The organism is Saccharopolyspora aridisoli, assembly GCF_004348445.1.
Classification (GTDB): domain Bacteria; phylum Actinomycetota; class Actinomycetes; order Mycobacteriales; family Pseudonocardiaceae; genus Saccharopolyspora; species Saccharopolyspora aridisoli.
The window spans coordinates 1-56,518 of record NZ_SMKV01000030.1; the positions used below are offsets into that span (position 1 = coordinate 1).

General features: G+C 69.9%; 52 protein-coding genes. 20 read left to right on the plus strand and 32 right to left on the minus strand.

The window, feature by feature from the left end:
- Positions 1-412: 412 nt before the first annotated feature.
- The gene (locus E1161_RS20460) at positions 413-2,362 is read right to left on the minus strand and encodes a heavy metal translocating P-type ATPase (protein ID WP_132625728.1); all 1,950 of its coding nucleotides are present in this window, start codon (positions 2,360-2,362) and stop codon (positions 413-415) included.
- A 25-nt stretch (positions 2,363-2,387) separates the two neighbouring features.
- Here E1161_RS20460 and E1161_RS20465 point away from each other — a divergent pair, with 25 nt between their 5' ends.
- A complete protein-coding gene (locus E1161_RS20465; protein ID WP_132625730.1) occupies positions 2,388-2,741 on the plus strand; it encodes an ArsR/SmtB family transcription factor in 354 nt (117 codons plus the stop codon).
- On the opposite strand, the gene E1161_RS20470 is transcribed toward E1161_RS20465, so the two are convergent.
- The gene (locus E1161_RS20470) at positions 2,734-3,330 is read right to left on the minus strand and encodes a hypothetical protein (RefSeq protein WP_132625732.1); all 597 of its coding nucleotides are present in this window, start codon (positions 3,328-3,330) and stop codon (positions 2,734-2,736) included. The two genes, E1161_RS20465 and E1161_RS20470, sit on opposite strands and share 8 nt — an antisense overlap.
- A gap of 84 nt (positions 3,331-3,414) precedes the next feature.
- Positions 3,415-4,149, minus strand: a complete 735-nt coding sequence (locus tag E1161_RS20475; protein ID WP_235875174.1) for a class I SAM-dependent DNA methyltransferase — start codon at positions 4,147-4,149, stop codon at positions 3,415-3,417.
- A 149-nt stretch (positions 4,150-4,298) separates the two neighbouring features.
- Here E1161_RS20475 and E1161_RS20480 point away from each other — a divergent pair, with 149 nt between their 5' ends.
- The gene (locus E1161_RS20480; protein ID WP_132625736.1) at positions 4,299-7,244 is read left to right on the plus strand and encodes a glycoside hydrolase family 2 TIM barrel-domain containing protein; all 2,946 of its coding nucleotides are present in this window, start codon (positions 4,299-4,301) and stop codon (positions 7,242-7,244) included.
- Here the strand turns inward: E1161_RS20480 and E1161_RS20485 are convergent.
- Positions 7,233-7,589, minus strand: coding sequence for a hypothetical protein (locus E1161_RS20485; protein ID WP_132625738.1), 357 nt, complete (start codon positions 7,587-7,589; stop codon positions 7,233-7,235). The genes E1161_RS20480 and E1161_RS20485 overlap by 12 nt on opposite strands.
- 693 nt (positions 7,590-8,282) lie before the next feature.
- On the opposite strand from E1161_RS20485, the gene E1161_RS20490 reads away from it, so the two are divergent.
- Positions 8,283-8,642 carry a BlaI/MecI/CopY family transcriptional regulator gene (locus tag E1161_RS20490; protein WP_132625740.1) on the plus strand — a complete coding sequence of 120 codons (360 nt, stop codon included), beginning with the start codon at positions 8,283-8,285 and terminating at the stop codon, positions 8,640-8,642.
- Here the strand turns inward: E1161_RS20490 and E1161_RS20495 are convergent, their stop codons facing one another.
- The 6 genes from E1161_RS20495 to E1161_RS20520 form a co-directional block, all read right to left on the minus strand.
- Positions 8,643-9,485, minus strand: a complete 843-nt coding sequence (locus E1161_RS20495) for an SAM-dependent methyltransferase (protein ID WP_132625742.1) — start codon at positions 9,483-9,485, stop codon at positions 8,643-8,645.
- Between the two features lie 168 nt (positions 9,486-9,653).
- Positions 9,654-10,814, minus strand: coding sequence for a lactate 2-monooxygenase (locus E1161_RS20500; protein ID WP_132625744.1), 1,161 nt, complete (start codon positions 10,812-10,814; stop codon positions 9,654-9,656).
- A 35-nt stretch (positions 10,815-10,849) separates the two neighbouring features.
- Entirely contained in the window at positions 10,850-12,004 is a 1,155-nt protein-coding gene (locus E1161_RS20505; protein WP_132625746.1) for a sulfotransferase family protein, read from the minus strand.
- Between the two features lie 220 nt (positions 12,005-12,224).
- A complete protein-coding gene (locus E1161_RS20510) occupies positions 12,225-13,010 on the minus strand; it encodes an SDR family oxidoreductase (RefSeq protein ID WP_132625748.1) in 786 nt (261 codons plus the stop codon).
- 5 nt (positions 13,011-13,015) lie between these two features.
- Positions 13,016-14,179 (minus strand): hypothetical protein, encoded by a 1,164-nt coding sequence (locus E1161_RS20515; RefSeq protein ID WP_132625750.1) that lies wholly within the window; start codon positions 14,177-14,179, stop codon positions 13,016-13,018.
- A 72-nt stretch (positions 14,180-14,251) separates the two neighbouring features.
- Positions 14,252-14,719, minus strand: coding sequence for a nuclear transport factor 2 family protein (locus E1161_RS20520; RefSeq protein WP_132625752.1), 468 nt, complete (start codon positions 14,717-14,719; stop codon positions 14,252-14,254).
- Positions 14,720-14,859: 140 nt separating this feature from the next.
- Between E1161_RS20520 and cysD the strand changes: the two genes are divergently transcribed.
- Together cysD and cysC are read left to right on the plus strand one after the other, a co-directional pair.
- Positions 14,860-15,765 carry a sulfate adenylyltransferase subunit CysD gene (cysD, locus tag E1161_RS20525; RefSeq protein ID WP_132625754.1) on the plus strand — a complete coding sequence of 302 codons (906 nt, stop codon included), beginning with the start codon at positions 14,860-14,862 and terminating at the stop codon, positions 15,763-15,765.
- Positions 15,766-15,890: 125 nt separating this feature from the next.
- Positions 15,891-17,702, plus strand: coding sequence for an adenylyl-sulfate kinase (gene cysC / locus E1161_RS20530; protein ID WP_132625756.1), 1,812 nt, complete (start codon positions 15,891-15,893; stop codon positions 17,700-17,702).
- Positions 17,703-17,739: 37 nt separating this feature from the next.
- On the opposite strand, the gene E1161_RS20535 is transcribed toward cysC, so the two are convergent.
- Together E1161_RS20535 and E1161_RS28550 are read right to left on the minus strand one after the other, a co-directional pair.
- Positions 17,740-18,600: a helix-turn-helix domain-containing protein gene (locus E1161_RS20535; RefSeq protein WP_132625758.1), complete on the minus strand. Its 861-nt coding sequence runs from the start codon at positions 18,598-18,600 to the stop codon at positions 17,740-17,742.
- A gap of 167 nt (positions 18,601-18,767) precedes the next feature.
- The gene (locus E1161_RS28550; RefSeq protein ID WP_328591293.1) at positions 18,768-19,328 is read right to left on the minus strand and encodes a DUF397 domain-containing protein; all 561 of its coding nucleotides are present in this window, start codon (positions 19,326-19,328) and stop codon (positions 18,768-18,770) included.
- A 110-nt stretch (positions 19,329-19,438) separates the two neighbouring features.
- Between E1161_RS28550 and E1161_RS20545 the strand changes: the two genes are divergently transcribed.
- A complete protein-coding gene (locus E1161_RS20545) occupies positions 19,439-19,660 on the plus strand; it encodes a zinc finger protein (protein WP_132625762.1) in 222 nt (73 codons plus the stop codon).
- A 99-nt stretch (positions 19,661-19,759) separates the two neighbouring features.
- Here E1161_RS20545 and E1161_RS20550 read toward each other — a convergent pair whose 3' ends face one another.
- On the minus strand, positions 19,760-20,443 hold the full coding sequence (locus tag E1161_RS20550) for a GGDEF domain-containing protein (RefSeq protein ID WP_165939889.1): 684 nt from the start codon (positions 20,441-20,443) through the stop codon (positions 19,760-19,762).
- Between the two features lie 255 nt (positions 20,444-20,698).
- On the opposite strand from E1161_RS20550, the gene E1161_RS20555 reads away from it, so the two are divergent.
- Genes E1161_RS20555 through E1161_RS20565 form a run of 3 tightly spaced genes read left to right on the plus strand, consistent with a single transcriptional unit; the run spans position 20,699 to position 22,759 of the window.
- Positions 20,699-20,950 (plus strand): DUF397 domain-containing protein, encoded by a 252-nt coding sequence (locus E1161_RS20555; RefSeq protein ID WP_132625766.1) that lies wholly within the window; start codon positions 20,699-20,701, stop codon positions 20,948-20,950.
- 54 nt (positions 20,951-21,004) lie between these two features.
- Positions 21,005-21,898, plus strand: a complete 894-nt coding sequence (locus E1161_RS20560; protein ID WP_132625768.1) for a helix-turn-helix domain-containing protein — start codon at positions 21,005-21,007, stop codon at positions 21,896-21,898.
- Positions 21,899-21,916: 18 nt separating this feature from the next.
- Complete coding sequence (locus E1161_RS20565; RefSeq protein WP_132625770.1) at positions 21,917-22,759, plus strand: SAM-dependent methyltransferase; 843 nt, start codon at positions 21,917-21,919, stop codon at positions 22,757-22,759.
- Here the strand turns inward: E1161_RS20565 and E1161_RS20570 are convergent.
- From E1161_RS20570 to hisD, 6 genes are all read right to left on the minus strand, one after another.
- Positions 22,756-23,382 (minus strand): hypothetical protein, encoded by a 627-nt coding sequence (locus E1161_RS20570; protein ID WP_132625772.1) that lies wholly within the window; start codon positions 23,380-23,382, stop codon positions 22,756-22,758. The genes E1161_RS20565 and E1161_RS20570 overlap by 4 nt on opposite strands.
- 496 nt (positions 23,383-23,878) lie before the next feature.
- Positions 23,879-24,430, minus strand: coding sequence for a sigma-70 family RNA polymerase sigma factor (locus E1161_RS20575; protein ID WP_132625774.1), 552 nt, complete (start codon positions 24,428-24,430; stop codon positions 23,879-23,881).
- A 121-nt stretch (positions 24,431-24,551) separates the two neighbouring features.
- Positions 24,552-25,934, minus strand: coding sequence for a glutamate decarboxylase (locus E1161_RS20580; protein WP_132625776.1), 1,383 nt, complete (start codon positions 25,932-25,934; stop codon positions 24,552-24,554).
- A gap of 51 nt (positions 25,935-25,985) precedes the next feature.
- Positions 25,986-26,384, minus strand: coding sequence for a hypothetical protein (locus tag E1161_RS20585; RefSeq protein ID WP_132625778.1), 399 nt, complete (start codon positions 26,382-26,384; stop codon positions 25,986-25,988).
- Positions 26,385-26,549: 165 nt separating this feature from the next.
- Positions 26,550-27,710, minus strand: coding sequence for an ester cyclase (locus tag E1161_RS20590; RefSeq protein WP_132625780.1), 1,161 nt, complete (start codon positions 27,708-27,710; stop codon positions 26,550-26,552).
- Positions 27,707-29,038, minus strand: a complete 1,332-nt coding sequence (hisD, locus tag E1161_RS20595; RefSeq protein ID WP_132625782.1) for a histidinol dehydrogenase — start codon at positions 29,036-29,038, stop codon at positions 27,707-27,709. The genes E1161_RS20590 and hisD overlap by 4 nt, the downstream gene beginning before the upstream one ends.
- A 324-nt stretch (positions 29,039-29,362) precedes the next feature.
- On the opposite strand from hisD, the gene E1161_RS20600 reads away from it, so the two are divergent.
- Positions 29,363-30,640: an MFS transporter gene (locus tag E1161_RS20600; RefSeq protein ID WP_132625784.1), complete on the plus strand. Its 1,278-nt coding sequence runs from the start codon at positions 29,363-29,365 to the stop codon at positions 30,638-30,640.
- 113 nt (positions 30,641-30,753) lie between these two features.
- On the opposite strand, the gene E1161_RS20605 is transcribed toward E1161_RS20600, so the two are convergent.
- Entirely contained in the window at positions 30,754-31,668 is a 915-nt protein-coding gene (locus E1161_RS20605) for a LysR family transcriptional regulator (protein WP_132625786.1), read from the minus strand.
- A gap of 101 nt (positions 31,669-31,769) precedes the next feature.
- Here E1161_RS20605 and E1161_RS20610 point away from each other — a divergent pair, with 101 nt between their 5' ends.
- Genes E1161_RS20610 through E1161_RS20625 form a run of 4 tightly spaced genes read left to right on the plus strand, consistent with a single transcriptional unit; the run spans position 31,770 to position 35,048 of the window.
- Positions 31,770-32,906 carry a cupin domain-containing protein gene (locus E1161_RS20610; RefSeq protein ID WP_132625788.1) on the plus strand — a complete coding sequence of 379 codons (1,137 nt, stop codon included), beginning with the start codon at positions 31,770-31,772 and terminating at the stop codon, positions 32,904-32,906.
- On the plus strand, positions 32,903-33,571 hold the full coding sequence (locus tag E1161_RS20615) for an alpha/beta fold hydrolase (protein ID WP_235875176.1): 669 nt from the start codon (positions 32,903-32,905) through the stop codon (positions 33,569-33,571). Before E1161_RS20610 ends, E1161_RS20615 begins: the two co-directional genes overlap by 4 nt.
- Positions 33,568-34,326 carry an SDR family NAD(P)-dependent oxidoreductase gene (locus tag E1161_RS20620; RefSeq protein WP_132625790.1) on the plus strand — a complete coding sequence of 253 codons (759 nt, stop codon included), beginning with the start codon at positions 33,568-33,570 and terminating at the stop codon, positions 34,324-34,326. The genes E1161_RS20615 and E1161_RS20620 overlap by 4 nt, the downstream gene beginning before the upstream one ends.
- Positions 34,323-35,048 carry an HpcH/HpaI aldolase family protein gene (locus E1161_RS20625; protein ID WP_132625792.1) on the plus strand — a complete coding sequence of 242 codons (726 nt, stop codon included), beginning with the start codon at positions 34,323-34,325 and terminating at the stop codon, positions 35,046-35,048. The genes E1161_RS20620 and E1161_RS20625 overlap by 4 nt, the downstream gene beginning before the upstream one ends.
- A gap of 393 nt (positions 35,049-35,441) precedes the next feature.
- Here the strand turns inward: E1161_RS20625 and E1161_RS20630 are convergent, their stop codons facing one another.
- The gene (locus tag E1161_RS20630; RefSeq protein WP_132625794.1) at positions 35,442-36,434 is read right to left on the minus strand and encodes a LacI family DNA-binding transcriptional regulator; all 993 of its coding nucleotides are present in this window, start codon (positions 36,432-36,434) and stop codon (positions 35,442-35,444) included.
- A 296-nt stretch (positions 36,435-36,730) separates the two neighbouring features.
- Here E1161_RS20630 and E1161_RS20635 point away from each other — a divergent pair, with 296 nt between their 5' ends.
- Positions 36,731-37,663 (plus strand): excalibur calcium-binding domain-containing protein, encoded by a 933-nt coding sequence (locus tag E1161_RS20635; protein WP_132625796.1) that lies wholly within the window; start codon positions 36,731-36,733, stop codon positions 37,661-37,663.
- Here E1161_RS20635 and E1161_RS20640 read toward each other — a convergent pair.
- The 9 genes from E1161_RS20640 to E1161_RS20680 form a co-directional block, all read right to left on the minus strand.
- Positions 37,615-39,108, minus strand: coding sequence for a flavin-containing monooxygenase (locus E1161_RS20640; protein ID WP_132625798.1), 1,494 nt, complete (start codon positions 39,106-39,108; stop codon positions 37,615-37,617). The two genes, E1161_RS20635 and E1161_RS20640, sit on opposite strands and share 49 nt — an antisense overlap.
- Before the next feature lie 177 nt (positions 39,109-39,285).
- Positions 39,286-40,104, minus strand: coding sequence for an SDR family oxidoreductase (locus E1161_RS20645; RefSeq protein ID WP_132625799.1), 819 nt, complete (start codon positions 40,102-40,104; stop codon positions 39,286-39,288).
- 267 nt (positions 40,105-40,371) lie between these two features.
- Positions 40,372-41,250 carry a TIM barrel protein gene (locus tag E1161_RS20650; protein WP_132625801.1) on the minus strand — a complete coding sequence of 293 codons (879 nt, stop codon included), beginning with the start codon at positions 41,248-41,250 and terminating at the stop codon, positions 40,372-40,374.
- Positions 41,247-42,230, minus strand: a complete 984-nt coding sequence (locus tag E1161_RS20655) for a Gfo/Idh/MocA family protein (protein WP_132625803.1) — start codon at positions 42,228-42,230, stop codon at positions 41,247-41,249. Before E1161_RS20655 ends, E1161_RS20650 begins: the two co-directional genes overlap by 4 nt.
- 216 nt (positions 42,231-42,446) lie before the next feature.
- Positions 42,447-43,289 (minus strand): sugar phosphate isomerase/epimerase family protein, encoded by an 843-nt coding sequence (locus tag E1161_RS20660; protein ID WP_132625805.1) that lies wholly within the window; start codon positions 43,287-43,289, stop codon positions 42,447-42,449.
- Entirely contained in the window at positions 43,286-44,440 is a 1,155-nt protein-coding gene (locus tag E1161_RS20665) for a dihydrodipicolinate synthase family protein (protein WP_132625807.1), read from the minus strand. The genes E1161_RS20660 and E1161_RS20665 overlap by 4 nt, the downstream gene beginning before the upstream one ends.
- Positions 44,437-45,585, minus strand: coding sequence for a Gfo/Idh/MocA family protein (locus tag E1161_RS20670; protein WP_132625809.1), 1,149 nt, complete (start codon positions 45,583-45,585; stop codon positions 44,437-44,439). The genes E1161_RS20665 and E1161_RS20670 overlap by 4 nt, the downstream gene beginning before the upstream one ends.
- Before the next feature lie 72 nt (positions 45,586-45,657).
- Positions 45,658-46,665 (minus strand): LacI family DNA-binding transcriptional regulator, encoded by a 1,008-nt coding sequence (locus tag E1161_RS20675; RefSeq protein WP_132625811.1) that lies wholly within the window; start codon positions 46,663-46,665, stop codon positions 45,658-45,660.
- A 50-nt stretch (positions 46,666-46,715) separates the two neighbouring features.
- Positions 46,716-48,083: an MFS transporter gene (locus E1161_RS20680; RefSeq protein WP_207920320.1), complete on the minus strand. Its 1,368-nt coding sequence runs from the start codon at positions 48,081-48,083 to the stop codon at positions 46,716-46,718.
- 167 nt (positions 48,084-48,250) lie between these two features.
- Here E1161_RS20680 and E1161_RS20685 point away from each other — a divergent pair, with 167 nt between their 5' ends.
- Complete coding sequence (locus E1161_RS20685; protein WP_132625815.1) at positions 48,251-49,342, plus strand: Gfo/Idh/MocA family protein; 1,092 nt, start codon at positions 48,251-48,253, stop codon at positions 49,340-49,342.
- Positions 49,330-50,127, plus strand: a complete 798-nt coding sequence (locus tag E1161_RS20690; protein ID WP_132625817.1) for a DUF6807 domain-containing protein — start codon at positions 49,330-49,332, stop codon at positions 50,125-50,127. Before E1161_RS20685 ends, E1161_RS20690 begins: the two co-directional genes overlap by 13 nt.
- 7 nt (positions 50,128-50,134) lie before the next feature.
- On the opposite strand, the gene E1161_RS20695 is transcribed toward E1161_RS20690, so the two are convergent.
- Positions 50,135-50,842 carry a GntR family transcriptional regulator gene (locus tag E1161_RS20695; protein WP_132625819.1) on the minus strand — a complete coding sequence of 236 codons (708 nt, stop codon included), beginning with the start codon at positions 50,840-50,842 and terminating at the stop codon, positions 50,135-50,137.
- A 97-nt stretch (positions 50,843-50,939) separates the two neighbouring features.
- Here E1161_RS20695 and E1161_RS20700 point away from each other — a divergent pair, with 97 nt between their 5' ends.
- Positions 50,940-52,271: an MFS transporter gene (locus tag E1161_RS20700; protein WP_132625821.1), complete on the plus strand. Its 1,332-nt coding sequence runs from the start codon at positions 50,940-50,942 to the stop codon at positions 52,269-52,271.
- A complete protein-coding gene (locus E1161_RS20705) occupies positions 52,268-53,284 on the plus strand; it encodes an L-idonate 5-dehydrogenase (protein WP_132625823.1) in 1,017 nt (338 codons plus the stop codon). Before E1161_RS20700 ends, E1161_RS20705 begins: the two co-directional genes overlap by 4 nt.
- 320 nt (positions 53,285-53,604) lie before the next feature.
- On the opposite strand, the gene E1161_RS20710 is transcribed toward E1161_RS20705, so the two are convergent.
- Complete coding sequence (locus tag E1161_RS20710) at positions 53,605-54,516, minus strand: LysR family transcriptional regulator (RefSeq protein ID WP_132625825.1); 912 nt, start codon at positions 54,514-54,516, stop codon at positions 53,605-53,607.
- Positions 54,517-54,931: 415 nt separating this feature from the next.
- Between E1161_RS20710 and E1161_RS20715 the strand changes: the two genes are divergently transcribed.
- Positions 54,932-56,386 carry a DNA-binding protein gene (locus E1161_RS20715; RefSeq protein ID WP_235875178.1) on the plus strand — a complete coding sequence of 485 codons (1,455 nt, stop codon included), beginning with the start codon at positions 54,932-54,934 and terminating at the stop codon, positions 56,384-56,386.
- Positions 56,387-56,518 lie beyond the last annotated feature (132 nt).

Below are 56,518 nucleotides of genomic sequence, written 5' to 3' on the forward strand. Positions count from 1 at the left end.
TCCCAGCACCCCACCCACATCACCCCTTGCGTCTCCAGAGCCCGGACGACCCTCACCCTCGACCTGTAGCCCGAACTGCCCGGGCACGCCCCGGCGAAGGCATCCCTCCGCCGTCCTGACCCCGACCGGCAACCTTCGCCGGTCCCGTCACCAAACCCGATCACCGCCGCGCTCCGGGTCCCCGATCACGGCGGCAATCCGGACGCTGATCGCAGAGGTGGTCGGGGTTGTTGGGACCGTCCTGACGCGTGGTGGTCATCCTGCTTCCCCGATCTCAGCGGAAATCCGGGTTCCGACCTCCACTGAGGTCCGGCGAAGGACTTCCACTGAGATCGGGGGCCAGCTGCGGACGGGACGGTGGGTCTGTCGGTCGATCGGTGTGAGTGGTTCGGCGCGCGGGATGCCGGTGGCGTTACCTGGTCTTCCAGGCGCCTCGGCGGAGGAGGCGCAGGCCGTTGAGGGCGACGAGGACCGTGGAGCCTTCGTGGCCGGCTACGCCGAGGGGGAGGGGGAGGTGGCCGACGAGGTCCCAGGTGGCGAGGACGGCGATGAACGTGCCCGCGATGACCAGGTTGGCCGTGACGACGCGACGGGCTCGCCGGGAGAGGTCGATGACCGCCGGGATCGCGTGGAGGTCGTCGCGGACCATGATCGTGTCGGCGGTCTGCAGGGTGAGGTCGGAGGCCGCGCCGCCCATGGCGATCCCGGCGTGGGCGGTGGCCATGGCCGGGGCGTCGTTGATGCCGTCGCCGACGAACGCCACCCGGTGTCCCGCCGACTGCATCTCGTCGACCACGTTGAGCTTCTGCTCCGGGAGCAGCCCGGCCCGCACATCGGTGATGCCGACGTGCGCGGCGAGCTCACACGCTCCGGCCGCCGTGTCGCCGGTGAGCAGAACCGGCTCGCTGGTCAGGCCGCGAGTCACCGCCACGGCTACAGGGGCTTCCGGACGCGGCTGGTCGGTGATCGCCAGCAGCCCGATCGGCTCACCGGTACACCGCACGAGCACCGGCGTGTGACCCGGCTGCACCTCGAACTCCGCAGGGGCGGCACTAATCTCGACGTGGTGCCCCTCGACCCGGGCGGTGACTCCGCGACCGGGCAGCGCGGCGAAGTCGTCGGCCGGGGGCAGCGACAGCTCTGCCCGTTCGGCGGCGCGCACCACGGCTGCGGCCAGCGGGTGCTCGCTGGGGCGTTCGGCCGCAGCGGCCACGCGCAGCAGCTCGTCGCGGCTCCACGCGTCGTCGAGCACTCGGACCTCGGCGACCTCCGGAGTTCCCCGGGTGAGCGTGCCGGTCTTGTCGAAGGCGACCTTCGTGGTCGTGCCCAGCCGCTCCATCACCACCGCGGACTTGACGAGAACGCCGTGGCGTCCGGCGTTGGCGATCGCGGCCAGCAGCGGGGGCATCGTCGCCAGCACCACCGCGCACGGCGAGGCGACGATCATGAACGTCATCGCCCGCAGCAGCGATTCCCGCAGGTCGGAGCCGAACAGCAGCGGGATCGCGAACAGCGCCACGGTCGCGGCGACCATGCCGATCGAGTACCGCTGCTCGACCTTCTCGATGAACAGCTGGGATCGCGCCTTCGTCTGCCCGGCCTCCTCGACCAGCGCCGCGATGCGCGCGACCACCGAGTCCTCCGCGCGGCGGCTCACCCACACGCGAAGCGAGCCGGTGCCGTTGAGGGTGCCCGCGAACACCTCGCAACCAGCCGAGACGTCGACCGGCAGCGGCTCACCTGTAATGGTCGCCTGGTCGACGCCGCTGGAGCCGGACAGCACCGCGCCGTCGGCCGGAACGCGCTCCCCTGGCCGGATCAGCACCTCGTCGCCGACCTCCAGCTCGGCGGCCGGGCGCACCTGCTCGACCCCGTCGGAGGTGACGACCGTGGCGGTGTCGGGGGCGAGGTTCAGCAGCCCGCGCACGGAGTCCTCGGTGCGCGCGGTGGCCAGCGCCTCCAGCGCACCCGAGGTGGCGAAGATGACGATGAGCAGCGCGCCGTCGGTGATCTCGCCGATGGAGGCCGCTCCGATCGCGGCCAGCACCATCAGCAGGTCGACGTCGAGGGTCTTCTCCCGCAGCGCCTGCAGCCCCGCGAGCCCCGGTTCCCACCCGCCGGTGACGTAGCAGGCCAGGTACAGCGCCCACCAGGACCACGCCGGGGCGCCCGCCAGCTGCAGGCCGAGCCCGATCAGGAACAGGCCGAGCGCGACGGCTGCCCAGCGCACCTCGGGCAGCGCGAACAGCCGCGTCCGCGCTGGTGGCGCGAGGCGTGGGGGAGCAGTGGTGGACGTGGCCACGGTGAACCTCCGCAGAGCTGGGCTGGACCCGCACAGCAGAACACATGAACATGCGTTCATGCAAATGCGGGTCTAGACTGCTCGCATGGGACACGGAGTGGATCGGGAGGCGACCAGACTCGACGCGGAGTCGGCCGCGCACGTGGCGAACACGCTGCAGGCGCTGGCCACGCCGAGCCGGCTGCTGATCCTCACCGAACTGCGGCAGGGGCCGCGCCCGGTCACCGAGCTCGCCGAAGCCGTCGGCATGGAGCAGTCCGCGGTGTCCCACCAGCTGCGGCTGCTGCGCAACCTCGGCCTGGTCGTCGGCGCCCGCTCGGGTCGCAGCATCGTCTACAGCCTCTACGACAACCACGTCGCCCAGCTGCTCGACGAGGCGGTCTACCACAGCGAACACCTGCGGCTCGGGCTCGTCGACCGCTCCGGCGCGGTCAGCTGACGCGCAAACCCAGCGACGCCAGCCGCTCCCGGGCCAGTTGCGCGATGACCTCGGCGTCGCCCGCGCGCCACGCCGCCGCGGGTTCGGTACCGAACCTCTTGAGCCTGCGGTGCGGCAGCTCGGTCAGCGCGCGCAGCGCCAGCAGGTCGGCTCCCCGGGCGCGCATCGCCACGGCCTGCCCGGCTGCGCGGGCGTAGCGGACCCGGCGCGGAAACCACGCCGCCAGCACCGGGAGCAGCGAGAACGCCACGATCACCACCGCGGCGCCGGTGGCCGCCAGCTCGACCGCTTCCAGCAGTCGCACGCCCGCGTCGACGAGCACGCCCCCGGCCGAGCCGCCGCGTCCCAGCGCGCCGGCCAGGTCGTCGCCGACCAACGGAACTCCCGAGGCGGTGCCGGCCGCATCGGCGAAGGTGCTCCGGAGTTCGCCGCCCGCCTCGATCATGCGATGTCCGGGTGCCTGCAACTCCAGCACCGCGGACTCAGCGAGCCCGGCGAGCCAGCACGACCCCGTGACCCAGGCGATCGCGAGGGCGTCGCACAACACCTGTGCTGCCAAGCGGATCGGGCGTTCAGCGTAGAAGCGCATGCGCGCTTCCTACCAGAGCCGCTGCGAGCCGTCGATCATCCACTGTAGACCATTGATGGCGGATCGCGGCAATCCAGGTGATCCTCACCCCGCCTCCTTGTGCCACACCGAGACGTGCTTGCCGCTGGTCCTGGTGAACGGGCTGCGGTCCCAGTCCGCCCAGCGCTCCACCAGGCGCATCCCCGCCAGCCGGGCCATCAGATCGAGCTCGGCGGGCCAGACGTAGCGCATCGGCAACGAATCGAGGTCCCACCGGCCGTCGCGCCTCCAGAAGTGGTGCGAGATCAAGCCCCGGTCCACCACGTCGTACTCGTCGATGCCGACGTGGCCGGCGCCGAAGTCGAAGGGTGCGTGGGTCTCGCCGAACGGCAGCTTCTGCAGGGCTGGCACGCCGACCTCGATCACGAAGCGCCCGCCCGGTGGCAGGTGCCGCGCAGCGTTCCGGAAGCAGTCGACCTGCTCGTCCTGCGTGGTGAGGTTGTTGATCGTGTTGAACACCAGGAACACCAGGCCGAACTCGCCGGGAGCCCGGGTGCGTGCGAAATCGCCTGTCGTGACGTCGATCCGCTCGCTGCCCGGTTTCGCGCGCAGGCGCGCCAGCATCGCCTCGGACAGGTCGATGCCGTGCACCGGGACACCGCGAGCGCTCAGCGGCAGGGCCACCCGTCCGGTGCCGATGCCGAGCTCCAGCGCGGCATCGGCACCGGCGAGCTCGGTGAGGAGCTCCACCGCGGGCCCGAGTGCCGCGGGGGAGAACATGTCCGCCTCGTCGGAGTCGTACTCCGCTGCGACGTCCTCGCCGAAATGGTCCACAACCACCCGAGAACCATGGCACCGGAGTCCGCGAGGCCGCCCTGGATTTTCGGCCGCGAGCACCCGATCGGCCGCGTTGACATCGATCCTCCGAGGGCGAAACATCCCGTTCGGTCTTGTTGAATCAGCGGTGAACTCAACACGAGGGGCGTTCGATGGCGTTTGATTTCGTGCTCACCCGACGGCAGGTGATCGCGCTGGCGGCAGCCGCCACCACCGCGCCCGTGGTGCTCGGCGGCGCCCCGCGCGCGGTCGCGGCACCTGGCTCGCGGCGCAGCGTCGACTTCGGCGGCGACTGGCGGTTCTCGTTGCTCAACACCACGGGGGAGGACGCGCAGCCGCCCGCGCCGGAGGACCCGTCCTGGCGTGCGGTCGACCTGCCGCACGACTGGAGCATCGAGCTCGACCCGGTCGACGACGAGTTCACCACCGGCGGCACGGGATTCCTGCCCGGCGGGCTCGGCTGGTACCGCAAGACCTTCACGCTGCCGCCGGAGACCGCCGGCAAGAGGATCTCCGTCGAGTTCGACGGCGTGTACATGGACTCCGAGATCTTCTTCAACGGCGCACGGGTCGGTGCCCATCCCTACGGGTACACGGGTTTCGCGATCGAACTCACCGAGCTGGCCCGAACCGACGGGAGTGAGAACGAGCTGCTGGTCAAGGCGCGCAACCAGGTGCCCAGCAGCCGCTGGTACTCCGGCAGCGGCATCTACCGCGACGTGCACCTGGTCGTCACCGATCCGGTGCACGTCCTGCGGCACGGCATCACCGTCACCACACCGGGTCTCGCCGAGTCGCTGCCCGGCCACGCCACCGTGCACGTCGACACCACCGCCGTCGCCGAAAGCGGTGCGAAACGAGTGGAACTGACCGTGGTCCTGCGCGACCCCGGAGGCGCCGAGGTCGCCCGTGCCACCACACCGGCCGACCTCGCGCCCCAACCGCGCACCTTCGGCCTCGACCTCCGGCTCGATGCTCCGCAGCTGTGGTCGGTGGCGTCCCCGGCGCTGCACACGGCCGAGGTCTCGCTGTCCCTGGGCGGAACCGTGCTGGACAGCACCGACATCCCGTTCGGCGTCCGCTGGTTCGCCTTCGACACCGAGCGAGGGTTCTCGCTCAACGGCGAGCCGATGAAGCTGCAGGGCGTCAACCTGCACCACGACTTGGGCGCTCTCGGCGCCGCCACCAGCTACGACGCGATCGTCCGGCAACTCAGGACCATGCGGAGCATGGGAATCAACGCGGTCCGCACCTCGCACAACCCGCCGTCGCCGCAGCTGCTGCGCGCCGCCGAGCGCGAGGGGGTGCTGCTGCAGGTCGAGGCGTTCGACTGCTGGCGCACCGGCAAGACCGACCACGACTACCACCGCTTCTTCGACGAGCACAGCGACGCCGACCTGACCGAGATGGTCGAAGCGGCGAAGAACTGCCCGGCCGTGATCATGTGGTCGATCGGCAACGAGATCCCCGATTTCACCTCGCCGGCCGGGGTTCCCATCGCCCGGCGCCTGGTCGACCGGGTGCGCGCGCTGGACCCGACGCGGCCGGTGGTCATCGGCTCGGACAAGCACCGCAGCGTTCCGGCCGACGGCTCGCCCCAGGACGAGATCCTGCGGATGCTCGACGGCGTGGGGCTCAACTACAACAACGCCTCCTCGGTCGACGAGCTGCACGCGAAGTACCCGCAGGTGTTCCTCTTCGAGTCCGAATCGTCCTCGGAGACCTCCACGCGCGGTGTCTACGACAGCCCGCACCAGCTCAACACCGGCGAGAACCACACGCCCGGCAAGCGCGGGACGTCCTCCTACGACAACAACCTGTCCCCGTGGACCTACAGCGGTGAGTACGGGCTGAAGAAGGATCGGGACCGGGCGTTCTTCGCAGGCCAGTTCCTGTGGTCGGGCATCGACTACATCGGCGAACCCACGCCATACTCGGACGTCTTCCCGGTCAAGGCGTCGTTCTTCGGCGCGGTCGACACCGCCGGGTTCGCCAAGGACCAGTACCACCTGTTCCGCAGCCAGTGGACCCGCGAGCCGATGGTGCACCTGGTGCCGATGAACTGGACGGATCACCGACCGGGCGAGCCGGTGACGGTGTGGGCCCACAGCAACGTGCCGACCGTGGAGCTGCTGCTCAACGGTCGGTCGCTGGGGGAGAGGAGCTTCGACCGCAAGACCACCACCGATGGCCGGGAGTACCTGGAGACCACCGAACCGACTGGTGACGACAAGACGGTCACCGACGGCCCGTTCCCGGGCAGTTACACGAGTCCCAACGGCAGTGCGGGCAAGCTGCACCTGACCTGGGAGGTCCCGTTCGAGCCGGGCGAGCTGGTGGCGGTGGCCAAGCGGGACGGCGCGGAGGTCGCGCGCGACGTGGTGCGCACCGCCGGACCCGCGGCGGAGGTCCGGTTGAGCCGGGAGGACGTCGGTGCGCTGTCGTTCGTGACCGCCGAGGTCGTCGACGTCGACGGCGTCCTGGTGCCTTCGGCGGAGCACGAGCTGACCTTCACCGCCACCGGCGGGGAGGTGCTCGGAACCGACAACGGCAAGCAGGACAGCGCGGAGAACTACCGCTCGGCGACGCGGAAGGCGTTCGGAGGCAAGGCCTTGGCGATCGTCCCCGCCGGTGCGGACGTGCGGGTGACGATGGCGGGTTCCGCGCGCCCGGCCGAGACCACCGCGGACGCGAGCTACTCCGGTTCGGCCGACACCGTCCCCGCCGCCATGATCGACGGGGACCTGGCGACCGGTTGGTCGAACCACTACGTGAAGGAGGCCACGGGCCTGCTGCCCGCCATCAGCGCAGCGCACGCACGGGATTGGGTGTCGATCGCCTGGCCGGAACCTCGCAGGGTCGGCGCGGTCGAGCTGACCTTCACCGTCGACACCGCGCACGCGGTGCCCGCGTCGATCGAGGTGCGCTACTGGGACGGCTCCCGCTTCGTCCCGGTGCGAGGGCAGAGCGGTGAGCCGGCCGCCACCACCCGCATCACCTTCGAGCCCGTGACCACCGACCGGGTTCGGATCGAGCTGACCAGTGCGAACCCCGGTGCCGAGGACGGATTCCTCGGCATCGGCGAGCTACTCGTGTAGCTGCGGCGGCTGGTCGGTGTGCCGGAGCGAGAGCCCGGTTCCCCAGCAGTTGGGGCACAGCCGCTGCGAGGTGACGACCTCGGGAGGGGCTGCGTCCTCGCTGCGCCGGACGTGCACCGCCGAAACTTCGCGCTTGCCGTCGCAGTTCTGGCACCGCTCGCGCGGCAGCTCGTCGACCGGCACGTCCTGGACCTGCCGCACCACCTGGTCGCGCAGTTCGCGCAGCTGAGGAGGTTCTTCGTCGGGATCGGCGTGCCTGCCGACCAGGTCGGTCTCGGCCAGGGCCGCCTCGAAGGCGCGCAGCAGCTGCTCCACCTCGCCGCCGAGGTTCTCCTGGGCGGTCATCGCGGGTCCCGCAGGTGCGGCGCGCCGGTGAGCCGGGAGTGCTGTGTGGGTGTCATGAAGCCATCCGAATTCCTCTGCGGTGCCCTGGATCGGCCGTCGTCCGGGGCGGCGGGCAAGCATCGCAGAGCGGACCGGCGCGGAATAGGAGGGAATTCACATCGGGGAAAACAATCCGAATACGCGCGAATCACGTCGCGGCAACCTTGTGCCGCCCACCAATGGGGAGTTGCGCTTGCGGAACGCGGGTGTTGCAGCTCATCGATCTATCCGCATCCAATTCGCCTTTTCTGAAATGGTGTCGTCCGGATTCCGGTTGCGAAAAACCTGGTAAGCAGGCGCGGAGCGACCGCGGGGCGCATTCGAACGGGCGCAAGCGGATCAGCGAAATCCGCTTGGTGCGGTTTTCTCCGCTGGGGCTGGGCGGGATCCCAGGGGGGGTGGGACCCGCCCAGCATTCGGCGAGGGCCGGTGAGGGGGAGTACCGGTTGCCTCGCGAGGTAGCGGCGTCGGGGTTTGGGGGCTGCACCGCTACTAAGGATCATAGTAGTTGTGAATCCTATTGTGGGTCAACGGCCTTGCGGGCGGACGCCGGTCCAAAGTGGATCGCGTTCTGCCAATAAAGTTGAACGCCATTCACATAGCGTGCGCGACGTGCTCATCCGAGAAGTACGATGTGCCCGGGGAGGATGGCCGATGCGTTGTCTGGGTGAGCTCGAATCCGCGGTGATGCGAGTGCTGTGGGAATCGGTGGAGCCGATCAAGGTGCGCGAGGTGCTGTCGCGGCTCGACACCGGCCGGTCGCTGGCTTACACGACCGTGCTGACGGTGCTCGACAACCTGCATCGGAAGGGCTGGGTGCAGCGTGACATGGACGGCAGGGCGTACCTGTACCGGCCGACGCGCACCCGCGAGGAAGCCGCGGCACGCTCGTTGCACCAGGTTCTCGTCGCCTCGGGCGCCCCGGACGTCGTCCTGGCGCACTTCGTCGCCTCGATCAGCGACGAGCAGGCGGAAGCGCTGCGCGCGGCTCTGCGCGAGCGCGAACAGGGCTGATCAAGGCTTGTAGGCGAGGCCGCCGAGGATCAGGCGCTCGACCAGTGAGGTCTCGCGCATGCGGGGTCCCTCCGGCCACCAGTCGTTGAGCTCGACGAGTCCCGGCTCGACGAGTTCCAGTCCCGCGAAGAGCGCGGCGATCTCCGCGCGCGTGCGGTAGCGGCCGGTGCCCATCGACGACTCGCGCCAGCGCTGCTCGAGCTCCCTGGCCATCAGGTGTCCTTCGGGCAGCTCGTCGCCCGGGTCCCACCAGTGCGAGATCGCCAGGTACGAGCCCGACGGCAGAGCGTCGACGTAGTGCTCCATGAACCCGACCGGATCGGCCTCGTCGTCGATGTGGTGCAGCGTCGCGCACTGGATCAGCGCGATCGGCCGGTCGAAGTCCAGCCTGGCGACCTGCGGCGTCGCCATCAGCGCCGCAGGGTCGCGCAGGTCCGAGGTGGCGAAGTGGGTGTGGTCGTTCTCCTCCAGCAGCGCTCGCCCGTAGGCGGCCACGGTCGCGTCGTTGTCGACGTAGACCACGGTGGCCTCGGCGTGGTTGCGCTGGGCGACCTCGTGGGTGTTGTCCACGGTCGGCAGGCCGGAGCCGATGTCGAGGAACTGGTCGATACCGACCTCGAACCCGGCCAGGTGCCGCACGACGCGGGTCAGCCAGCGGCGGATCGACTTGGCCACCTCGTCACCTTGGGGTGCGACAGCCTGGATCGTCTCGTAGACCTCGCGGTCGGCCGCGAAGTTGTCCTTGCCGCCCAGGAACATGTCGTAGACGCGCGCGATGCTCGCCTTGCCGGTGTCAATGCCGGCCGTCGCCCCGACGCCGGCGGCGTCGCCTTCGTTTCCCATCGGCCCCGAACTCCAGTGGACTGAATCATGTTCCGCCGGAGTGTAGCGGCGTTCGCCACCGCGCGGGACCCGGTCGCCGCTTTCGTCCGGACATTCCCGCGCGGTGGCCTCGACCTCCACCCTCGTGGTGAACGAGATAGGTTGCCCGGCAACGGGAATCGATGCGGTTCAGGTCAGGCGTCGGAGGGCTTCCCGGGTCAGGTCGGCAAGCGCGGGGTAGCCATCCACGGCCATGATGAGGTCCGCTTCGGCGAGGAGGCTCCGGAGCACGTGGACGACGCCCGGGGTACCGCCGAGCGCGAGGCCGTAGGCATAGGGACGGCCGATGCCCACGGCCGTGGCGCCCAGGGACAGGGCCTTGACGATGTCGGCGCCGCTGCGGATGCCGGAGTCGAACAGCACCGGCATCCCGTCGGCCGCGTCGACGACCTCGGGCAGCACTTCCAGGGCGGGAAGACCACCGTCGGCCTGCCTCCCGCCGTGCGTGGAGCAGTAGATGCCGTCCACACCGCCGTCCTTGGCGCGGCGCACGTCATCGGGGTGGCAGATGCCCTTGACGATCAGCGGCAGGTCGGTCAACGAGCGCAACCACGGCAGATCGTTCCAGGTCAGCGGATTTCCGAAGGTGGAGACCCAGCGCAGCACCGCGGCACCCGGGTCCTCTTCCGGCGTCTTGTCCAGTCCCGCGCGGAAGACCGGATCGCTGTAGTAGTTGCTCAGGCAGTGCCCGCGCAGCTGCGGGAAGTTCGAAGTGGCCAAGTCGCGCGGCCGCCACCCGGGGATCCAGGTGTCGAGGGTGACGACGATGCCCTTGTAGCCCGCGTTCTCGGCCCGACGAACCAGGCTTTCGGCCAGATCCCGGTCCTTCGGCGTGTAGAGCTGGAAGAACCCCGGTGCATCACCGAATTCGCCCGCCACGTCCTCCAGCGGATCGGAGGACAGCGTGGAGGCCACCATCGGCACACCGCTCTGCGCCGCCGCGCGGGCGGTGGCCAGGTCGCCGTGCCCGTCCTGGGCGCAGATCCCGAGCACGCCGATCGGTGCCATGAACACCGGCGACGGCAGCTTCAAGCCGAACAGGTCCACTTCGAGGTCGCGCTCGGTGGCCCCGACGAACATGCGCGGCACGAGCCCCCAGCGGTCGAAGGCGGTGACGTTCGCGCGTTGCGTGCGTTCCGATCCGGCCCCGCCGTGGACGTAGGACCAGACCGTCGGTGACATGGCCGCTTTCGCGCGTTCCTCCAGCTCCTCGAACTCCATGGGGAGATCGGGCAGCACCCCGCTCAAGCCGTTGAGGTAGATCTCCAACTGGTAGTCGCCGTACGCCATGCCCGCCCCTCCGGTCGTCGAATTCGATGCGGAATCTAACCGACGGGGGTCCACCCTGCGAAGCGCTCGTCGACCTCTTCCGGCCGCAATCCGAAGTCGGCCAGCGAATACCGGTGCGCGGGCTTGGCGTGCCCTGCGGTGCTCTCGGAATGCAGGCTCCGCATCGATGTTGCCGCGTTCTCGCTCAGCGGCAGCCCGAAGTGCCCGTAGATCCGCTCCACCACGCCGATCGGGTCGGCGATGAAGTCCTCGTAGCGCACGTCGAAGAACTGGTCCGGGTCGTGCCGCGCCCGTGCGGCGTTGAACTCCACCAGCCCGCGCGACCACAGGTCGAGCTGGTCGCGGCCGATCGTGTCGCCGTGGAAGGTCTCCGACCACCCGTGGGTGGCGTGCGCGGCCAGGCTGCACACCGACGCGATCGCGGTGCGCGGCTCCCGGTGGGTCTGGACCACCAGCGCGTCCGGGTAGACCTCGAACAGCGCGTCCAGCGCGAACAGGTGGCTCGGGTTCTTCAGCACCCAGCGCCGGTTGTCCTCGGGCGACCCGATCAGCTGCAGGTTGCGCTTGTGCCGGGCGTAGGCCGAGGTCCAGTCCTGTCCCTCCAACCAGCGCGAATAGGTCGGCAGGTGCGCCAGGCACTCGTAGGAGGTGGAGCGCATCGACTGCCGGAGCAGCTGCCAGCACTCCTCGACCTGTTCGGCCGACATGTAGTGAACGCCCATGAACTCCGGGTGCTGCACGTGGTGCCGGGTGTAGCCCTGCTGAACCTCCCGGAAGACGGGGTCGTCCTCCCATGTGGAGCGGGGAGGCCGGGGCTGCGGCACCTCGGTCAGCCACAGCTCCAGCCCCTGGTTGCCGGTGTCGGCGGTCAGCAGCCGGTGCAGCGCCGTGGTGCCGGTGCGGGGCAGTCCGGTGACGAAGATGGGGCGCTCGACGGCGACCTCGGCGTGCTGCGGGTGCTGCTTCCACGCCGCTTCGCTGAACAGCCGCGCGGTCAACGCTCCCCGCAGGAAAGACCGCTTGACCTTGTTGCCCAACGGAGTCAGGTCCGCATCCCGCGCGTAGGACTCCAGCAGCACGCCAAGACCGTCGGTGTAGTCATCCACCCCGAAGTCGTCCAACCCAACGCGACGACTGGCCGAGGCGTGCAAATCCTCAACACTGCCAACACCTTCACGCTCGAAACCCATGGAAAGCTCCTCCAGTCCGCGTTCGGGAACGGTGCGCACGCGGCGGAGCCGCGAGGCGTGCGAACCAACCTCGCAACCCGTACCGCCGCGGGTTCTGGCACGCTTCTGGCGAGTACGCCGCGACGCCGTGCATTGGCACACATCAGGAGTGGCGCACGGAGTCCAGAAGGTGGTCCCGCCACCCGCGCCGCTGAGCAGAACGACCACCTGCAGAAGGAACTCAGTGGTGGAATTCTCCTGCGTTCGCGTCTAGGCATTGCCCTGTGACGATTCGCGCAAGATCGGAGATCAGGAACAGCGCGGCGTCGGCGATCTCCTCCGGTTCGGGCAGTTTGCGCAGGTCGGTGGTGGCGGCGGTTTCTTCGTAGACCTCATCGCGGGTCACGCCGCGCTGCTCGGCGAGGTGGCCGAGGTACCACTTCAGCGAGTCCGCCCAGATGTAGCCGGGCGCGATCGAGTTGACCCGCACGCCCTTCGGCCCGAGCTCCGTGGCCAGGCTCTGCGCCAGCGACAGCAGGCTGGACTTGGCCATCTTGTAGGCGCCGTAGTTGCGGCGGGAGTGCCGCAGCACCGCCGAGTTCACCATCAGCACCGCGCCCCGGGTTTCGGCCAGCGCGGGGGTGAACAGCCGGGTCAGCCGCAGTGCGGCGAGCACGTTGGTCTCGAACCCCTGCCGGATCGCGTCCAGGTCGGTGTCGGCGAGGTCGGCCAGCGGCGGGATCGCGAAGGCGTTGTTGATCAGCGCGTCGACCCGACCGAACTCCTCCACCGACCGCGTCACCAGCGCGGCGGCCGCGCCCTCGTCGGTGATGTCGGTGGGCACCACCAGCGCTCGCCTGCCGAGGTCGGTGACCTCTTCGGCGGCGGACTTGAGGCGGGATTCGGTCCGCGACGCCAGCACCACGTCCGCACCGGCCATCGCGCACCGCTGGGCCAGTGCCCGGCCCAGTCCCGGTCCCACTCCGGAGATCACGACGACTTCGTCGCGCAGGAGTCCGTCCAGCATCGGCCTCACCCCAGCATCCGTTCGTGCACGGCCGCCTGCCGCGCGGCGATTCGCTCCCGCCACTCCTGCGGTGTCACTCGGGAGTGCTCGTGGTGCGGGAGCCGTTGCGGCAGTTCGTCGAAGCCGACTACCTCCACGTCCGGACCGTCCTCGGGGCCCAGATCGCGGGAGAGCCGTTGCCAGCGGACCTGGAGGTAGCCGCGGGTGTGCCCGGTCAGCTCCAGCCAGTTCGCCAGCCCCGGATCGCGCTCGGTGATGACGAACCGGATCTTGCCGTCGGGATCGGTGCGCGCCTGCTCCGCGGTGAGGCTCGTCTGGTGGTTGATGTAGTCGGTGGAGACGTACCAGGGGCTGCCCAGCTGAAAGCCCTGGTAAGGGGCCTCGGACTTGGCAACGGTGACGATCATCGCCTGGTCCTCGGACAGCTCGAAGTGCCCGGCCGAGGAGAACTGGGTGGCCAGGCCGCCCGGTGTGGAGCGCGGATCGTTCATCGTGTTCACCGGCTGGTTCAGGTAGAACCACTCCGGGAACGCCAGGAACGTCCGCAACCGGCTCAGCAGGATCTTGCCGGCGACGCCGTAGCGCTTGCTCAGCGCATCCATCGTGCGCGGCGGGGGAGCGGTGCCCGTGGTGTCCTCCCGCCGGATCCGGATGAGGCCGCGCCGTTCCGAGTCCCAGTCGCTGTAGACCTCGCGCACCACCAGCATCGCCGAACCCGGTGCGAGCGTGAAGTAGTTCGGACCGGCGGGGCCGGGGCCGAAGCGCACTTCGAAGTCACCGTTGTCGTCGATGTCGATCCGCCGGTCGTCGAAGGCGGCGAGGCTGTCGGGCACGTCCACCGGCGAGTAGTCGCCGTTGAGCACTTGGAAGCTCAGATCCGCGGTGCTGCCGCGTTCTCCGGTCACCACGTACTCGGCGTCGTCGCGGATGTAGGAGTGGAAGTACAGCGCGTCCGGGTTGTCCAGGCCCATCTTGGTGTAGGGGCCGGTGGACTGGACGAAGTGCGGGAAGTCCCGCTCGTAGGCCCAGGCCAGCATGAGGGATGCCTGGATGCTGCCCGCGAGGTAGTCGTAACCCTCGATCAGGTCCTGCTCGTCGCGGATGTGCTTGGCGTGCCGGATGACCTCTTCGGCCTCGGAGACGGCATCGGCGAAGGGCTGAGTGAGCATAAGCTCCTCTTGAGAACTCGTTCTAGTGCTCTGCGGTCGTCTGACTCTCGAGGGCGAAAGCCCCCGGGCTCCTCAGCTCCACCGGTTCGCGGTGAGCTCGAAGTTCGGGAGGTCGTCGAAGGTGTGCATCAGCTCGTAGGTGCGGGTGTAGCCGGTCTTGCTGATGCGCCACTGGCCGTCGGGCTCGCGGCGGTAGTCGTCCTCGTAGAAGGCCGCGCCCTTGATGAATGTCTTGAACTCGGTGGCGATGACCGTGTCCTCGAAGCTCCAGATGCCGGTCGCGGTGTCGCCGTCGATGTCGATCTCTGGCTGGCCGGCGGAGTGCGTGGTGATGATGCTCGGACCGAGGTTGTCCCGCATGAACTTCAGGATCTCCTCCCGGCTGGTGAGCTCGAGCTTGGATCCCGTGGCCTCGGTGCCGTACTCGGCCACGGCGTCCTCGGTGAGCGCCTCGGCGAGCACGTGCCAGAGCTTGAGGTCGACCGCGCGCAGGTAGCGGTACTTCAGTCGTTTGATCTCCTCCAGCGCGACGAGGTCCATGACGCCTCCTTGTGACTTGCGGGGGGTTGGTCTCGGGGTTGCCCCAGCTTTCCGCGCAGCTTGACCGAGCGCAAGAACTTGTTCTACTTTTCTGTGGAACTCGTTCTAGGTTCGGTTCCGATGGAAAGGGCGGGTCCAGGGTGACCACGACCTACGAGCTGACCCACCTGCGAGGCCTGGAAGCCGAGGCGGTGCACGTGTTCCGCGAGGTCGCCGCGTCCTTCGAACGTCCCGCGCTGCTGTTCTCCGGTGGCAAGGACTCGGCGGTGATGCTGCACATCGCCACCAAGGCGTTCTGGCCCGCACCGCTGCCGTTCCCGGTCCTGCACATCGACACCGGCCACAACTTCGACGAGGTCATCGACTTCCGCGACCGCACCGTGCGACGGCTCGGCCTGCGATTGCTGGTCGGCAGCGTGCAGGACGACGTCGACGCGGGCCGCTGCGTCGAGCAGCCCGGAGGCGGCCGCAACCGCCTGCAGACACAGACCCTGCTGCGCAGCATCGGTGAGCACCGCTTCGACGCCGTCTTCGGCGGCGCCCGCCGCGACGAGGAGAAGGCCCGGGCCAAGGAACGCGTGTTCAGCTTCCGCGACGAGTTCGGCCAGTGGGACCCGCGCAACCAGCGGCCCGAGCTGTGGCACCTCTACAACGGCAGGCACCGCCAGGGCGAGCACATCCGGGTCTTCCCGCTGTCGGACTGGACCGAGCTCGACATCTGGCAGTACGTGCTCGACGAGGGCATCGACCTCCCGCCGATCTACTACGCCCACCGCCGCACCGTCTTCGAGCGCGACGGCATGCTGCTGGCCACCAACCCCCACCTGGCACCGGGTGAGGACGAGCAGCCCTACGAGGCCACCGTCCGCTTCCGCACCGTGGGCGACACGACCTGCACCGGCTGCGTGCCCTCCACGGCGAGCACCGTCCGCGAGGTCGTCGCCGAGGTCGCCGCAGCCCGCGTCACCGAACGCGGAGCCACCCGCGCCGACGACCGCATCTCAGAAGCAGGGATGGAAGACCGGAAGCGCGAAGGCTACTTCTAGGAGGTCGGTTCATGGGGCGGTTGGCCCATGCCTCAGGTGTGGGACGCAGCTCGCACCGCCTCAGGTTCCGCTACCGGCACCGCTGAGCGAAGTGATTGAGACGAACCATGGATCGAGGAGCTCCGATGACGCAGCTGCTCCGGTTGGCCACTGCTGGGAGCGTCGACGATGGCAAGTCGACGCTGATCGGGCGCCTGCTCTACGACTCCAAGACGATCCTCAGCGACCAGCTGGAGGCCGTGGAGCGCGCCAGCCGCGGGAGCGACGGTCCCGATCTCGCGCTGCTCACCGACGGGTTGCGGGCCGAGCGCGAGCAGGGCATCACCATCGACGTCGCGCACCGCTACTTCGCCACGCCGCGGCGCAAGTTCATCATCGCCGACACACCCGGGCACATCCAGTACACGCGCAACATGGTCACCGGCGCATCGGCCGCCGATCTCGCGCTGGTGCTCGTCGACGCGCGCAAGGGCGTGCTCGAGCAGTCCCGCAGGCACGCGTTCCTCGCCAGCCTGCTCGGGATCCCGCACCTGGTGGTGTGCGTGAACAAGATGGACCTCGTGGACCACTCGCAGCAGCGGTTCGACGAGATCCGCGCCGAGTTCGCCTCCTTCGCGATGAAGCTCGACGCCCCGGACCTGACGTTCGTCCCGGTCTCGGCGCTGCGCGGTGACAACATCGTGCACCGCAGCGGGAACATGCCCTGGTACGGGGGAACTTCGCTGCTGCACCACCTCGAGGAGGTCCACGTCGCCTCCGACCGCAACCTCATCGACGCACGGCTGCCGGTGCAGTACGTCATCCGCGACGGCGACTTCCGGGGGTACGCGGGAACCGTCGCGGGCGGAGTGCTCAAGCCCGGCGACGACGTGGTGGTGCTGCCCTCCGGCTTCGCCACCGGCATCGAGGAGATCTGGGGGCCGGGCGGGGAAGTCGTCGAGGAGGCGTTCACCCCGCAGGCCGTCACCGTGCGGCTCACCGACGACCTCGACGTCTCGCGCGGCGACATGATCTGCCGCCCGCAGAACCGGCCGCACGCGGGTCAGGACGTCGACGCCTTGGTCTGCTGGCTCACCGAGCGGAGCGCGCTGGAACCCGGCGGACGCTACGCGCTCCAGCACACCACGCGCGGCACGCGCGCCCAGGTGCGGCAGCTGGACTACCGGCTCGACATCAACACCCTGCACCGCGACACGAGCGCGACGTCCTTGTCGCTCAACGAGATCGGCCGGGTCCGCTTGCGCGCGCAGCAGCCGCTGCTGTTCGACGCCTACCGCCGCAACCGCACCACCGGCAGCTTCATCCTCGTCGACGAGGCCACCAACAACACCGTGGCCGCGGGCATGATCACCGGCCCGGACACCGCCGGGTCCCACGTCAGCTGGGTCTCCACCGCCGTGCGCAGGGAACAGCGCCGCACCCGAGGAGCGACGGTGTGGCTCACCGGCCTGTCAGGGGCGGGCAAGTCCAGCGTGGCCGTCGAACTGGAACGCCGGCTGGTCGCGGCGGGCAGGCCGGCCTACCTGCTCGACGGCGACAACCTGCGCCACGGGCTCAACTCCGATCTGGGCTTCAGCGCGGAGGACCGAGCCGAGAACGTGCGCCGCGTCGGCGAGGTGGCGCGGCTGTTCGCCGATTCCGGCGTGGTGTCGATCGTGTCGCTGATCAGTCCCTACCGCGCCGACCGCGACCGGGCGCGGCGAGTGCACCGGGACGCGGAGCTGACGTTCGTGGAGGTCTTCGTCGACACCCCGATCGAGATGTGCGAGGCGCGCGACCCCAAGGGGTTCTACGCCCGGGCGCGGGCGGGGGAGATCACCGGCTTCACCGGCGTCGACGACGTCTACGAGCGCCCGCGGAACCCCGACCTGGTGCTGCGGCCCGACACCGGCGATCCCGGCGTCATGGCGTCGATGATCGCGGACCTGCTGGACTGACCCGGTCGCGCAGCGGACGAGAATCTTTCACGATTAATCAGAAGTCGATCTGGCTCCGGTACTCCTTCGCCAGCTCCTGCAGGCGGGCCACGGTGTCGTGGCGCTCCAGCGCGGCACCGCGCAGCCGGTCCCACGCGTCGTTGAACAGGTTGAAGTCGTCCTCGTCGTCCAGGTACAGCCCGCCTGCGACGTGCTCGACGAAGACGAAGTCCTTGGTGCCGTCGGAGAACCGCATGATCGTGAAGTCGTTGGGCACGTACGGCAGCCGCACGTCGAACGGCAGGATGTGCACGTAGGCCTTCGGATACCGGGTCTGCAGGTCCAGCAGGTGCTCCACCTGGTCCAGCGCGACCGACGGGTTCGGGCCGCCCGGCATCCGGTGGAAGGCGGCTTCGCTGAGCACGAAGCGGTAGTAGGGCGGGCGCGGCAGGTCGAAGATCCGCCTGCGGTCCAGCCGGTTGCGCACCAGCGCGGTGACGTCGGTGGCGCGGTCCTCGGAGAACTGGGTGAGCATGTAGTGCTCTGACTGCAACGGGCCCGGGATGCGCTCGCCGTGCCAGCTGAGGATCTCAGTGGCGGCCGGTTCGAGGTCGGTGAACGTGCGGAACCACTGCGGCACCGCCGAGCGGTAGCCGGACCACTGGCCGCGTTGCCCGGAGCTGGATCGCGCGAGCTCCAGCATCAGATCGGCTTCGGCCCTGCCGGTGTGGAACGCCTCCAGCATCTTCTGCAGCTCGGCCTTCTTGACCGCGACCGTGCCCGTCTCGAGCTTGTTGATCTTGCCTTGGCTGCATCCGAGCAGCTCGGCGACGTCCTGCTGGGTCATGCCCGCGGCCTGCCGCGCGCGGCGAATCTCGTTCCCGAGCTGCCTGCGTCGCGAAGTTACCGTGCTCGGCACCAGACCTCCGCTCGTGTGCTCTTGCCGTCACCACGTCTGACAAGCGCAAACGCGTTTGTCAAGAACAACACTGTAATGCACACGGAAGTGGGTGCGCGGCAAGCAGGTCACGCCGGTGATCCGCGCTGGCGGTGATTAATCAAGGAACGGCTGTGAGCTGCGAAGATCTAGTCGATGTCGAAGGTCCCCGCCCTCATGTCGGTGAGGAATCGATTCCAACTGGTCGTGTCGAAGTTGAGCAGGACGTCACCGGTGAAGCGTTTGCTGTCGCGGACCCCGACACGTCCTGGGCTCGTCAAGTTCACCTCGACGCAGTTCCCCCCGTTCGGTCCGCAGGTGGACGCCGAAGTCCAGCCCGTGGCGCTGAAGGCGGGGCTCGCGGTCGGTTCCGGGTGAAGCATCGCGGTACATCCCTTCCGAATCTCTCGACTCCGTGGCGCAGATGTGCTTACGATTAATCGTAAACGATCCGAGGAGGGATCATGCCACTCGAGTTGACCGGGGCGCCCTGGGGGCGCCGACGGGCAGCCCGGCATGGATTGCGCATGGGTCTTGCATACCGCTGCACGAGTGAGAGTGCGGCAGGCGCATGCGATTTCGTGGCAGGACCGGCAGGTCGGTGTCGCGCGTGCGATGTGCGTGCTCCCCTTCGGGCATGACAGAATCGGGAATATTCCTTCATATGGAGCCCTACCGTGCGGCCGATGCTTGGCGGTGATCGCAGGCATCGTCGTTCGGGATTTCACCTGAACAGCGCAAAACCCGAATCGTGGGCGACTAGCGAATCGGGCAAGACGACACGACGCGGCGGGACACGGCAGCGAAGGGGAGTGTGCGGATGCATCCGTTCCATTGGGTTCCGGCGCGCGGGGAGCGTCACGCGAGCACCGACTACCGGCCGTCCGGGGGGTACCCGGCGGGGAGCACCATCACCACGCTCTGCGACCGCGAGATGCGTGCCGAGGTGGGCGAGGTGGCGTGGCTGTGGAACACGTGCCCTGCGTGCAACGCCGAAGCGCACCGCATGGTCGGCGGAGCCCGGCAAACCGCGACCGTCTAGGGGTCGTCGGAGGAAGGGGTTGGGCGGTGCGAGTTGAGTCCCGCCCCCGGAGCAGCGGCCAACGCCGCGTTCTCGAAGAGCCCCAGGGCTTGGGGAGGATCAGGCCTGGGCCTCTTTCGAGGCGCCACCTTCCAAGGCCACCAGTGCCGTCCGGTTTCGCGGGATCCGGTCGGCGACATCGGCGAGGGGCTGATACCTGGAGGTTCCCGCGCGCGTGGACTTGGCCCGGTACATGGCCTGGTCCGCGGCGGTGACGAGCTGGTGCATCCGGTGCGCCGGCAGCACCGCGACCCCCGCGCTGGCCGTGCAGCGGATCGGCATCTCCGACATGACCTCCGCCGAGGCGATGGCGGCGCAGAGCTCGGTGGCCAGCGCATCCGCGTCATGAGGTGCCTCGCCGCTGAGCAGCACCACGAACTCGTCCCCACCGAGCCGGGCTGCGCATGCCGCGTGCCCGGCTTTCTCGTTGATCCGGTGGGCCACCGCGACCAGAACGCTGTCGCCGAAGTCGTGGCCGTAGAGGTCGTTGGTCTCCTTCAGCCCGTCCAGGTCCAGCAGGATCATGGCGATGTGATCGCTCGGGCGGGTGGTGGCCCGCTGGTGGTCCAGCGCGCGCTGGAGGCCCGCGCGATTGGCCAAGCCGGTGAGCGGATCGGTGTGCGCGGCGCGATCGGCCACCACGAGCCGTTGTTCGAGCTCGCGACGTTTGCGGCGGGAGTCGAACAGCGCTGCCGAGAGGATCGCGCAGAGGGCTAACGCGCAGACCGCGACGAGCACGCTCATCGGGCCGCCCGGTCCTGGGGCCAAGCCGGGCGAATCTGATGCACGCGGCGAACCGTCCGCCGCGACAACCGGATCATCCCTCGGCCTCCTCCCGCGCGCCGGGGCCGATTGCCGGGCACCGGATCCCGCTGACGGATCAAGATCGACGATCGTCCTGCTGCTGCTACTGTCCCGGACTGACATTGCAGATGCAAGAACGTTTGCAAGAACACCTGCAAGCACGGACGCGATTTCGCCCGAAAGTTGGAGGCATCCATGCCGGAGTCCGCAGTGCCGGAGACTCCGCGGTGGGCAGACCTGAGCTGGCGGTCTGACCTGCGCTGGCGCAAGAGCGCGCACAGCAATCCGAGCGGGAACTGCGTCGAGGTGGCCGAGCTGGAGCGCGGGCGGATCGCCGTGCGCAACTCCCGCTTCGAACAGGGGCCAGTGCTGGTCTACACGCGAGAAGAAATCGCCGCTTTTCTCGAAGGGGTTAAAGAAGGCGACTTCGATGATCTAATCTGCTGACTGGCTTTGGCGGCGATCGGACGCCGCATTGCTCCCGATGGGGGTATCGACACGATGAGCATCGAGCCGGAGAGACAGGGCAGGCAGCAAGGTGGGTCCACCGCTGGGCCCACCGTGCTGCGCATCGCGCTGGGCGGTCAGCTTCGGCGCCTGCGTGAACAGCGCGGGATCAGCCGCGAGGCCGCCGGTGATGCCATCCGCGGGTCGCACGCGAAGATCAGCCGTCTCGAACTGGGGCGGGTCAGCTTCCGGGAACGCGATCTCAACGACTTGCTCACCCTCTACGGCGTCCAGGACTCCGACGAGCGCGCGGCGTTCCTGTCGCTGGCTCGGCAGGCCAACGAGCCCGGCTGGTGGCACCAGTACGGTGACCTGCTGCCGTCGTGGTTCGAGACCTACCTCGGCCTGGAGCAGGCCGCCGAGATCATCCGCACCTACGAGGCGCAGTTCGTGCCTGGCCTGCTGCAGACCCCCGACTACGCGCGCGCGGTGATCCTGCTGGGGCACGGGCAGGAACCGTCGGCCGAGGTCGACCGACGGGTCGCGCTGCGGATGCGTCGCCAGGACATCCTCACCCGACCGGAACCGCCGACGCTGTGGGCGGTCATCGACGAGGCCGCGCTGCGCCGCCCGATCGGCGGTGAGCGGATCATGCGCGGGCAGATCGAGCACTTGGTCCGCATCTCCGAACTCCCCAACGTGACCGTGCAGCTGCTGCCCTACAGCGTCGGCGGGCACGCCGCGGCGGGCGGCCCGTTCACCATCGTGCGGTTCCCCGAGTCGGACCTGCCCGACGTGGTCTACCTGGAACAGCTGACCAGCGCGCTGTACCTGGACAAGCGCAACGACCTGGACCAGTACCAGGCGGTGATGAACCTGCTCAGCGTGCAGGCGGCGACACCTCAGGACACCACGCAGCTGCTGCGCGAGTTGATGCACGAGTACTGAGCGATGCGAGGGATGCCGATGAACGAGCAGGGTGGCCGGCTGCCGGTCGAGATCGACAGCACCGTCGCGCACGAGGCGCGGGTCTACGACTACTGGTTGGGCGGCAAGGACAACTTCGCGGCCGACCGCGCGCTGGGCGATGCGATCGCCGAGCACATCCCGACCATCAAGACCATGGCGCGGGCGAACCGGGCGTTCGTCGGGCGCGCCGTGCGATACCTGGTGCAGGAGTGCGGCATCCGGCAGTTCCTCGACATCGGTACTGGAATTCCCACCAGCGGCAACGTGCACGAGGTCGCGCAGAGCGCTGAACCGAGCAGCCGCGTGGTCTACGTCGACAACGACCCGATCGTCCTCGCGCACGCACGCGCGCTGATGACCAGCACCGACGAGGGCGCGACCCGGTTCATCTTCGCCGACCTGCACGACCCGGACTCGATCCTGTCCGACCCGGCGCTGGCCGAAACGCTCGACCTGACGCAGCCGACCGCCGTGATGCTGGTGGCGGTGCTGATGTACTTCCGGGAGAACTCGGAGGTCGAGCAGGTGCTCGGCAAGCTGGTGGACGCGGTTTCCTCGGGCAGCTACCTGACGATCACCCACCCCACCGCCGACTTCGACCCGGAAGCGATGGCAGGCGTGGTGGCCTCCGCCCAGCAGTCCGGAATCCCGTTCCAGCCGCGCGGACAGGACGAGGTCGCGGCCCTCTTCGAGGGCATGGACCTGGTAGAGCCCGGAGTGGCGCCGGTGCTGGCGTGGCGGCCCGACCCGGAGCCGTCCGGGATCACCAAGCTCCACCCGGAGCACGAGGTCGACCCGCGCAGCGCTTACTACTGGGCCGCCATGGCCCGCAAGCGCTAACCGGCCCGGCGGTGGGCGGTCGGGCCGAGCTCGCGCGGTGGTGCCGGTTCGTCGGGATCGTCCGTCGTGGCGGTGTCCTCACCCGGGCGGACGCCGTGGCCGGGGCCGGTTCCGCCGTCGCGGTGGTCGTGGCGGATGACCAGCAGCAGCACCAGCGCCGCCACCAGCGGCAGGTGCGAGACGAGTCGACCGGCGGTGACGACGCCGGCCACCAGGTCTTGGACGCTGACGAAGGTGAGCACGGCGAGGAACGCGCCGAGCACCGGCACCATCCCGGCACACGCGCGGACCCGCCAGGCCGCCCAGCCGAACCCGGCGCCGAGCGCGAGGTTCCAGGCGGTGCTCTCGTGGAACACGTGCCCGGCCATCGCCTCGTGGCCACCGGCTCCCAGCAGCTGCGCGACGCCCAACGCGATCTGCACCGCGGCGACGACGCCGAGCAGCACGCGGGGCCAGCGCCGGACCGCGGGAGCCGGGAACGCCCGCATCACCGACGCGGCCAGGTCTGGGGTGCTCGGCACGGCCCGCACCCGCAACACCCTGCTCAACGCGACGGCGCGGGTTTCCCAGTCCTGGCACTCGCCGCAGTCGACGAGATGCCGCTCCACCTCGGCCCAGGCCACCGGAGGTTCCTCACCGTCCGATCGCGCCGACAGCGCCTCACGGCACACGCAACAGTCCACACCGCTACTGTCGCTCCCCGCGGCCCAGGAGTTCCCACCGGGTCACCCGGAGTCCGAGGTGCTGTGAGCGGGGGGTCGGGAGCGGGCATATCGTGATCAATGTCTTGTGGCGCTCGGACAGAACAGGTCAGACCGCCCCAGCCACGCCAACTCCCACCTGAAGTGCGCAGCCGGTTCCTGCTCGGGCCTTCCTGGTCCGGTCAGGTGGCGTCCCAGGCGTAGCGGACGCGAGGGCCGAGTCGTCGAACCAGGGTGACGCCGTGATCGATGTCCTGCGTGGTGCTCCGGTTCACGAGGACGATCGGCGAATCGCGTCCATACCGGTCGAGCACAGCTGGGCCGACGTCCGGGATCTGGAATAACGGGCTCGCGCCTGGCTTCGCGCTGCTGCGGCGCAACGTGCTCGTGCGGCGAAGACCGCGCTCGTGCGATCAGTTCAGCCGGTTTCCTCGTCTTGGTGGGTTCGGGTGGACAGGAGTTGGTCGCGGGCTCTGGCGACTCGGGAGCGGATGGTGCCGACCGGGCAACCGGTGATGTGGGCGGCTTCGGCGTAGGGGAGGCCCAGGACCTGGGTGAGGACCAGGGCTTCGCGGCGTTCCGGGTCGAGGTCGCTCAGCAGCAGGTTGAGCTCGACGATGTTCTCGAAACCCGTGTCCGGCGAGGTCGGCTCGGTGGCCGGAGTGGTGTGGGTGGTGCGCGGGCGGGAGCGCTCGTAGCGGATCTGGTCTACGACCACGCGGCGGGCGATCGTGAGCAACCAGGTGCGGGCCGAGGAGCGGGCGTTGAACCGGCGGACGCTGCGGAACGCGCGCAGGAACGTCTCCTGAGCGAGGTCGTCGGCGAGGTGCGGTCCGGTCAGGTGCGCGACGAAGCGCCAGACGTCGTGCTGGCTCTCCCGGATGAAGGACTCCATGGCGTGCGGGTCACCGCGACGCGCCTGCAGCGCGAGCTCGGTCAGCCGCGCGTTCGCGTCCTCGGAACGACTCATAACCGGGCAGGCTAGTCGGCTCCGAACGGCTTGCGATCAGCTGATCGACTGAGCGTGATCACCCCCACCGGCTCCGGGCCCGGTTTTTCCCGGGTGTGGGGGAAGTTCCCACCGCTCGCCGTCAGTCGCGGGAACGGGCTCCGTGGGCGAAGCCGGCGGAGTCGTGCCCCCGGACGGGCGCGGGCTGCGCTTCCAGCCTCGGCAGCGCGCGGCGCAGGTCGTCGAGCAGCAGATCGGCCATGTCGTGGCTGAACCCGTTGCGCACCACGATTCGCAGCACCGCAAGGTCAGTTCGGTCCTCGGGGAACGCATAGGCCGGAACGAGCCAACCGCTGGTGCGCAGAGCTGCCGAAACGTCGAAAACGGAATAGTTCCGAACGTCGCGCAGCTTGAACGCGAAGGCCGGGATGTGGCTGCCGTCGGTGAGCAGCTCGAACGGCCCGAGCGCGGCGATCTCGCGGGCCAGCCGCGTCGCCACGTCGCGGCACTCCTGCTGCACCCGCCGGAATCCGTCGAACCCCAGCCGCAGGAAGCTGAAGTACTGCGCGGCCACCTGGGCTCCCGGCCGGGAGAAGTTCAACGCGAAGGTCGGCATCTCGCCGCCGAGGTAGTTCACCCGGAACACCAGCTCGTCGGGCAACGCGTCGGGCGTGCGCCACACGACCCAGCCGACACCCGGGTAGACCAGCCCGTACTTGTGCCCGGAGGTGTTGATCGATGCCACCCGCGGCAGCCGGAAGTCCCACACCAGGTCCGGATCCAGGAACGGCGCGATCATCGCCCCGGAGGCCCCGTCGACGTGCACCGGCACGTCCGGGCCGCCGCGCGCGGCCAGCTCGTCGAGCGCGTGGCAGACCTCGGCGACGGGTTCGTAGGAGCCGTCGAAGGTCGAGCCCATGATGGTCACGACGCCGATGGTGTTCTCGTCGACCCGCCGCAGCGCCTCCTCGGCGGAGAGCGTGAAGCGGTCGCCCTCCATCGGCACGTACCGCGGTTCGACCTCGAAGAAGTTGGCGAACTTCTCCCAGCAGACCTGCACGTTGGCGCCGAGCACGATGTTCGGCGTGCCGGTTCCCCGCCAGCGGCGCTTGAGCGCGAGGCCGGCGAGCATGCACGCCTCGGACGATCCGGTGGTGGAGCAGCCGACGACGTGGTGCGGGTCGGGCGCGTGCCACAACCCGGCGAGCATCCGCACGCAGCGGTCCTCCAGAGCCGCGATGCGCGGGTACTCGTCCTTGTCGATCATGTTCTTGTCGAAGCACTCCGACATCAGCCGGACGGCCTGCGGTTCCATCCAGGTGGACACGAAGGTCGCCAGGTTCAGCCGCGCGTTGCCGTCGAGCATCAGCTCGTCGTGCACTATCTGGTAAGCGACTTCCGGGTCGGTTCCCCGGCTGGGGAGGTCGTAGGTGGGCACGTGCACGGGTTCGCGCGCGAAGATCGGGTTCACCGCGAGTTCGCTGCGGTGCGGGCGAGGCGTGTTGTCCGGATGCGTCAGCGGCACCAGCTCAGGTTGCCCGTGGAAAGGTGCCGCGGCAGCGCCGATCTCACCCGATCAGGTGGCGGCGTGGGTGCGGCGCGGATTGGGCCGGATGGTCGTCCTGCGGCGCAGGTGGGCGGGGACCCCGCAGTCTGGCGGCGGGGTCAGCATCGCCAGCGGTGCGTCGCGGGTGCCGGGGCGGGGGAGCGAGAGCACGGCGCGGATCGTCCACTCGGCGGGGGCGTGGTAGTGCCAGGACACGGTCGCGGGCGCGAAGAGATCGGCGTTCGGGCACAGCGGCATCCGGTAGGCGGTGGCCTCGTCCTCGGCGTGCAGCACCAGGACGTCGGCGCAGGTCTCCCAGCGGTAAGCCATGCCGACTGCGCTCGGGTCGTCGCGCGGCCCGAACACGTAGGACTCCCAACCTTGCTGCCGCAGCTCGTCGAGCAGGGCGTCGACTTCGGAACCGCTCACGTCCACTGCCTCCTCGCGGCCGCGCGTGCGAACGTCGAATGTGCCATTACCTGTTGGTAATGTCCAGCGCCTCGAGTCTGCCACCGGCCCGCTCGCACAGGAACGCGGGCCCCGTTCATCCACCCGGGTGGCCACGAATCGCGGACACCCGGGTGGAGCGGGGGATCAGAGGAGTTCCGGTCCGCCGTCCTCGCTGACGAGCTGGGCGATGACGTCGAACTCGTTGAACAGCGACCACTCCTCGACGATGCGGCCGTTCATCACGTAGAGCTGCGAGATGCCCCAGAGGTGAGCCCGCTTGCCGGTGGGCTTGCCGTAGAGGCCGAAGCCCCGGTGGGTACCGATGCCCGACCAGCGCGCCGAGATGCTGTAGCCGTCGGTGTCGTTGCCCATCCAGTAGACCTCGTCAACCTGCACGCCCAGGTCGGGGAACGTCGCGAGCAGCCCGCGGGCCATCGCGCGCACGTCCGAACGTCCGTAGCCGGCGCGGTTGGTGGTGCCGTGCCAGCGGACGTTGTCGGCGTAGACCCGGTCGATCGTGCTCAGGTCACGCCGGTTGTAGGTGTTGTGGAACAGCGCCCGGACCGTGCCCTCGACGTCGAAACCCGCGCGGTTGTCCGGTTCCGGGATCGGCATCGGCTTCCGGCCGCCGTCGAGGCGGTGAGCCTCGGAGAACTGCCGCTCGGTCAGCGGGGTCACGCCGCCCTCGCGGGCGTAGGTGCGGGCGGCCTCGACCACCGGGATGCCGAGCTTCTGCAGCTTGGCGGCGGTGTTGTAGAGGACCCACTCCTCGAAGATCTCGTTCTGCCACACCACGCAGTTGGCCATCACCCAGGTCTCCAGCCTGCGGCCGGTCGGCGGTCCCCACCGCCACGGCCCGGTGTGGTGGCCGATGTTGATCGCCCGGTGCGAGGTCACGAAGCCCTCGGTGTCGCTGCCCGCCCAGATCACGTCGTCGGCGTAGTGGCGGCAGTCGGGGAAGGCGTTGATGCTCTGCATCGTGCCGTTGACCAGGCTCTCCACGCCGTAGCGGAAACCGCTGTCATCGTAGAGCCGGCAGCCGGGGCTGTAGGTGTCGTAGATGTAGCCGACGTCCTGGTCCTCCCAGATGCGGTGGGTGATCCGGACGATGTAGTCGACGATGTCGGTGTAGGTGTCCTCGAACCCCTCCATCGACTGGCGGCGCTCACCGCCGTAGTTCACTCCACCCAACGTCGCGCCGGAACCCGGGCGCACGGCGATGCTGAAATCGCTCGGCATGGTGCGCTTCCCGGGCTCCATGGTGCCGCCGGGGGAGCCTGCGATCTGCTCGGAAACCTCGGTCATCGGTCGTCGTCCTCCCGGAGGCGCTCCAGCCGCAGCGTCGCGGTGGCCTGGTGCGCCGCCATGCCCTCGTAGTCGGAAATGGTCTCCACGGCCTCGGCCAGCAGCGGCGTCGCCTCTCGCGAAACGCGCTGGTAGGTCAGCGGTTTCAGGAACCGGGACACCGAGAGGCCCGCGCTGTGCCGGGCGCCGCCCGCGGTGGGCAGCACGTGGTTGGTGCCCGCCATGCCCTTGTCCGAGTAGGCGACCGTGCTCCACGTGCCCAGGAAGATCGAGCCGTAGTTGCGCAGCGAGTCGTGGTAGAAGCCGTCGTCGGCGGTCTGGATCTCCAGGTGTTCGGGAGCCAGGTCGTCCATCAGCGCCACGGCGGTCTCGCGGTCCCGAGCCCAGGTCACCGAGCCGAAGTCCCGCCAGGCCGGACCGGCGATCTCCTCGGTGGCCAGTGAGGAGAGCTGCTTGTCGGCCTCCTCGATGACCGCTCCGCCCAGCTCGCGGGAAGTGGTGACCAGCGCGGCGGGGGAGTTGACGCCGTGCTCGGCCTGGCCGAGCAGGTCAGCGGCGACCAGTTCCGGATCGGCGGTCTCGTCGGCGATCACCGCGACCTCCGACGGTCCGGCCAGCAGGTCGATGGCCACGCGGCCGAACAGCTGCCGCTTGGCCTCTGCGACGAAGGCGTTGCCCGCGCCGACGATCATGTCCACCGGCGCCTCGCCGAGCAGCCCGAACGACATCGCCGCGAGCGCCTGCACGCCACCCAGCACGAACACCCGGTCCACGCCCGACAGGTGCGCGGAGTACACCACCGCCGGGTCCGCCTCGCCGTTCTTGCCGGGAGGCAGGCACGCCACCACGGTCGGGACCCCGGCGGCCTTGGCGACGCCGACGGTCATGAACGCGCCCGCGGTCAGCGGGAACCGGCCCGCGGGCAGGTACGCGCCGACGCTCTGCACCGGCACGTAGCGGTATCCGGTGGTCAGGCCGGGGGCGAGCTCGACCTCGGCGTCGGACAGGCCCGCGCGTTGCAGTTCGGCGAACCGCCGGGTGCGCTCGGCGCCGAGCTCCAGCGCCGCGCGGTGCTCGGGCCTGAGCGCGTCACCGGACGCCCTGATGGCCTCCTGGGTGAGCTCGACGTCCGGATCGACCCAGCCGTCCAGGTCGCGCGCGTAGCGCAGCACCGCGTCGAAGCCGTCCCGTTCGATCTCGCCGAGCATCTCCGAGACGCGCTGCGCCACGCGGGGATCCTGCTGCGCCGCGGGTGCGTCCGAGGCGGGCGCTTTGAGGTGTTCGAACCGCCCGGCCAGATCGCCGAGCAGCCGTGAGCTGAATCGCATGAGGCGAACGCTAAGCGGGGCTGGATCACAGGACAAGAGTGGAGTTCCTTGTGGGAGGCATAGGACAACCCTGTGCGATCACGATCTGCTAATCCGTATGCACAATCGGTGTCGAGCGGGCTCGATCCTCCCGCATCGAGAATTCATCCGTATGCATGTGGGGCTTGACACACGATTCGGGCACTGCGACTCTCTTGCGAATTCGCCGACTCGTCCCATCGAGCAACAGGCATGCGCGGGCGACGATGCCCGCCCCGGATCTCGGAGCTACGTTTGTCGACTTCAACTCCCGTGCCCGAAAAGCAGGCACAGTCCCAGGCACCGATGCGCAGAGCCGTCACGGCCGGCGTGATCGGCAACTTCGTCGAGCAGTTCGATTTCGGCATCTACGGCTATCTCGCACCGGTCATGGCGCCGGTGTTCTTCCCCTCCCAGGATCCCGTCGTCGGTGTGCTGAGCACGTACGCGATCCTGGCCATCGGCACGATCATCCGACCCCTCGGCGGCATGATCCTCGGGCGCTGGGGTGACCGCTTCGGTCGCCGGAGCGTTCTGCTGTGGACGATCGCGCTGATGGGTCTGTGCACCGCGCTGATCGGTGTGCTGCCCAGCTACGCGCAGGTCGGCATGCTCGCACCGCTGCTGCTGCTGGCGATGAGGATGGTGCAGGCCCTGATCTCCGGCGGCGAGTACGTGGGCGCCATCGCGTTCGTCGTGGAATGGGCCGAACCGAAACGACGCGCCTACTACACCTCGTTCGTCTCCATCAGCGTGTTCGTCGGAATCCTCGGCGGCGCGGGTGTTTCCGCGCTCACCGCCGCCGTCTTCGACGAGGCCGCGCTGCAGAGCTACGGCTGGCGGATCCCGTTCCTGCTCGCGCTGCCGCTGAGCCTCGTCGGGCTCTGGGTGCGCAAGCGCGTCGGCGAGACGCCGGAGTTCGTCAAGGCCACCGCCGACGGTGCGGATGTCGTCAAGGCGCCGCTCACCGAGGCGTTCAAGTCCCAGTGGCGCGAGATGCTGGTGTTCTGCGGCTCGTCGATCACCCTGGCGATCGTGTCCTACACCTGGGTCACGTACCTGCCGGAGTTCCTGTCGTCCAACGTCGGCCTGTCGCGGGCGGAGGCCCTGGGCTCCAACGCCATCTCGGTCGCGGCGATCATCCCGCTGCTGCCGCTGGCGGGTGCGCTCTCGGACCGGATCGGTCGACGTCCGATGCTCATCACCGGGTACCTCTCGGCGCTCGTGCTGATCCCGGTGGCCTTCGCGGTCGCTCAGGTGGGCACGTTCACCGCGGCGGTGATCGCGCAGCTGATCTACGTGATCCCGGAGTTCTTCCTGACCGGCATCGTGACGGTCTGCGTGGCCGAGCTGTTCGCGACCAAGACCCGGTTCAGCGCCGGAGGCGTCGCCTACAACTGCTCGTTCGCCCTGTTCTCCGGCATCACGCCGTTCGTCTCGGCACTGCTGGTGAGCACCTTCGGCACGATCTACGCCGTCTGGGGCTACCTCGCGGTCGCCGCGGTGATCTCCCTCGTCGTGGTCATCAAGTGGATGGAGGAGAGCTACCGCCTCGACCTCACCACCGGGAAACCGATGGAGTAGTCGGGTTCCACGCTCGTCCTGCTCAGCGGTGCGGGTAGCGGCGGCGCCAGTCGCGGGGGTGGTCTTCACCTCTCGCGGCTGCGCCGCCGGCGCGCAGGTTCTGGAAACGAGGATCACGCGTCCGCCCAGGAGGCTCCTCCTTCGAGGAGGGTCTCCTGGGCGAGGCGGGCGAGTTCGCCGGTGGCCGGGGAGAGCGTGCGGTTGCGGCGGTGGATCAGGGCGATCGTGTCGTAGAGAGGTTCGGCGAACGGGGCGGTGTGCAGCTCGGCCGGGAAGCGACGGCTGTTGACCACCGCGCGGGAGGCGATCGTGTCGCCGAATCCCTGGGCCGCCAGCCGCAACGCGGACTCCACGTGCTCGACCTCGATCCCGGCGTCCAGCGCGACCCCGACGAGCTGGGCGCGTTCGGCCAGCTGGCGGCGGGTCGGATCAGCCCAGCCGTAGCGGGCGTCGTAGAGGATCAGCGGTGCGGTCGTGAGGTCCTCGACCGCGACCGGCCGCCGGGTGCGCTCGGGGTCGGGGCTGACGTAGAGGACCTCGTCGCGCGCCAACGGGGTGACCGACAGGGCCTCGTCGTCGATGGGAAGCACGACCAGACCGGCTTCCAGGTCGCCGTCGCGGACCGCTGCCGCGGTCTCGGCCGAGTTCTGCCCCACCAGGCGGACCTTGACGTCGGGGTAGCGGTCGAGGAACTGCCGGACCAGGTCCGACAGCAGGTAGTAGTCGGCGTTGCGCAGCAGCCCGAACGTGGCGGTGCCCCCGGTGAGCGTGTTCAGCGCGCGCACGGCCGCGCCGCCGTGGTCCACCGCCGCCAGGGCCTGCTCGGCGTGGGGCAGCAGCTCGCGCCCGGCTTCTGAGAGCGTCAGCTTGCGGCTGCCGCGGGCGAACAGCGCGGTGCCCAGCTCCTCTTCGAGCCGCCGGACGAGTTCGGACACCGACGGCTGGGCCATGTCGAGCTCGCCCGCCACCGCCGTGAACGTGCCGAGTCGGTGGGCCAGCAGGAACGCGCGCAGCTGGTTGAGGGTCACGGCCGAACCCTACGGCATGCGTAGACGGTTTCCCGAGTCCTATTGACATGGCCCTCCACAACGGTTCTTATCCATACATACGTATTCACACGGAGGTGCTGATGTCTCAGGTCGAGGTGACCCGGCAGGAACTGGAGCGGCGGACGATCCGGCGATCGGACTTCGTCTCGTGCAACCAGGCGTTCATCGACTGCCGCACACCGGGCTCCGACCGCAAGGAGAACTACTCGATGATCGGGCCGGGGGTGACCCAGAGCCCGAACCAGGTGGTCAACCTGCGCGAGGCGCACGGCTACAACATCGGCGCGGCCGCGATGCCCCACGGCGTCGTCAACAACCTGCACCTGCACTTCACCGCCGAGGTGTTCATCTGCTTCCGGGGGGAGTTCCTGCTGCGCTGGGGCGCCGACGGGCAGGAGGGCGAGCTGGTGCTGCGGGAGGGCGACATCGCCTCCGTCCCCACCTGGATCTTCCGGGGCTTCACCAACATCGGGCCCGACGACGGCTGGCTGTTCACCGCCCTCGGCCACGACGACACCGGCGGCATCATCTGGGGCCCGAGCGTGCTGCGCGAGGCCGAGGGGCACGGTCTGTTCCTGACCGAGGACAACCGGCTCGTCGACACCCTCGCCGGCGATGAGAAGCCCGAGGACGGCGAGCTCAAGCGCCCGATGAGCCCGGAGGACATCGCCGGGTTGAGCTCCTTCCCGGTGGAGAAGATGCGCGAGCGCGTCGCCACCGCCGACGACCTGGAGTGGTCGGCCCGGGCGCTGCTCGGTTCGGCGCTGCCGGGCGGGGCTGCCGAGCTGGCGCAGGTCATCGGTTTCGGCATGACCGAGGACCGGCTGCAGGAACCGCGCATCTACAACCCGCACGGCCACAACATCTCCTGGCTGCGCGCGGCCCCTGGTGGGGGCATGCTCACCCACCGGCACGCGGCAACGCAGGTCCTACTGGTCAAGGACGGCGAGTGGGAGGTGACGGTCAACCGCGAGGAGGGGGTCTCGGTGCGGCTCGGTCCGTGGGACATGCTCTCGGTGCCGGCCGGTGCGTGGCGGCGCATCCGCAACGTCTCCGACGAGACCGCCAGCATCCTGGTCATCAACAGCGGTGACGGCAGGGTCCGGCTGGAGTGGGACGACGAGGTCGTCAAGGCCGCAGCGGACGCCGGTGTCGGCGTCGACCACAACGGTTACCTGGCCCCGTTCCACCTCATCCCGCGACCGGTGGGCAAGTGAGCCCGGTCGTCATGGTGCCCGGCATGCTCTGCGACGCCGACCTGTGGTCGGATCTGCCGGAGCTGCCGGGCGAGGTGGTGCACGCGGAGATCACCGAAACCACCATCGGTGGCATGGCCGACCAGGTCCTGTCCGCAGTGGACGGTGAGTTCGCGTTGGTGGGACTGAGCCTCGGCGCGATCGTCGGGTTCGAGGTGCTGCGGCGAGCGCCGGAGCGGGTGAGCGCGTTCGGTGCCCTGTCGACCAACGCCGGAGCGCCCCGGCCGGACCAGCGCCGGGCGTGGGAGCGGCAGGCCGCGGCCGACTTCGACGAGGTCGTCGAGGAGGTCCTGCCCGCGATGTTCGCCGAATCCCGAAGTCCTCTGCGGGACCGGTTCCTGGGCATGGCCGAGCGGATCGGGCCCGAGACCTTCCGCGCCCAGCTCGCCGCCCAGGCCACCCGCACCGAGGCGTTCGACGCCATCGCCGGTTACGACGGCCCGGTGCGCGTGCTGTGCGGAGATCAGGACGCCCTGTGCCCGAACGGGTTCCACGAGGAGATCGTCAGGCACGCGTCACGCGGACGGCTGCACGTGCTCTCCGGAGCCGGGCACCTGCTCCCGCTGGAACGACCCGCCGTGGTGGGTGCGCTCATCCGGCGACTACTGGAACGAGGAGAACGATGACCACATCGCTCACCGGGCGAACGGCGCTGGTCACCGGCGGCGGCAACGGCTTGGGGCGTGCGATGTCCCGGGCGCTGTCGGCCGCTGGAGCCCGGGTCGTCGCCGTGGGCCGCAAGCGCGACACCCTGGAGGAGACCCTCGGCGGTCGCGACGGACGCGTCGCTACCTGCGACGTCTCCGATCCCGACTCGGTGACGGCGCTCGCAGGGGAACTGGCGGGGGAGGAGATCTCGGTCCTGGTCAACAACGCCGGGATCGCCGGCCCCGTCAAACCGCTGCTGGACATCGAACCCGGCGAGTGGGACGAGGTCTTCGACATCAACGTGCGCGGCGTCTACCTGATGTGCCGCGCGTTCCTGCCGCAGATGCTCGACCGGGGCAGCGGCGACGTCGTCAACGTCGCCTCGGTGTCCGGAAAGCGGCCGCTGCTGCGCAGAACCCCGTACTGCGCCTCGAAAGCCGCCGTGATCGGGCTGACCACGACGCTGGCGGGAGAGGTCGGACCGCACGGGGTGGCGGTGAACTCGCTGTCGCCGGGGCCGGTCGAAGGGCCGCGCATGACCCGCAACTTCCGGCTCGAAGCCGAACGCACCGGGATCACCGAGGCCGCTGCCGAGCAGGAGTTCGTCTCCCGCGCGCTGCTGCGGCGGATGGTGACCGAGGAGGAAGTCGGCCAGGCGCTGGTGGCGATGCTGCAGATGCGCGGGATGTGCGGAGCCGACATCGACCTCTCGGCGGGGATGGTGGCGCGGTGAAGACCCTGAAGCAACGAGTGCTGGCGGGCGAACGGCTGCACGGCGGCCTGCTCCGGCTGCCCTCGGAGAACCTGCTGGAGATGGCCGCCGTGGCGGGGCTCGACTACGCGGTCATCGACTGCGAGCACGGCCCCGCCGACCTGCTGAGCCTGCAGCAGCACCTGCAGATCGCCGACGCCCACGGGCTCCCGGTCCTGGTCAGGGTGGGCGAACGCGAACCGGCGCTGGTGCTGCGCGTGCTCGACCTCGGCGCGCAGGGGGTGATCGTCCCGCACGTCGACATGCCCGGGCAGGCGAGGGAGGTGGTGGTGGCAGCGCACTACCCGCCACTGGGGGAGCGCGGCTTCGCCACCTACAGCCGCGCCGGTCGCTTCGGCACCAACAGCATCGCCGAGCACCTCGCGCAAGCCCAGCGCAGCACGATGGTCGTCCCCATGCTGGAAACGCCGCAGGCGTGCGACAACGCGAGCGAGATCCTCGCGGTCGAGGGCGTCGACACGGTCCTGGTGGGGCCCGCGGACCTCTCGGTGGCCATGGGGCGCAGCGGGCCGTTGGACCAGGAGGTGGTCGCCCGCCTCGCCCAGGTCGTCGAGGCCGCGGGTGGCGAGCCGCTGATGACCATCGTCGGCTCCACCGAGCAGGGCGCCCAGGCTCCGCCGGGGATGGTGCTCTACAACCTCACCCACATCCTCATGCAACTGCTGCGAAGCCTGACCGACTGAGGATCCGTTCCTGCCCGTCCTTCCCGTCTTCGTCTGGTCGGAATTCGTCCTCCCAGGTGGAGCTCCGGGAAGGACGAGGTGTGGGGCGCACCTTCACCGCGCAAGCCAGGCGGAGTCAGATCGCGATCGAGACGATCACCGACATCGGTTGCGCGGAGGCCAGCTCCGCCCGGATCGCCGAGCGGGCCGCGCCTGAAGCCCTCCCACTTCGCGGACGAGAACGACTTGCTGCGCCAAGGGGTGCTGGAGGTCGTCGGGATGGCTGCGAGCGCATGACGCCCGTCATCGACGTCGAGACCGGGCCGCGCGTCCCTTCGCCAACGATGGGCGGTCAGCGGGCTGACGCTGTTCACGCTCGGTGCCGCGGGGCACGACGATCACGCCGTGCGCTGATCAGCGGGAGGCGTGGGTGGCGCGCAGGACGAGCTCCGGTGTGAACAGCGTGCGCCGGGGCTCGGGGTCGTCGTCGGACTCGATGCGCCGGACCAGCAGGCGGGCCGCTTCCTCGGCGAGTTCTCCCAAGTCGTAGTGCACGGTGCTGAGTCCGAACACCTCCCACGCCGCCATCGGGATGTCGTCGAAGCCGATGAGCGCGAGATCTTCGGGGATGCGCACGCCGTGGGCGCGGGCGGCGTTGAACGCGCCGATCGCGATCACGTCGTTGCCGCAGAACACGGCCGTGGGGCGGGTCGGTCCGGCCAGGATTTCGGTGAGTCCCCGGTATCCCGTGTCGAAGTCGAAGGGGCCGCGCCGCACGGACTCCTCGGGCAGGCCGATGCCGGCCTCGGAAAGCCCCAGGCGGAAGCCCATCTCGCGCTCGCGGCCGGTGGTGGTCTCCGCCGGGCCGCCGATGTGGGCGATGTCGCGGTGGCCGAGCCCGGCGAGTTCGCGGGCGACCAGCCGGCCACCGAGTTCGTTGTCCACCACCGCAGCGTCGGCCGGGCGGCCTCCCGCTTCGCGGTTGAGGAAGACGAACGGGAGCTCGCGCCGTTGCAGGTCGTCGGGCAGCCGGGACCCGATGGTCGCGGTCGCCAGCACGACGCCGTCGATGGAGCGGTCCAGCAGGCGCTGGCTGGCCACGGCGGTCTCGGACCGCTCGGTGAACAGCATCATGCGGTAGCCGTGCTGCTCCAGCTCGTCGTGCAGCGGGCCGATCAGGTGCGGGTAGAACGGGTTGGTGAGGTCGGTGACCACGACCCCGATGCGCTTGGTCACCCGCGTCGACAGGCTGCGGCCGGTCTCGCTCGGCACGTAGTTGAGCGCATCGGCCGCGCGCTGGACGCGTTCCCGGGTAGCCTCCGAAACGCGCTGATCGCCGCGGAGGGCCCGGGACACCGTCGGCTGCGAAACACCCGCCAGGCGGGCCACATCGCGGCTGGTGATCAAGGACTTGGCTCCCCTCGGAGTAGCTGCATACGAATACTACTCCTGCCCGATGCGCGCCCCGTTGAGCCGCCGAAGAGCCCGAACGTGAACTGAATACGTATAGCGTAACGGAATCCTTTCTTCCGAATCCAGTCGGACCGCATCGCGTGCCTGCGGGACGACGTTCCCTCCCGGCTCTTCGGTGGTGGAGGTGCGAACGGGTTGCTCCGGTGGGGTGGAGTTCCGAGGGATCTGACGGCGACCGCCTGAACGGGTGAGGGATCATCGTTGCGAACGCGAGCGCAGTGAGGGGTCCGATGGTCTTCGGGATCGTCCACCTGGTCGGCATGGTGGCGACAGTGGTCATGAGCGTGCTGCTCTGGCGGCAGCGGGCCAGGCAGGGGCGCGCGTGGCCGTGGCTGATGGCCGGGCTGGTCGCGAGCGCCCTCTGGCCGGTGACGCTCTGGCCCGCGGTCGCGGCCTACTGGCACCGGAAGGGCGAGTCGGCGAAGGCTCCGCTGATCGCCGGGGCGTGCGCGCTCGGTGCGGTGATCGCGCTGCTGGTGGTCGGCGGGCTGTCCGGGCCGGAGCAGCGGGCCCAGCCAGCGGGTCCGCAGGTGCTGCGGGAGCCGAGCTCTCCGCCGCCGTCGGTGATCGCGCCCGAGCCGGTCCTCGCACCCCCGCCGCAGCGGGACCGGGCGCTGGTGCGCGACGTCCTCGACGATGACCGGGTGCTCATCCAGGTTCCCGGCCAGGAGCCGCAGGTGGTGCGCATCGCGGGAGTGCAGGCTCCGGCGGCGGGGGAGTGCTGGAGCTTCGAGGCGCGAGCGTTCGCCGAAGGCGCGCTGCGCGACGCGACGGTGCAGGTCACCTTCGGCGTCGGCTGGAGCAGCGGTCGCAGTCCCGAACCCGAGGTCTCGCTGGTCCTCCCCGGCGGTGCCGAATACTCGTCGCTGGCCCTGCAGCAGGGCGCGGCCCGGCTCCACCCGCAGGCCTTCCTGGCCGAGGGCCTCACCTCGGAGCTCACCCAGGCCCAGGCCACGGCCAAGACCGCGGGCCGCGGACTGTGGGGTCAGCAGTGCAGCGCCGCTCAGGCCGCGCCCGTGCCGCCGCAGAACGAGGAGGCCCTGCCCGCCTACTACGCCAACTGCGAGCAGGCCAGGGCCGCCGGAGCCGCACCCCTGCGGCGCGGCGACACCGGCTATTCGTCCACCCTGGACAGCGACGGTGACGGCATCGCGTGCGGCTGATTCCGGCTGAACCGGAGGTTGTGATCGCTGACCGGCACGTGCCGCAGCACCAGCAAGTCGTGGAAGTAGTCCATCTTGACCCGCCACGGAGCCCTGACGTCCGAGCGCGGGAAGGCGTCGATGCCGCGCTGGACGTAGTTGGAGCTGAAGTTCTCGATCATCGGCTCCGCGCCCCGGCTCGCCTTCACCGGAACGCACTGGTCGTGGCCGTTGCGGCCCATCTGGCGCAGCAGCCTGACGACGAACTCGCCCACCAGATCGGCCTTGAGCGTCCAGCTGTGGTTGGTGTAGCCGAAGGTGAAGGCCAGGTTGGGGATGCCGGACAGCATCGCTCCCTTGTAGACGGTCGTCTCGCTCGGGGCGACCTCGCGGCCGTCGACGGTGAAGGTGATGCCGCCGAACGCGCGCAGCCGCAGCCCGGTGGCCGTGATGACGATGTCCGCGTCGAGCTCGGCGCCGGAGCGGAGGCGGAGCCCGGTCCGGGTGAACTCCTCGACGTGGTCGGTCACCACCGAGGCCCTGCCGCCGCTCAGCGCGTCGAAGAGGTCGCCGTCGGGTGCGAGGCACATCCGCTGGTCCCACGGGTCGTAGCGGGGGTTGAAGTGCGTGTCGACGTCGTAGCCCGCCGGGAGGCGCTCGGCGGCGGCCTTGCGGATCGCCTTGCTCATCCACCTCGGGAACGCCCTGCTCAACCGGTACGAGCCCGCGCTGTGGAGGATGTTCTTCCAGCGCACGAGGGCGTAGGTCGCGCGTTCGCCGAGCCTGCTGCCGCGCAGGAGCAGCAGCAGCGGGTCCTGACCGGGCACCGACACCACGTAGCTGGGTGAGCGCTGCAGCATGGTGACGTGCCCGGAGTTCTCGGCCATCGCCGGTACCAGGGTGATCGCGGTGGCGCCGCTGCCGATCACCACGACCTGCTTGCCCGCGTGGTCGAGGTCCGGCGGCCAGTGCTGCGGGTGCACCACGGTTCCGGTGAAGCGCTCGATGCCGGGGAACTCGGGCGCGTGCGGCTGCTCGTAGTGGTAGTAACCGGCGCAGAGGTGGAGGAACCTCGCGGTCAGCCGCACCTGTTCGCCGTCGTGCTCGGCCAGCACCGTCCAGCGCGCGTCGTCGCTGGACCATGAGGCGCTGAGCACCCGGTGCCGGTAGCGGATCCGCCGGTCGATGCCGGCGTCTTCGGCGGTCGCGCGGACGTAGTCGCGGATCGCAGGGCCTCCCGCGAAGGACTGCGCGCCGGGCCACGGCCGGAACCGGTAGGCCATGGTGAACATGTCCGAGTCGGAGCGGACGCCGGGGTAGCGGAACAGGTCCCAGGTCCCGCCGAGCGCATCGCGGGATTCGAGGATCGCGTAGTCCAGGCCGGGGAAGGCGGATTGGAGCTGGTGCGCGGCGCCGATCCCGGCCAATCCGGCTCCCACGATCAGCACGTCCAGGTCATCACGCACGGCGGCTCCTCCCGCAGCGGCGGCGCGAGACCGCGCGAGCACGGCGGCTCCCGTCCCTGCACCCGCCTCGAAATTACCGGCGGGTGCTCACCGGCGAATACCGCATGCCGGGTGGCGTCCGCGGACGCGGCGAGGGGAGGTTCTGCACCGTCGATGGCCGGAGTTGGTCATGCCCGGTCAGCTCTGACCAGAACCGACTTCGGCCTCGACGTCCGGGATGGGCAGCGGCATGTTCGGCGCGACGAGTCCGCCGTCCACCGCCAGGACCTGGCCGGTGACGTAGGAGGAGGCGGGGGCGGAGAGGTAGAGGATCGCCGCGGCGATGTCCTCGGGAGCGCCGATCCGGCGCAGCGGGGTGTGGTTCTCCAACGTCGCTTTCATCTCCGGGTCGGCGGCCACGACCTCCAGCGCCTCGGTGAGGATCGCGCCAGGGGCGACGGCGTTGACGCGGATGCGCGGGTTGAGGTCCGCGGCCATCATCCGCACCGCGTGGTCGAGCGACGCCTTGGCCGCGCCATAGGCGAGGTAGCCGCGCCCGACGAGGTGCCCGGTGCTGCTGGAGACCATCACCACGCTCGCCGCGTCCGACTTCGCCAGGTGCGGCACGGTTTCGCGCACCAGGCGCACCCCGTGCACGACGTTGTTCTCGAAGGACTTCCGCAGCGCCTCGTCGTGGGTGTTGGTGAACGGCCGGGGCATCGACCCGCCCGTCACGCTCACCACGACGTCGATGCGGCCCAGCTCTTCGGCGACCCGGGCCACCGCCCCCGCCACGGCTTCGGCGTCTGCGGCGTCGGTGGGGATCGCCACCGCGCGTCGCCCCAGCTCGCGGACCTGCTGGGCCACCGCCTCGATCTGGTCGGGCGTTCGCGACAGCACCGCCACGTCCGCGCCGGCCTCCGCCAGCGCCAACGCCGTGGCGGCCCCGATCCCGCGCCCTGCCCCGGACACCAACGCGACCCGGCCATCGAGCCGGAACAGCGGCAACGTCGCCAACTTCGCCTCCTCACCTCGTCCACCACGGGTTCCAGCGGGAACCCGCCCCTCAGTAGGAACCCGCCACCTGACTCCAGTGGAAATCGGATGCCTGGTTCCAGTGGAAATCGGGGGGCTGATCGCATTGGAATCAAGGGCGAGCAAGTGCTTGGTAGGCTATCGGGTCGGGGTGGGGTTGGCCAGGGTCAGTCGGATTCGAGTTCGCGGCTGAGGGTTTCGAGCTCCGCGCTGCCTGCCATCAGGTCGTCGCAGGTCTGCGGTGTGAGGTCATCGGCCTTCCTGGATCCGCGAGAACACCGCGTCCAGGTGGACCAGGCTGCGCGCGGTGTTGCGCCGGGGGCCGCAGTCGTCGTCATCCGGCCCCAGCGCGGTGTCCTGCTCGAGCACGTACCAGCCGTGGTAACCGGCCGCGTGCACCGAGCGGACCATGGCTTCGGTGTCCACGTCGCCGTCACCGAGCGGCACGAAAAGACCGCGCGCGACGGCGTCGGTGAAACTCATGCGCCCGGCGCGGACCTCGACGGCCAGATCGGCTCGGACGTCCTTGAGGTGGATGTGCCCGATGCGCGCGGGATGCCGCTCGGCAAGCGCGACCGGGTCCGTCCCACCGACCAGCAGGTGCCCGGTGTCCAGGCACAGCGGCATCGGGGAGTCGGCGAGGAAGCGCTCGACCTCTGCTTCGGTCTCCACGTGCGTGCCGACGTGCGGGTGGAACGCGACGCGCAGCCCCTCGGCGGTCACGACTCCTGAGACGCGGCGGCAGGTGTCGATGAGCGTCGCCCACTGCGCGTCGTCGAGCTGCGGCCGTTCGTCATAACCGTCGAGCCCCGTCGCCGCCGCGAGCACCACGATCTCGCCCCCACCGGCGGCGATCTTCTTCGCCGCCGCGGACGCCTTCCCGACGCTGCCGTCCGCTGCTGAAGCGTCGTGCATCGGGACGGCGAGGAAGCCGCCGACCAGCTCCAGCCCGTTCCTGCCGATGATGGTCGGCGGATCCGGCAGGTAACCTGGCGGTCCGAGCTCGGTGGCGCGCACGCCCAGCCCGGCCATCTCGGAGAGGACCCGCTCGGGTTCGAGGATCCGGCCCCAACCGGGAACTTCGCTCACGCCCCAGGAGATCGGCGCGGCCGCGACCTTGAACGTCATGCGCCCACCTCCACCGGCTTGCCGACGCGCAGCGACTCCTCGCACGCCTCGGCGAGGCGCAGGCTTACCAGCGCCTCCCTCGGCGGCGAGGGGTTCACGGCCCGGCCGGCGATGACGTCGAGGAACACGCGGGTCTCCCGCAGGTAGGCGTCGTGGTAGCGCTCGGTGAAGGACGTCCACGGACGCTGCGGACCGGTGCCCGACACGGTGTTGAGCGGGGTGCGCTCGTCGAGTCCGACGCTGAGCGTGTCGCGCGAGGCGAAGACCTCCAGGCGGCAGTCGTATCCCACCGGGTCGTGCCGTGCGGCCGAGAGCAGCGCGTGCGCGCCACCGGTGAAGCGCAGCGACACCACCGCGTTGTCCACGTCGCCCACCTCCCGGAACGCCTCGTCGACTAGCACCGATGCGGAGGCGTAGACCTCGGTGACCGGTTCGCCGAGCAGCCACGGCACCGCGTCGAGATCGTGGATCAGGCAGTCCCGGAACAACCCGCCCGACGTGGCCACGAACTCCCTCGGCGGTGGCAGGTGGTCGTTGCACACCGCACGCACGAGGTACACCGACCCGGCCGATCCGTCGCGCAGCCGCCGGTGCACCTCAGCGGTGTCGGGGTCGAAGCGGCGCTGGAACCCGACCAGCACCGGGACGCCGGAGCTCTCGATCTCGTCGACCAGGGCCGACATCGTGGGAAGGTCCGGTGCCAGGGGTTTCTCGCACAGGACGGCTGTTCCGGCAGCGAGGGCTGTGCGCACCAGGTCGGGGTGCGTTCCGGTCGGGGTGGCGATCACCACCCCGTCGGCCGGGAGGAGATCGTCCACAGTGGTCACCGCTGCGGCGGGCGGGCCGAGGTCGGTGGCGGCGGCCTCGGCCCTGCCCGGTGCCGGGTCGAAGAGCAGCAGTTCGTCGATCTCGTCGAGTGCGGCGAGATTCGTGGCGTGCATGGAGCCGATTCGACCGACCCCGGCTACTCCGATCTTCATCTCGGCGAGGGCCTCGATTCGTCTAGGGAGACGCGTTGGCGCTGATCAATGCTGTGCGCTGCATCACAACGATGTCAAGAGCCGTTCGTGCGAAGCGGTTCCGCGACGAACATCCACTGTGGACGAGAGTTGAGCGGATCGTGCCGGGTTGACCTGGATCGACAGGTGCGAATGTCCGGACAAGTGGTTGACGTGGGTGTTCGGATGCAGTAGGCGTTAGGTCAGATGCGGGAGGACGAGATCGCCGTAGCGGGTGATCATGGCGGAAAGGACCTGGTCGCCGGGCGAGTCCCAGATCTCGGCGTTGAAGATCTCCACCTCGACGTCACCGGTGTACCCGGCGGCGTCGATCATGCTGGTGATCGAGGCGAAGTCGACGACTCCATCCCCCATCATGCCCCGGGAGAGCAGGGCGTCCCGGGCGATCGGGAGGTTGAAGTCGCAGACCTGGTAGGAGGCGATGCGGTTCTCCCGGCCAGCGCGGGCGATGCCCTCGGCCAGCGCAGGGTCCCAGTGGACGTGGAAGGTGTCCACGACAACCGCCACCTGCTCCGCCGGGTGCGGGGCGGCGAGGTCCAGGGCCTGGGCCAAGGTGGAGATGACCGCGCGGTCGGCGCAGTACATCGGGTGCAGCGGCTCCAGGACGAGCCGGACGCCGTGCTCGCGGGCGAACGGGACCAGGTCCGCGATCCGCTCGGCCACCCGCGCGCGGGCACCGGCCAGGTCGCGATCGCCCTCGGGAAGTCCGCCCACGACCAGGATCAACGCGTCCGTGCCGAGCGCGGCGGCCTCCACGATCGCCGCCCGGTTGTCGGCCAGAGCCGCCTGAGCGCCGGCCTCGTCGGCGGCGGTGAGGAAACCGCCCCGGCACAGGCTCGACACGCGCAGCCCCGCATCGCGCACGAGCCTGGCCGACTCGGTCAACCCCTCCTCGGCGACCCTGTCGCGCCACAGGCCCACCGACGGGATGCCCGCGCGGACGGCACCGTCGACCGCCTCCCGCAGCGTCCACCGCTTCGTCGTCGCGGTGTTCAACGACAACCTCGTCAGATCGCTCATCGCTGCACTCCGCTCACCGCGAGGAACCCGCGCATCCGCTCTTCGGCCGCTTGCGGATCGACCAGCAGACCCGCCCGGTCGGCGAGCCGGAACACCTCGGCCAGGTGCGGCACCGATCGGCCCGCGTGCAGGCCGCCCGCCATCGTGAACCCCGGCTGGTGGCCGTTGAGCCAGGAGAGGAACGCGATCCCGGTCTTGTAGTGGGAGGTCGGCGCCTCGAAGATGTGCCTTCCCAGCTCTCTCGTGCTGTCCAAGATGGACTGAGCGGTCGCCGGATCGTCGCGGTCGAGCGCCTGGATCGCCGCGGAGGCGGCCGGGTGAACGGCGGCGAAGATGCCCAGCAGCGCGTCGGAGAACTCGCCGCGCGAGCCGACGATGAGATCCGGGTAGTTGAAGTCGTCCCCGGTGTAGAGCCGCACGCCCTCGGGCAGTTCCCGCCGCAGCGCGATCTCGTGATCGGCGTCCAGCAGCGAGACCTTCACCCCGTCGACCTTCTCCGGCCGGGCGCGGATGATCTCCAGGACCGTCTTCGTCGCCGCCGGCACGTCGTCGGTGCCCCAGTAGCCGCGCAACGCCGGGTCGAACATCGGCCCCAGCCAGTGCAATATCACCGGATCGTCGGCCTCGTCCAGCAGTGACCCGTAGACCCGCGCGTAGTCCTCGGGCGAGCGGGCCACCGCCGCCAGCGCGCGCGAGGCCATCAGGATCACCCGCGCGCCCGCGCCCGCCACGACCTCCGCCTGCTCGCGGTAGGCGGCGAGCACCTCGGGCAGCGTCGGGGTCCCGGTGAGGTGGTCGGTGCCCGCGCCTGCCGCGATCACCCCGCCGACCGAACGGGCCTCGGCCGCGGAACGGCGCACCAGCTCGGCGGCTTCCCGCCAGCCGACTCCCATGCCGCGCTGCGCGGTGTCCATCGCCTCGGCGACGCCGAGCCCGTAGGACCAGATCCGGTGCCGGTAGGACAGCGTCGCGTCCCAGTCGATGTCGGCGGGCGCGCCCGGCACGTTCTCGCCGAGGACCCTCGGAACCACGTGCGCCGCCGCGAACGCCGAACGCGAGCGCAGCGGGCCCGCGGGCTTCGGCCACTCGCGCGGGGAGCCCGTGGTGTGCGCGACCAACCGGCCGTCGGGGCGGGGGAGGAACAGGCTCACGGTGCCACCTCGCCCAGCTCGACGCGACGGCCCTCGCGGGAGGACGTCAGCCCTGCCTCGGCCAACCTCACCCCGCGCGCGCCCGCGAGGAAGTCGTAGGGGTGGTCGCCGTCGTCGCACAGGTGCCGCAGGAACTGCTCCCACTGCGCCTTGAAGCCGTTGTCGAATTCCTGGTTGTCGGGCACCGGCGACCACTGCTGCCGGAACGGCGTGGCCTCCACCAGGTCCGGGTTCCACACCGGTTTGGGCGTGTGCACCCGGTGCTGCGCGACGCACCGGTGCAGTCCCGCGACCGCGCTGCCGAGCGTGCCGTCGACGTGGAACTCCACCAGCTCGTCGCGGTGCACCCGCGTGGTCCACGACGAGTTGATCTGCGCGACCACCCCGCCCGCGAGCTCGAAGATCCCGTACGCGGCGTCATCGGCGGTCGCCGCGTAGGGCTCGCCGCGCTCGTCCAGGCGCTGGGGGACGTGCGTGACGACCTTCGCCGTCACCGCCTCCACCCGGCCGAAGAGGTTCTCCAGCACGTAGTTCCAGTGCGGGAACATGTCGGTGGCGATGCCGCCGCCGTCCTCCGCGCGGTAGTTCCAGCTCGGCCGCTGCGCGGGCTGGAAGTCGCCCTCGAAAACCCAGTAGCCGAACTCGCCGCGCACCGACAGCACCCGGCCGAAGAACCCGGATTCGACCAGCCGGCGCAGCTTGAGAAGTCCCGGGAGGTACAGCTTGTCGTGCACGACGCCGGTTCTCACACCGGATTCCCGCGCCAGCCGGGCCAGCCGCAGCGCGCCTTCGACGTCGTCGGCGACCGGCTTCTCGGTGTAGACGTGCTTCCCGGCCGCCAGCGCGCGGGTGATCGCGCGCTCGCGGACCGAGGTCAGCTGGGAGTCGAAGTACACCTCGTCCGGTCCGGCCAGCGCGGCGTCGAGATCGGTGCTCCAGCGGTCGATGTCGTGGTTCTTGGCGATCTTCTGGAGCTTGTCCTCGTTGCGTCCCACGAGGAGCGGGTCCGGTACCACCCGGCTGCCGTCGGAGAGCTCGACCCCGCCTTGCTCCCGGATGGCCAGGACCGACCGGACCAGGTGCTGCCGGTATCCCATGCGCCCGGTGACGCCGTTCATGATGATGCCCAGCCTTCGCTCGGCCATGCCGAACCCCCTCTGTGTGGAAAGCGCTTACCGAAACCGTAGGCGGAAGCGGGAGCGGGATGCAAGTGGGCGTCAGCGCCGCGGAGTGCTCTCGCGGACGATGACCTCGCCGCGGACCTTGCGGCGCCTCGGTTTCGCGGTGGGGGAGGCGAGCACGAGGTCCAGCGCCTCGCGCCCCATGTCGGTCAGCGGCAGGCGAACCGTGGTCAGCGCCGGGGTGACGTCGCGCAGGGTGGAGATGTCGTCGAAACCCGCCACCGCCAGGTCCCGCGGCACGTCCACGCCGCGTTCGCGGCAGGCGGCCATCGCGCCCATGGCCATCAGGTCGTTGATCGCGAACACGCAGTCGACCTCGGCGCCGGAGTCCAGCAGCCGGTGCATCGCGCGGAAACCGCCGTCGCGGCAGAACTCGTCGGCCACGACCACCGGCTCGCCCGAGGGCCAGCCCGAGGTGAACCCGTCCCGCCGATCGCGGGAGACCAGCAGGTGCTCCGGGCCGGTCAGGATCGCCGGCCTGCGGTAGCCGAGCGCGGCGATCTCGGCGGCCAGGGCCTGCGCGCCTCGGCGGTTCTCCACCACGACGGTGTCGACGGGCAGCTTCGGTTCGCTGACGGCCACCACGCGACCCCCTGACGCCACGAACGGATCGAGCTGACCGGCGAGTTCCCGCAGGTGGGCGCGATCGTCGGTGCGGCTTCCTGCGAGCACGATCGCGCGCCCGCGCTGGCGGCGCAGCGCCCCGAGGAGTTCGAGCTCCCGCTCGGGGCGGCCGGCCGTGCTGCACAGCATCACCAGCAGGCCCTGCTCCTCGGCGGCGTTGGCCAGACCCGCGGCGATCGTGGAGAAGTAGGGGTCGGAGATGTCGTTGACCAGCAGTCCCAGCAGATCGGTGGAACCCCGCGCCATGGACTGCGCCTGGGCGTTCGGCGAGTAGCCCAGCCGGGTGGCGGCCCGCAGCACGCGATCGTGCAGCTCGGCGCGGACCACCCGATCGCTGCCGTTGAGGGCGCGCGAGGCCGTCGCGAGGGAGACGCCAGCCTCCTTGGCGACGTCGGTGAGGGTCGCTGCTCGTGCCGCCACGGCGCTCCTTCTTCCTGGGGAGTGCGTTTCCCCAGGATACCGTCAGCCGATCAGCGCGCCTCGGAGCGCAGCCGGTCGAACTCCTCGCGCGGCACCGGCACCGCGTCCTTCTCGCCCAGCGACTCCAGCGGCACCCGGTGGGTCTCCCGCGCCGACCACGCGGCGAACGCTGCGATGACGTTGATGCCCAGGCACAGCCCGCCGACGACCAGCGGGACGTTCGCCGACCCCGGGGGTGCGGCGAGGGTGAAGATGCTGGGCAGGAACGCCGTGATGGTCAGGCCGACGTTCTGCGCGATGGCGAAGCCGGTGACGCGGGTGCGCGCCGGGAACAGCTCCTGGTAGTACGCGGCGAAGGTGGCGTTGCAGATCTGGTAGAAGATCCCCCAGGTCAGGATCGCCAGCACGATGGTCAGCGCCACGTCACCGCGACTGACCGACCACAGGTAGGCGAAGGACAACGCGCCCGAACCGAGCGCGCCGACGATCATCAGCGGTCGGCGGCCGATTCGGTCCGACAGGCTCGCGAACCACGGGATGAACGGCAGCGCGACGAGGTTCGCCACCACCGGGATCCACAAGTAGACGGACTTGCTCATCTCGATGCCGTAGCCGGACTGCGTCGCGTAGGCCGCGCCGAACACCGACACCACCACGCCGATCACGTTGACCAGCGTCATGCAGATCGCCCGCAGCACGTCGGTTCCGCTCTCGCGCATGACCTGGACGAACGGCGCTCGCACGGGAGCGTTCTCGGCCTTGGTGAAGACCTCGGTCTCCTCGACCCGGCGGCGGATCACGTAACCGGCGAAGACCACCACCGCGCTGAGCAGGAACGGGATTCGCCAACCCCAGGAGTCGAAGGCCTGGTCCGACAGCACCGCCGACAGCGGGAGGAACACCGCCGCGGCGATGATCTGCCCCGCCTGCGTTCCGTGCAGGCTGAAGCTGGTGTAGTAGCCGCGCCTGCCGAACGGCGCGTGCTCGGCGATCATCGCGCTCGCGCCGCTGAGCTCACCCGCGACGGCGAAGCCCTGCACGAACCGCAGCAGCACCAGCAGGACCGGCGCCCACAGCCCGACCTGGTGGTAGGTAGGCAGCAGTGCGACGGCGAAGGTCGACACGCCCATCAGCAGCATCGCCAGGACCAGCACGTTCTTCCGCCCGTGCCGGTCGCCGTAGTGCCCGAAGAGGACCGCGCCGATGGGGCGCGCGACGTAGCCGACGGCGTAGGTGCCCAGCGAGGAGACCAGTGCCACGGTGGAGTTCCCGCCTGGGAAGAAGATGCTGGGGAAGATCAGCGCGGCGGCCTGGGCGTAGACGAACCAGTCGTAGTACTCCAGCGCGCTGCCGATCCATCCGCTGGCGGCGGCCCGGCGCGATCTGCTCCGGGAGTCGCTCGTGCGCTGTGCGCTCATGCGTGTTGCCACTTGTGCCCCCTCGGCACTCCGTTGTCCCGATCAGCTGGTAAGCGCTTTCCATCGAACAGCCCCCGCCGGGTCGGTGTCAACCATTCGGCGCGCTGTTGGAATACGCTTTCCCGGATGGTTACCATGCGCGGGAGCCGAGGACTTGCGAGGAAACGATGAGCGCTGCGACGACCGTCGTGCTGGCCGGCGTGCACGGGCACGGCCGGTGGCACCTGCGCAACATCGGGAGGATGCCCGACGTCGAGTTGGTCGGCATCTGCGATCCCCGGCCGCCGGAGACCGACCTCGGTGTCCCGAGCGAGCCGGAACTGCCCGCGCTGCTGGAGAAGGCCCGGCCGGACGTGACCATCGTGTGCACCCCGATCCACACCCATTCCGAGCTGGCGCTGACCGCGGCGAGGGCGGGTTCGCACGTGCTGCTGGAGAAGCCGCCGACACCGACGCTCGCGGAGTTCGACGGGCTCGCGGCGTCGCTGGCGACCACGGGCCGCGCGTGCCAGATCGGTTTCCAGAGCCTCGGTTCGCACTCGTTGTCCTACGCGCGGGAGTTATTGGCGGAAGGGGCGATCGGCGAGCTGCTGGGGATCGGAGCGGCGGGTGCGTGGCAGCGCGATGCCGACTACTACGGCCGTGCCCGCTGGGCCGGGCGCCGCACGCTGGACGGGGTGGCGGTGGTGGACGGCGCGCTGACCAACCCCTTCGCGCACGCGATCGCCAACGCGCTGGCCATCGACGGGGCCTCGGCGGAGGAGGTGCCGCGCGAGCTGTCGGTGGAGCTGTACCGGGCGAATCCGATCGAGGCCGACGACACCTCCTGCCTCCGACTGGTGACAGCGCGCGGCACGCCGATCACGGTGGCGGTGACGCTGTGCGCGGATCAGGTGGTCGAGCCGTACCTGGTGGTCCACGGCGCGAAGGGCCGGATCGTCCTGGAGTACCGGGAGAACCGGGTCCGGTTGGAGACGCGGGACGGGGTGGAGGTCACCGAGCACGCGGCGACCGACCTGCTGGCGAACCTCATCGCCCACACCCGTCTTGGCGAACCGCTGCTGGCTCCTCCCGGGGCGGCCAAACCGTTCATGCGGGTGCTCGAAGCGGTGCGGCTGGCGCCCGAGCCGCGCGAGGTCCCGTGCTCCTACGACCCGGCTCAGCGCCTGCGTGTGATCCCGGGCGTGTCGGAAGCCGTTGTGCGATCAGCTGAGTCGCTGACGATGTTGTCCGAAGTGGATGTGCGGTGGCTGAGGTGATCCGGATCGGCGATGTCGTCGTCGCCGAGCGCCGCTCCGGTGCGGAGCTGCCCGCTCGGCTGGGGCCTCGTCCGCACCTGCACCCGATCCGCACCCTCGCCGGGCGGGTCGTCACGGACACCTGCCCCGACGACCACCCGTGGCACCTCGGGCTCTCGGTGGCGCTGCAGGACGTCGAGGGCTGGAACTTCTGGGGCGGCCCCACCTACGTCCGCGACGCGGGCTACGTCGACCGCGCCGACCGCGGCCGCATCGAGAGCACTGCGCTGACCTGGTCTGACGCGGGTTTCGACGAGTCGTTGCGCTGGTGCACGCCTGCCGGGACGTTGCTCCGGGAATCCCGGCGGGTGCGTGCCCACCCGGCGGTCCGCGGTTGGCAGCTCGATGTGACCACGACCCTGACCAACGCCACCACCCGTCCCGCAGCGCTGGGCAGCCCGGCGACCAACGGCCGCACCGGAGCCGGCTACGGCGGCCTGTTCTGGCGGCTTCCTCCGGCTGTAGCGTCCCGGGTGTTCACCGAGGAGGGGGAGGGCGAGCAAGCCGTGCACGGATCGGCAGCACCGTGGCTGGCCTGGGCGGACCGCGATTTCACCCTCGTGTTCGCGGGTGAGGCCGACCCGTGGTTCGCGCGGGTCGACGACTACCCGGGAGTCGGTCTCCAACTCGCCGCGGTAGACCCGATCCGGCTGGACCCCGGCGCCGCGCTGACCCGGAACCTGCGAGTGCTCATCGTCGACGGCGTCCTCAGCCCGTCTGAAGCGGGGTCATGGGCGACCGCCTGAGTGCTGCTCACTGCCAGACGATGACGCTCTTGCGGACTGGGGTGGCGTCGTCTTCCGAGGCGAAGAGGTCGGGCTTGCGGTTGCGGAGGTGCTCGATGTCGGCGAAGACCGCGCGGAGGTGGGTGCGCATGGTGGCGCGGGCGCGGTTCAAGTCGTGGGCTCGGATGGCGTCGAGGATGTCGACGTGCTGGTCGGCGTAGACCTGAGGCGGGCTCGATTCGAGACCGAGGCGTCGAGCGCGGTCGAGGTGGCCCTTGGCCGAGACGACCGTGGGCCAGGAGCGTTCGTGGCCGGACAGGCGCAGCAGTCCGCGGTGGAACTCCTCGTCGAGGGCGAAGAACTCCTCGACGTCGATCTCGGATGAGCGCTGGCGGGCGAGGTTGTCGTCCAGTTCGGCCAGCAGCTCGGCGTCGAGGTCGGCCGGCATGTCCTCCAGCGCCGTGAGCTCGACGGCCTCGCGCAGGAACTGAGCGTCGGCAACCCGCTGCGGGTCCACGCGGGAGACGAACGAGCCGATCTGCGGGAACACCTGCACCAAGCCCTCTTCGGCGAGCAGGATCAGCCCTTCGCGCACCGGCGTGCGGCTCACTCCCAGGTCCGCGGCCAGGTCTTTCTCCGACAGGGCCTCGCCGGGTTCGAGCTCCAGGGTCAGCACCTTGCGCCGCAGCGTCTCGTAGATGACTCGGCGGTTGGAGCGCTTCCTGTGTTCGGGCACGGGGTCAGATTAGACGAGGGTTGACCCGACTGATCGGTCAGTGCTTGTATACCAGCACTGCCACATCAGTCGGCGGCGTGGAGCAAAGGAGCGCACGATGACGGACAGCACCCAGACGGCGGGTGCCGTGAGAAGATCTACTCGCGAGCTGAGCAAGGCCGCCGTGTCGGGTTGGCTGGGTACCGCGATGGAGTTCATGGACTTCCAGCTGTACTCGCTGGCGGCGGCCATCGTGTTCAACAAGATCTTTTTCCCCGACGTCAGCCCCGCGATCGGGCTGATCGCGGCGATGGCCACCTACGGTGTCGGCTACGTCGCGCGGCTCGTCGGAGCCTTCTACTTCGGGCGGATGGGCGACCGGATCGGTCGCAAGAAGGTCCTGTTCCTGACCATCACGATCATGGGCGCTTCCACCACGCTCATCGGCGTCCTGCCGCCGTACCAGACGATCGGCATCGCGGCGCCGATCCTGCTGGTCGTTTTGCGGCTGGTCCAGGGCTTCGGCGCGGGTGCCGAGATCGCCGGGGCGACGGTGATGCTCGTCGAGTACGCGCCGGTCAAGCGACGCGGCCTGATCTCCTCGCTGGTGTCGCTGGGAACCAACTCGGGCACCCTGGCCGCTTCAGGCCTGTGGGCGTTGCTGCTGCTGGTGCTCTCGGAGGAGCAGGTCATCGCCTGGGGTTGGCGGGTGCCGTTCCTGCTGAGCTTCGTGCTGCTGCTGTTCGGCGTGTGGATGCGGTCGAACCTCAAGGAGAGCCCGGTCTTCGAGGAGCGCGAGGACGTCGAGCCGAAGTCCGAGGGTGCCATCGAGTCCGGTCTCAAGCAGCGCAAGGGCAGGGCGTTCCTGCTCTCGCTCGGGCTGCGCTTCGGCCAGGCGGGCAACTCCGGTCTCGTGCAGACCTTCCTCGTCGGGTACATCGCCTCCTCGCTGGCGGTGAGCCGATCGGTTCCGACCAACGCCATCGTCTACGGCTCGCTGCTGGGGTTCGCCACGATCCCGCTGGTGGGACTGCTCGGTGACCGCTTCGGCCGACGCCCCGTCTACATGGCGTTGAGCCTGGTGACCGCGATCATCGCGGTGCCGATGATGGCGACCATCGCCAGCGGGAACACGGTCATGCTGACGATCGCGATGGTCCTCGGCCTCAACATCGGCGTGCTCGGCCTGTTCGCGGTGGAGAGCGTCACGATGGCCGAGCTGTTCGGGTCGCGCACCCGGTTCACGCAGCTGGCCGTGGCCAAGGAGATCGGCGGCACGCTGGCCACCGCGATCGGGCCGGTCATGGCGGCGAGCCTGACCGCGTGGACGCAGCACTGGTGGCCGATCGCCGCGATGCTCATCGTCTACTCGCTGATCACCCTCGTCTCCGCCTGGGTGTCGCCCGAGACGCGTGGCCGCGACCTCGTTCGGCTGGAGGACGCGCTGTGAAAGCCGTTGTGGTCCATGGGAACCGCGATGTCCGCGTCGACGAGGTACCGGACCCGGTGCCCGGTGGGGGCGAGGTGCTGCTGGCGCTGGAGTGGGGTGGGATCTGCGGATCCGACATCTCCTACTGGCGCCACGGAGGCACCGGAACGGCCGTCCTGCGCCACCCGATGATCCTCGGCCACGAGGTCGCCGGACGGGTGGCGGGCCTCGGGCCTGGTGTTTCGGGTGTGGAGGTCGGTCAGCCGGTGACCGTGCACCCGGCCGAGCTGGTCGGGGAGCACGCGTACCCGGAGGGGCGCAGCAACCTGCACCCGCACGTCCGCTACTTCGGGTCGGCGGCGTTCGACCCGCACACCGACGGCGGTTTCAGCCAGTACCGGACTGTTCCGGTGGGGCAGCTGCGCCCGTTGCCGGACGGGGTGTCCACGCAGCAGGGCGCGCTCGCCGAGCCGCTCGGCGTCGCGCTGCACGCGGTGAACCGGGCGGGACCCCTGCGCGGCAGCACGGTTCTGGTCAACGGTGCCGGGCCGATCGGTGCGCTCGTGGTCGCCGCCGCGAAGTACCAGGGCGCGTCCGCGGTGATCGCCGCAGACCTGTCCGCAACCTCGTTGGAGATTGCCAAGCGCATGGGAGCGGGCGAAACCCGCGATCTGTCAACGCAATCGCTGCCGGAGGACGTCGACGTCTCCTTCGAAGCCTCCGGCGCGCCCGCCGCCATCGGCCCCGTGCTGCGCGCGACCGCGCGCGGCGGAACCGTGGTCCAGGTCGGCAACCTCCCCGGTGAGCCAGCCTTGGCGGCGCTCGGCGACCTGGTGACCCGCGAGATCACCTGGACCGGCTCCTACCGCTTCGCGGACGAGATCACCGACGCCCTCGCAGCCCTGGCCGAGGGCCTGGACATCACCCCGCTCATCACCCACACCTACCCCCTGGAACGAGCCGCCGAAGCCCTCGAAACAGCAGCCGACCGCACCACCGGCAGCAGCAAAGTCCTCCTGGACCTGACCGAGTAACCACCCCGGACCGCCTTGCAAACCCGATTACCGGGGTCTGCAACGGGAACGGTGTCCGGCGTGTTCGGTCAAACCGCCAGCTCCACCCGCCTCGGCGAGCCGACCGAACGGCGGGGTCGCGCCGCAGAGCCGGAGCCGCTGCCGGAGTGCCCGCCCCGCTGACGAACCGGACCCGTTCGGAGCGCGGTTCCCGCATCGCCTCCGAGGCCGTCGAGCAACGCTGGTGATCGTCGACGACCACCAGCGTTGCTCGACGGCCAAGGCCCATTCGCAGAGGAGTACGCGGCCGAGGGCGCTCCGGGTAGGTGACGCGGTGCTGCTCAGGCTGGGGTGGTGGCGTCGAGGAGTTCGTCCAGGTCGACCCTCCGGGCGGTGTCGACGAACGCCCTGGCGAGGATGGGTTCCGGGTCGCGGTCGTGCAGCACCAGTCCGATCGTCTTGCTGATCTGCGGCTCCGACAGTGGGACCGCGCGCATGCCCTCCGGAATCCCGAAGCGCAGGAGCCACGAGTGGGGCAGCACGGTGGCCCACGGTCCCTCGCGCACGTGCGCGTAGAGCGCGCTGATGGAGTTCGTCTCCACCGCCGGTTGCGGCTTCACCCTGGCCTGCTCGAACACCGAGTTGAGGATGCGCCGGTTCTGCATGTCCTCCGACAGCAGGCACAGCGGGTGCTCGGCGGCCTCCGACCAGGTCGCCGACTCCCCGTCGTCGAGGTCCTCCTCGGCGGCCAGGAGCAGGTAGCGCTCGCTGTAGAGCGGAACCGTGCGGACGCCGGTCAGCGGCTCGTTGTCGATGTAGGTCACGCCGACGTCGAGCCCGTACTGCGACAGACCCCGCTGGATCTCGATGGAGGTCATCGAGCTCACCTGCACCCGCACCCGGGGCTGGTCCTGGCACAGCAGCGACGTCAGGTTCGGCACCACGCACAGCGCTGTCGGGATGCACCCGATCCGCAGCCGTCCGCTGAGCCCTTCCCGCATCGCCCCGACGTCCTCGATCAGCGCGTCCCGCTCGGCGAGGATGCGGTAGGCCCACTTCAGGATCCGCTCGCCCTCCGGGGTGAAGCCGATGAACCGGTTCCCCCGCTGGATGATCTGGACGTGCAGTTCGGCTTCGAGCTTGCGGATCGCAGCCGACATGGCCGGTTGCGAGATGTAGCACGCCTCTGCGGCGCGGGCGAAGTGCTTCTCGCGCGCCAGGGTCGTCAGGTATTCCAGTTGCCGCAGGAGCATGCGCGCGATGCTAATCGTCCGGCCACGGCAGCGGTGGCGCCTCAGCCGCCGTGGCGGATGAGGTGGTGCAAGCAGGATCAGCTGGGCGAGCCGCCGCGGCTCGTTGCGCCTGCCGTCGTCGAGCTTGCCGAGGCCATCGATGGCGGTGTCGTGCTGAGTCTCCCACGCGACCCGCACGTCCTCGGCGGACCGAGGGCGGCCTCCCCCGGCGGGGGTGTCGAGAGGGGGAGTGCGGAACCGTGGGAGTCGATGTCCGGAGCGGGGATCGGCGGATCGAGGAACGCCCGATCGGTGTACTGCCTGCGCGGATGACTAGATCAACGGCACCCGCGGTGACTGCTGCAAGTGGATGGCCGTCCTTGCCCCGGAACGTTAACCCCCGTTAGCGTGATCGGAGTCACGGTCCGCTGGGTCGATGGCGGATGCGATGTGCGACGAGGAGGTCGTGATGGCCGGCTTGGTCCCGCCGTTGGGAATTGCGTCGAGCACGCCTGGCGAGGATTCGCTGACCACCGCGTCGAAGGTCACCAGGGCGTGGGAGGCGTTCGCGACCGGTGAGGACATCACCTCCGACGTGCGGCCCGACATCCTCGCCTCCTGGTACCGCTGCCGTGATCAGTACGAAGTGGACCCCTCGCTCGACGCCGCTCCGCCGGCCCCCGGTTACCACGACCAAGGGCCGGACAACGACGTCATCTTCACCCAGCTCGGCGGGCTCGGCGCCCTGGCCGGGCGGGACGTCGAACTCGACGGCGGGGTCGTCGCGGTCACCGACGGCTCCGGGCGCATCCTCGGCACCTGGGGCGACCCGTCGGCCCGCCGCCGGGCCGAGCTGTCCAACATGGCGCCCTGGTCGTCGTGGTCGGAGCAGTGCACCGGCACCAACGGGATGGGCACGTCCTTCGAGGTCACCGGCCCGGTCACGGTCACCGGCGCCGAGCACTGGTGCGAGGGCTTCCACCAGTGGGCGTGCGCGGGCATCGCCATCCGCGACGTGGTGACCGGATCGGCGATCGCCTCGATCAACATCTCCCGTTGGGGCGCGAAGCTCTCCCCGGAGGTTCCGGGATGGCTGCAGAAGGCCGCGTCCTGCATCGAGCAGGAGGTCCACCGCAGGGCCGTCGACGAGGCCAAGCGGGTGTGCACGGCGTTCAAGCGGGAGCACACCGACCACAGCGGCCCGCTGGTCGCCCTCGACCGGGGCGGTCAGGTCGTCGCGGCCAACGACGCCGCCCTGTCCATGCTGCACCTGCCGGCCGACGCCCCGGCCTCGCGCGGCGCGATGGAACCTGCCGAGCGGTCCCGACCGGACATCGCCGAACTGTCCGATGTCGTGCGCTGGGCGGCGGGACGGGCGGCGCAGAACCCGCAGTGGAGCGGATACGCACAGCTGGGGGTCGCCGGTGACGGCGCGGTTCCCGCGACGCTGCGGCCGATCACGGAGGCCGGCCGCGTGGTCGGGATGCTCTGCGCGTTCGGCCTGCAGGAAGGCGAGCCCTACGGCCGCGCGGGAGAGGGCACGGCCGTGCCCATGCCACCCCGGGTCATCGGCGTCCGCAACGACCGCCTGGTACTGCTCGCGCCCTCGGAGGTCCGCTACGCCGAAGCGGACCGCAACACCGTCTGGCTCAGCACCGACCGCGGCCGGATCCTGGCCGCCACCAGGGGCTTGGACCACGTCGACCAAGCGCTGAGCCGCCACGGCTTCCGCCGCGTGCACCGCCGCTTCCTGGTCAACCTCCGCCGGGTCGCCGAGGTCGAACGCGGCACCAAGGGCGAGCTGTTCCTCGTCACCGACCCGCGCGTGCCCGAGCTCGTTCCGGTCTCCCGGCGCCACGCCCCCGAAATCCGCCGACTGCTGGGCGTTTGACCGGCGCAACCGCGCGCTGCCGGACGACGTGATCGGGCGCAGCTCGACGTGCACCGCTCGTCGTCGCGGCGATGCCGTTCGTTGGGACTTCCGCGCCGCCGGTCGGCGATCGGTTGTCACCGCAGCGACCGA

Coding starts and splice junctions, on each gene's coding strand:
- E1161_RS20460 (WP_132625728.1), bottom strand. CDS start 2,362: ATGAACGCATGTTCATGTGTTCTGCTGTGCGGGTCCAGCCCAGCTCTG.
- E1161_RS20465 (WP_132625730.1), top strand. CDS start 2,388: ATGGGACACGGAGTGGATCGGGAGGCGACCAGACTCGACGCGGAGTCG.
- E1161_RS20470 (WP_132625732.1), bottom strand. CDS start 3,330: ATGCGCTTCTACGCTGAACGCCCGATCCGCTTGGCAGCACAGGTGTTG.
- E1161_RS20480 (WP_132625736.1), top strand. CDS start 4,299: ATGGCGTTTGATTTCGTGCTCACCCGACGGCAGGTGATCGCGCTGGCG.
- E1161_RS20485 (WP_132625738.1), bottom strand. CDS start 7,589: ATGACCGCCCAGGAGAACCTCGGCGGCGAGGTGGAGCAGCTGCTGCGC.
- E1161_RS20490 (WP_132625740.1), top strand. CDS start 8,283: ATGCGTTGTCTGGGTGAGCTCGAATCCGCGGTGATGCGAGTGCTGTGG.
- E1161_RS20495 (WP_132625742.1), bottom strand. CDS start 9,485: ATGGGAAACGAAGGCGACGCCGCCGGCGTCGGGGCGACGGCCGGCATT.
- E1161_RS20500 (WP_132625744.1), bottom strand. CDS start 10,814: ATGGCGTACGGCGACTACCAGTTGGAGATCTACCTCAACGGCTTGAGC.
- E1161_RS20505 (WP_132625746.1), bottom strand. CDS start 12,004: ATGGGTTTCGAGCGTGAAGGTGTTGGCAGTGTTGAGGATTTGCACGCC.
- E1161_RS20510 (WP_132625748.1), bottom strand. CDS start 13,010: ATGCTGGACGGACTCCTGCGCGACGAAGTCGTCGTGATCTCCGGAGTG.
- E1161_RS20515 (WP_132625750.1), bottom strand. CDS start 14,179: ATGCTCACTCAGCCCTTCGCCGATGCCGTCTCCGAGGCCGAAGAGGTC.
- E1161_RS20520 (WP_132625752.1), bottom strand. CDS start 14,719: ATGGACCTCGTCGCGCTGGAGGAGATCAAACGACTGAAGTACCGCTAC.
- cysC (WP_132625756.1), top strand. CDS start 15,891: ATGACGCAGCTGCTCCGGTTGGCCACTGCTGGGAGCGTCGACGATGGC.
- E1161_RS28550 (WP_328591293.1), bottom strand. CDS start 19,328: ATGCCTGCGATCACCGCCAAGCATCGGCCGCACGGTAGGGCTCCATAT.
- E1161_RS20545 (WP_132625762.1), top strand. CDS start 19,439: ATGCATCCGTTCCATTGGGTTCCGGCGCGCGGGGAGCGTCACGCGAGC.
- E1161_RS20550 (WP_165939889.1), bottom strand. CDS start 20,443: ATGAGCGTGCTCGTCGCGGTCTGCGCGTTAGCCCTCTGCGCGATCCTC.
- E1161_RS20555 (WP_132625766.1), top strand. CDS start 20,699: ATGCCGGAGTCCGCAGTGCCGGAGACTCCGCGGTGGGCAGACCTGAGC.
- E1161_RS20560 (WP_132625768.1), top strand. CDS start 21,005: ATGAGCATCGAGCCGGAGAGACAGGGCAGGCAGCAAGGTGGGTCCACC.
- E1161_RS20565 (WP_132625770.1), top strand. CDS start 21,917: ATGAACGAGCAGGGTGGCCGGCTGCCGGTCGAGATCGACAGCACCGTC.
- E1161_RS20575 (WP_132625774.1), bottom strand. CDS start 24,430: ATGAGTCGTTCCGAGGACGCGAACGCGCGGCTGACCGAGCTCGCGCTG.
- E1161_RS20590 (WP_132625780.1), bottom strand. CDS start 27,710: ATGACCGAGGTTTCCGAGCAGATCGCAGGCTCCCCCGGCGGCACCATG.
- hisD (WP_132625782.1), bottom strand. CDS start 29,038: ATGCGATTCAGCTCACGGCTGCTCGGCGATCTGGCCGGGCGGTTCGAA.
- E1161_RS20600 (WP_132625784.1), top strand. CDS start 29,363: ATGCGCAGAGCCGTCACGGCCGGCGTGATCGGCAACTTCGTCGAGCAG.
- E1161_RS20610 (WP_132625788.1), top strand. CDS start 31,770: ATGTCTCAGGTCGAGGTGACCCGGCAGGAACTGGAGCGGCGGACGATC.
- E1161_RS20620 (WP_132625790.1), top strand. CDS start 33,568: ATGACCACATCGCTCACCGGGCGAACGGCGCTGGTCACCGGCGGCGGC.
- E1161_RS20635 (WP_132625796.1), top strand. CDS start 36,731: ATGGTCTTCGGGATCGTCCACCTGGTCGGCATGGTGGCGACAGTGGTC.
- E1161_RS20650 (WP_132625801.1), bottom strand. CDS start 41,250: ATGACGTTCAAGGTCGCGGCCGCGCCGATCTCCTGGGGCGTGAGCGAA.
- E1161_RS20655 (WP_132625803.1), bottom strand. CDS start 42,230: ATGAAGATCGGAGTAGCCGGGGTCGGTCGAATCGGCTCCATGCACGCC.
- E1161_RS20660 (WP_132625805.1), bottom strand. CDS start 43,289: ATGAGCGATCTGACGAGGTTGTCGTTGAACACCGCGACGACGAAGCGG.
- E1161_RS20670 (WP_132625809.1), bottom strand. CDS start 45,585: ATGGCCGAGCGAAGGCTGGGCATCATCATGAACGGCGTCACCGGGCGC.
- E1161_RS20680 (WP_207920320.1), bottom strand. CDS start 48,083: ATGAGCGCACAGCGCACGAGCGACTCCCGGAGCAGATCGCGCCGGGCC.
- E1161_RS20685 (WP_132625815.1), top strand. CDS start 48,251: ATGAGCGCTGCGACGACCGTCGTGCTGGCCGGCGTGCACGGGCACGGC.
- E1161_RS20700 (WP_132625821.1), top strand. CDS start 50,940: ATGACGGACAGCACCCAGACGGCGGGTGCCGTGAGAAGATCTACTCGC.
- E1161_RS20710 (WP_132625825.1), bottom strand. CDS start 54,516: ATGCTCCTGCGGCAACTGGAATACCTGACGACCCTGGCGCGCGAGAAG.
- E1161_RS20715 (WP_235875178.1), top strand. CDS start 54,932: ATGGCGGATGCGATGTGCGACGAGGAGGTCGTGATGGCCGGCTTGGTC.